Source organism: Stenotrophomonas sp. YJH_SMC_17, from assembly GCF_059371655.1.
Map to the genome: position 1 here is coordinate 461,374 of NZ_JCAFUU010000002.1, position 57,421 is coordinate 518,794.

The following is a 57,421-nucleotide window of genomic DNA, read 5'->3' on the forward strand; positions in this document are numbered from 1 at the left end:
CCTGATCACCGCCGATCTGAACGCAGCGATCAAGCGTCCGACCGCTGCCAGCTACACCGGCAGCGTGGCCGTGGGCGGTGTGGTGCCGGTGGCCGATGCGGCCGCGTCCACCAGCGTGCCGACCACCCCGGTGGCGCCGGTGGCGCCGGTGGCGGCCCCGCGCCCGACGGCGCGCCCGAAGCCGGTGCGCAGCCACAAGGTGGGCAAGGGCGAGACCCTGGGCGCCATCGCGGCGAAATTCCAGTGCGACGTGCCGACCCTGGCCCGCGCCAATGGCCTGAAGGCCCCGGCCTACAGCCTGCGCCACGGCCAGACGCTGAAGCTGCAGGGCTGCGACAAGTAATCCCCCGACCCCTGGAATCCGCATGGACCTCGAAGACACCCGCAACCTGTTCGCCAACCTTCGCGAAAACACCGACTGGGACATCACCGGCCCGTTGCTGTGGGGGTACTTCTTCGTGCACTCCACTGCCGAGCCCTTGCAGGCATTGGCCGAGCACCTGCAGGCGCAGGGTTACAGCTTCGTTGAGCTGTTCGAGCAGGAGCCGGAAGAGGGTGACGCGCCCTTCCACGTGCTGCACGTGGAGCGCGTGGAGATCCACGACGAAGCGTCGCTGGACCGTCGCAACCAGGAATTCGCTGCGCTGGCTGCGGAGAAGGGCGTGGAAGACTACGACGGCATGGACGTGGGCCCAGCCCCGGCCCTGCAGTAACGGACCGCTTTCCGTAGAGCCGAGCCCATGCTCGGCTGCCGGCAAAAACAGCCGAGCATGGGCTCGGCTCTACAGGCCCGGTATTGCCGCTTCCTCAGCGCAGCGTTGCCAGTGCCTGGCCCAGCTGCACCGGGCTTTCGGCGCCCAGCTGCGGGGCGAACTCGGCCACGCCCGGCGGCAGCAGCACGATGACGGTGGAGCCGTAGTTGAAGCGCGCCATCTCGGCGAAGCGCTCCAGCTTGATGCCCTGGCCACGGTAGTCCTTGCGGGTGATGCGGTCGCCGTAGGCCGGAATCTCCTCGCCGCTCCACACCGTTTCCACGCCGGACACCAGCAGTGCGCCGACCATCACGCTGACCATCGGGCCAAAGCTGGTGTCGAAGTGGCAGACCAGGCGCTCGTTGCGGGCAAACAAGCGCGGCACGCCGTTCACCGCGGCCGGGCCGACGCTGAACAGGCGACCCGGCACGTGCACGGTCTCGCGCAGGGTGCCGGTCCACGGCATGTGCACGCGGTGATAGTCGCGCGGCGACAGATACACGGTGGCGTACAGGCCGTCGTTGTACGGCTTGGCGTCCTCGTCGCTGCCCAGCAGCTCGGCGGCGGTGAACGATTGGCCCTTGGCCTGGAAGATGCGGCCGGCCTCGATCTTCCCCAGCTGGCTGATGCGGCCGTCGGCCGGCATCACCAGGCTGCGCGGATCGGCATCGGCCACGCGCGCGCCCGGCTTCAGCGCACGGGTGAAGAACTGGTTGAAGGTCGCATAGCTGCGCGGGTCCGGGTTGGCTGCTTCGTCCAGGTTGACGTTGAACTTGCGGGTGACCGTGTCGATCAGCCAGCGCGACACGCGCGGATCGTCCGAGTACGCCAGCGAACGCGCCATCGAGGACAGCAGGCGGTGGGGCAGGGCGTACGTCAGGGCGGTGGTGAGGCTCATGGGGCGGTTTTCTCGGTCAGCTTCTGCAGGTCGCGGGCGATGGCCGGCGCGTTGAACGGGGGGCGCACCAGGCCGGCAAGGCGGCCCTGCGGGTCGAGCACGGCCAGGCTGGCCGAATGCTCGACGGTGTAATCCTCGGGGTTCTCGTCAAAGTGCTTGCCCGGCACCTTCTGGAACACGAAGCCCAGCGAGGTGGCAAAGCGCTCCAGCGAAGGAACGTCGGCGGTGGCGGCCAGGGTGTCCTTGTGGAAGCCGTGCACGTACTCGCCCAGGCGGGTGGCGCTGTCGCGGTCCGGGTCGACCGAGATGAACAGCACGCGCGGGCGCAGGGTGTCAGGCAGGGCTTCCCACTGGTTCTGCGCGCCGGCCAGCTCGGCCAGGGTGGTGGGGCACACGTCCGGGCAGAAGGTGAAGCCCAGGAACACCAGGGTCCAGTGGCCCTTCAGTTCGCCCGGGATCAGGCGGGTGCCATCGGACTGGGCCAGGTTGAAATCGGGCAGCTCCCGCGGTTGCGGGTACAGGGTGATCGCTTCGGTGGCCGGGGCATTGGCCGGCGGCTTCGGCGCGAACACCTGCTGGGCGGCCAGCAGGCCGAGCCCCGCGGCCAGGGCGATCAGCAGGATGATGCCGGCATTGCGATTGAACATGAGGGCTCCCGCGCGAAATGGGCTCCATCATACCGGCTGCGGCCCGATCGTTTCCGCCGCAACGGATGCCGCCGCGGGCGCCAGCCCCTATAATCGGGGGCCACTTTGCCCGCAGTACCGCCATGACCGCTGAAACGGCCGCCGAACTCCACACGATCATCGATCTGATCCGCTACGGCACCAGCCGTTTCAACGAAGCCGGGCTGACCTTCGGTCACAGCTACGACAATGCGCTGGACGAGGCCACCCAGCTGGTGCTGCACAGCCTGCACCTGCCGCATGACCTCGGCCCGGCGTACGGCCAGGCGCGCCTGCTGCAGGTCGAGAAGCTGCGCGTGCTGGAGCTGTTCCAGCGCCGCATCGACGAACGCATCCCGGCGGCCTACCTGACCGGCGAGGCCTGGTTCGCCGGCCTGAGCTTCAAGAGCGACACGCGCGCCCTGGTGCCGCGCTCGCCGATCGCCGAACTGATCGAATGCGGCTTCGAGCCGTGGCTGGCCGGCCGCGATGTCCGCCGCGCGCTGGACCTGTGCACCGGTTCGGGCTGCATCGCCATCGCCATGGGCCACTACTACCCGAACTGGGAAGTGGATGGCGTCGACCTCAGTGACGACGCGCTGTCGCTGGCTGAAGAGAACAAGGAGCGCCTGCAGGCGCACAACGTCACCCTGATCAAGTCGGACCTGTTCAACGGCCTGACCGGCCGCCACTACGACCTGATCGTCACCAACCCGCCGTACGTCACCAACGACGAGACCGATGCCCTGCCGCAGGAATACTCCTTCGAGCCGGAAATGGGCCTGCGTGCGGGTGATGATGGCCTTGACCTGGTGCTGAAGATCCTGCGCGACGCGCCGCTGCACCTGAGCGAAGACGGCCTGCTGATCTGCGAAGTGGGTGAATCCGAGCAGCACCTGATCAAGCTGCTGCCGGAAGTCGACTTCGCCTGGATCGAGTTCAAGGTCGGCCAGATGGGCATCTTCGCGGTCGAGTGCCGCGAACTGATCGCCCACAGCGCGCGCATCACCGAACTGGCGGCGCAGCGCCCGTGAGCTCCAATTCGTTCGGCAAGCTGTTCACCGTCACCACGTTCGGCGAGTCGCACGGGCCGGCCATCGGCTGCGTGATCGATGGCTGCCCGCCGGGGCTGGCGCTGGACGCGGCCGAATTCGCCCACGACCTGCAGCGCCGCGCCACCGGCAAGAGCCGCCACACCTCGGCGCGTCGCGAGGCCGATGACGTCGAGATCCTGTCCGGCGTGTACGAGGGCCTGACCACCGGCACCCCGATCGCGCTGCTGATCCGCAACACCGACCAGCGCAGCAAGGACTACGCCAACATCGGCCAGCAGTTCCGGCCGGGTCATGCCGACTACAGCTACTGGCACAAGTACGGCATCCGTGACCCGCGCGGTGGCGGTCGTTCCTCGGCGCGCGAGACCACCATGCGCGTGGCCGCCGGCGTGGTCGCCAAGAAGTGGCTTGCCGAGCGCTTCGGCGTGACCGTGCGTGGCTACCTGTCGCAGCTGGGCGAGATCACGCCGGCCGGCTTCGACTGGTCGGCGGTGGAAGACAATCCGTTCTTCTGGCCGCATGCCGCACAGGTGCCCGAGCTGGAGGCGTACATGGATGCGCTGCGCAAGTCCGGTGATTCGGTGGGTGCGCGCGTGGACGTGGTGGCCGACAACGTGCCGCCGGGCTGGGGCGAGCCGATCTACGGCAAGCTCGACGGTGAACTGGCCGCGGCGTTGATGAGCATCAATGCCGTGAAGGGCGTGGAGATCGGCGATGGCTTTGCCAGTGCTGCGCAGAAGGGCACCGAACACCGTGACCTGCTGACCCCGCAGGGCTTCGCCAGCAACCATGCCGGCGGCATCCTCGGTGGCATCTCCACCGGTCAGCCGGTAGTTGCGTCCATTGCGCTGAAGCCCACCTCCAGCCTGCGCCTGCCGGGCCCGTCGCTGGATACGGCCGGCAACGTGGTCGAAGTGGTCACCACCGGCCGTCACGACCCCTGCGTCGGCATCCGCGCCACCCCGATCGCCGAGGCGATGGTGGCGATGGTGCTGATGGACCAGGCGCTGCGCCATCGCGCGCAGTGCGGCGATGTGGGCACGATCACGCCACGCATTCCCGGGCAGATCGATGGCTGACACGCGGCCGACGGTGTGGGTGAGCCAGCCCCTGATCGACGCGGCCATCGCGCCGTTGCGCGATCGCGTGCAGCTGCTGGCCACCGAAACCGTCACCGCCTGGTCGCCGCAGCAGATCGCCGAGCGCCTGGCCTCGGTCGACGGCGCGATCATCACCCTCAACGAGCGCATCGGCGCGGCCCAGCTGGCAGACGCCACGCAGTTGCAGGTGATCGCCAATGTCGGCGTCGGCTACAACAACCTGGATGTCGACGCGCTCAGTGCGGCCGGCATCCTCGCCAGCAACACGCCGGACGTCCTCACCGAGACCACGGCCGACCTCGGTTTCGCCCTGCTGATGGCCACCGCGCGCCGCATCACCGAATCGGAGCGCTGGCTGCGCGAGGGCAAGTGGGGGCAATGGTCGTTCCAGACCATGCTCGGTGCCGACATCCATGGCAGCACGCTGGGTATCCTCGGCATGGGCCGCATCGGCCAGGGCATCGCCCGCCGTGGTGCGCACGGGTTCGGCATGAAGGTGCTGTACCACAACCGTTCGCGCCTGCCGGCCGAGACCGGAGCCGTGCTCGGCGCGACCTACGTGGACCTGGACACGCTGCTGGCGCAGTCCGACCACCTGGTCACCGTGCTGCCCTACACCCCGGCCTCGCACCACATCATCGATGCGGCGGCACTGTCGAGGATGAAGCCGTCGGCCACGCTGGTGAACATTGCCCGTGGCGGCATCGTGGACGAGCTGGCGCTGGCCGATGCGCTGGCCAACGGCCGCCTTGCTGCCGCCGGTCTGGACGTCTACGAGGGCGAACCGACGGTGCGCCCTGAACTGCTGGCGCTGCGCAACGTGGTGCTGACCCCGCACATCGGCAGCGCCTCGCTGGCCACGCGCACGGCGATGGTGCAGCTGGCCGTGGACAACCTGCTGGCCGGCCTCGGCCTGGCCGGCGACGCGGCGCACATGCCGAGCGCGATCAACGCAGACGCGGCCCTGGCTGCGCGCGTGATCCTGGGCAAAAAAGCCGGCAAACGATAGGGAACCTTCGCGCGTCCCGCTTGAGAAGGTTCCCCGAACCCAGCTGTCGTGCACGATTTTCCCCTTCCCGTTTCCGTGAGAGTTCCCCCATGAGCAATGCACAGCGCAGTTTTCACGTCGCCATCGTCGGCGCCACCGGTGCGGTCGGCGAGACCATGCTGGCCATCCTGGCCGAGCGCGGTTTCCCGGTCGGCACCCTGAGCCTGCTCGCCTCCGAGCGTTCGGCCGGTGGCGAGGTCGAGTTCAACGGCCAGAAGATCAAGATCCAGGACCTGGCCACGTTCGATCCGAGCGGTGTTGAGATCGCCCTGTTCTCGGCCGGCGGCAGCGTGTCGAAGGAGTACGCGCCGAAGTTCGCCGCTGCCGGTGCGGTGGTGATCGACAACTCCTCGGCCTTCCGTTACGACGATGACGTGCCGCTGGTGGTGTCCGAGGTCAACCCGGACCAGGTCGGCAACAGACCGCGCGGCATCATCGCCAACCCGAACTGCTCGACCATGCAGATGCTGGTGGCGCTGGCGCCGCTGCACCGCGAGTACGGCATCGAGCGCATCAACGTCTCCACCTACCAGTCGGTGTCCGGCGGCGGCCGTTCGGCGATGGAAGAGCTGGGCAAGCAGACCGGCCAGCTGCTGAGCTTCCAGGAGATCGATCCGCAGCGCTTCCCGGTGCAGATCGCTTTCAACCTGATCCCGCACATCGACGACTTCCAGGACAACGGCTTCACCAAGGAAGAGATGAAGCTGGTCTGGGAAACCCGAAAGATCCTCGGTGACGAGAGCATCTTGGTGAACCCGACCGCCGTGCGCGTGCCGGTGTTCTACGGTCACTCCGAATCGGTGGCGATCGAGACCCGCGACAAGGTGACCGTGGCCGAAGCGCGCGCGCTGCTGGAACAGTCGCCGGGCGTGGAAGTGGTGGACCGCCATGAAGCCGGTGGCTACCCGACCCCGGTCACCCACGCCTCGGGCACCGATGCGGTGTACGTCGGCCGCATCCGTGAAGACCTGTCGCACCCGCGCGGCCTGAATCTGTGGATCGTGTCGGACAACGTGCGCAAGGGCGCTGCCCTGAACGCCGTGCAGCTGGCCGAGCTGGTCGCCGCCGAACAGCGATGATGGAGAGGCCGGGCATTGCCCGGCCTTTTCCGTAGAGCCGAGCCCACGCTCGGCTCAGGCCATGCAGCCCAGCATGGGCTCGCCTCTACATGGGTGCGGACCGTGGTCCGCACGCTTTATAGTGTCGCCCATGAATAAACGGGCCAGGGGCGCAAAGCGCCCGCTCCTCTATCTTTCCACCGCGCTGCTGGCCCTGGCCAGCAGTTCGGCACTCGCACTGGGCCTGGGTGACATCCGTGTCCTGTCCAAGCCGGGGCAGCCCTTGCTGGCCGAAATCCCGGTGGTCTCGGCCGACCCGTCCGAGCTGGAGAACCTGCGCGTCGCGCTGGCCTCACCGGTCACCTTCGAACGCGTCGGCCTGCAGCGGCCGACCGGGTTGGTCAGCGAGCTGCAGTTCGAACTGACCCGCGATGCGCAGGGCAGGGCCGTGGTGCGGGTGACCTCGCAGGCGCCGGTCGAGACCCCGTCGCTGAGCTTCCTGATCGAAGCCGACTGGGGCCAGGGCCGCCTGGTGCGCGAGTACTCGGCACTGGTCGATGCACCGTCCAGCGCGCTGGCCGTCACCGAGCCGGAGATCGTGGCGCCGGCCGGCACACTGTCCAATACCATCGCCCGCGAGCCGGCGCCTGCACCTGCTGCAGCGATGCCCGATGCACCGCCACGGGCACCTGCCGCGACAGCCGCGGCGGCTCCATCACGGCCGCGTGCGGAGCCTGCACCGGTTGCGGCAGCGCCGGCCGACGGCAGCATCACCGTGCAGCGCGGTCAGACCCTGTCGCAGATCGCCAGTGCGGTGGCGCGAGGTAACCAGGTCAGCCGCGATCGCGCGATGATTGCCCTGTTGCGCGCCAATCCCGAAGCCTTCATCCGTGGCAACGTCAATCTGCTCAAGCAGGGCGCCGTGCTGCGCATGCCGGACCGCGATGCGCTTGCTGCAGTCGACGCCGCCGAGGCCGCTGCGCTGGTAAGCGAGCATGCCGCGCAATGGCGGCAGGCGCGTACCGTGCCGCAACCGGCGGGTACGGTCGCACCGGTTGCCAAGGCGGCGTCCACCGCCGATACCTCCCCGGCTGCGGCCAACGGGGCACGACTTGAGATCGCTCCGGCGCTGGCGTCCGACGCCGCGCGCGCGGGCACAACCACCGGCACCGCTGCCGGCAGCGAGGGTGACATGCTGGGCAACGAACAACTGCGCCAGGCGCGTGAGGACATCGCCACCCGTGATGCCGAAATCGGTGAACTGAAGCAGCGCGTGGCCGATCTGGAAAAGCTGAAGGAGCAGCAGCAGTCGTTGATCGCGATGAAGGACAACGACCTGGCTGCGGCGCAGCAGCGCCTGGCACAGGCACCGGGCGCCCGCGATGCCGCGACGCCGTGGTACTGGCTGGGCCTGCCGGTGCTGCTGCTGGCGGCGGGGGCGGCCTGGTTGCTGCGCCGTCGCAAACCTTCGCCGCTGCCACCGCTGCGTGAAGAGGATGATGCCGCTGGCCTGACCGCCGCGGTACCGGCAGGGGCCGCACTGGATACGCTGGCGGAGCAGTCCTCGTGGTCCTCGGCGGTGGCCGATGGCGGCCGCCAGGAGCCGGCGATGCCGGCCTGGGCGAGTGAGCACGAGGTCCATGCCGACCCTCTGTCCGAGCCGGTCGACGCGCATGCGGTGCAGGCCGAGTGGCAGGCCGGCACGCTGCACGACGAGGAGGCCGTGGCATTGCCGACGGCGGTGACCGATCTGCCGCGCTGGGACGAGCCCACGACTGCACACGATGACGTTGCCGTGGTGCCGGAACCGGATGAGCCGGCCGCACCGGAGGCTCCGGCCGAAGTAGCGGTGCCGGACTACGCGCTGCATGCCGAACAGCAGCCGCAGTTCCGCGGTGTGTTCGATCTGCCGGCCGAAGCGCATCAGAGCGAGCCCCCGGCGGATGTCAATCATCATGACGGGATCGGCAGTATCGGCACGCAGCATGCCGAGCAGGACGCTTCGGGTGCGACTGCGGCAGCCGGCGATGCTGGCTGGCCACCGCGTGCCGGCCAGGAGCGCCTGGAGCTGGCCATTGCCTACCTTGACCTGGGCGACGCGCAGACCGCGCGCACCCTGCTGCTGGAGGTCGCCGAAGGCGGCGATCCGCACAGCCAGGCCCAGGCCCGCGAACTGCTCGCCCGCCTGCCGTGACCGAACCTGCCGACAAGGACCTTGCCATGAGCCGCGAGCGCCGCATCGACTACGTTGAATTCGCCTCCAGCGACCCGGCCGCCAGCCGTGCCTTCTTCGAGAAGGTGTTCGGCTGGTCGTTCGTCGACTATGGCAGCGACTACACCGCTTTCGACGACGGCCGCCTGCAGGGAGGCTTCTTCCGCGGCCAGCCACAGCGGGCCAGCGACAGCGGTGCACCGCTGCTGGTGCTGTATGCCGACGCACTGGCACCGGTCGAGGCATCGGTACGCGCCGCCGGCGGCGAGATCGTGCGTGCCGTGTTCTCTTTCCCCGGGGGCAGCCGCTTCCAGTTCGTCGAGCCCGGTGGCAACGAACTGGCGGTCTGGTCCGAACGCGATCCGGCGTGAGCGCCGCCCCACACGCAACATCGAGGTAGCACATGCGTTACGCGCTTGGCGTCGAGTACGACGGCAGCGATTTCAGGGGCTGGCAGAACCTGGGCGAGGGTGGCCCCAGCGTGCAGGCCAGCCTTGAGCAGGCCCTGTCGTCGGTGGCCGATGCGCCGCTGCAGGTGGTCTGCGCCGGCCGCACCGATGCCGGCGTGCACGGCCAATGCCAGGTCGTGCATTTCGACACCGACGTGGTGCGCGACCCGCGCGCCTGGATGCTGGGCACCACCACCCGCCTGCCGCGCTCGATCGCGGTGCGCTGGTGCGTGCCGGTGGCCGATGATTTCCATGCCCGCTTCTCGGCACGCGCGCGGCGTTACCGCTACCGCCTGCTCAACCGCGATGTGCGGCCGGCGCTGGGCCGTCAGACCCTGAGCTGGGAGCGCCGCGCGCTTGACGAAACCCTGATGCATGCCGCGGGCCAGGCCCTGCTCGGTGAGAACGACTTCAGCGCGTTCCGCTCGGTGCAGTGCCAGGCCCTGCATGCGCGGCGTGAACTGCAGTCGCTGCAGGTCAGCCGAGAGGGTGAAGTGATCGAAGTCGCTGTGCGCGGCAATGCATTCCTTCATCACATGGTCCGCAATATCGTCGGATCGTTGATCCTGGTGGGCAGCGGCGAGAAGCCGGTGGAATGGATCGCCGAACTGCTGGCAGGGCGCGATCGCACCGTAGCCGGTCCCACCGCACCGCCGCAGGGCCTGGTGTTCCTTGGGCCCCTGTACCCCGACAACTGGCATCTGCCCGCCGAGGTCACGCTATGAGCCGCTCCTACTACCGTACGCGCATCAAGTTCTGTGGAATGACCCGTGCCGGCGACGTCCGCCTGGCCGGCGAGCTGGGCGTGGACGCGGTGGGTTTCATTTTTGCCCGGGAGAGCAGCCGCCGTGTGGCTCCGGCCGAGGCGCGTGCGATGCGCCAGGCGATCGCGCCGATGGTCGACGTGGTGGCGCTGTTCCGCAACAACAGCAGGGAAGAGGTGCGCGAGGTACTGCGCACGGTACGGCCGACCCTGTTGCAGTTCCACGGCGAGGAAGACGAGAGCTTCTGCCGCAGCTTCAACATGCCGTACCTGAAAGCGATCGCCATGGGCGGGCGTGAGGAGATCAACGCCCGCACCCTGCAGCTGCGCTATCCCAGCGCCGCTGGCTTCCTGTTCGACAGCCATGCGCCCGGCGGCGGTGGCGGCACCGGCGTGGCCTTCGACTGGGGCCGGATCCCGACCGGCCTGCATCGCCCGTTCCTGCTGGCCGGTGGCCTGAACCCGGACAACGTCTACGACGCGGTGCTGGCCACCCTGCCGTGGGGCGTGGATGTCTCAAGCGGCATCGAGCTGGAACCGGGCATCAAGGATGGCTACAAGATGCGCACCTTCGTCGAGGAAGTGCGCCGCGCGGACTGCACGGTTCTGGAGTGATCGGCGTCACCGTTTATCGCAATCTGCATCTGGATTTGAGCCTGCACGTATTCTTCACATAGGATGGAACCAAGCGCGCCTGCCATGAAGGCTGGCGCGGGGATCACCGGGACGCGCTCTGCGCGTTCCGAACGGGCGATCGCCGCCCACAGCCCAGGAAGGCAAGCGATGCAGGAATTCTTCAGCGTTGTGTTCGGTTTCCCGACCCTGCCGTACAGCATCGTGCTGGCGGTATCGCTGATCTATTGGGGGCTCGCCGCATTCGGCCTGGTCGACGATGGCTTCGGCGATCTTGGCGCCGATGGCGCCCTGGACGGCGGCAACGATCTCAGCGGCCTGTCGGCCCTGCTGCAGCGCTTCGGCCTGGGGGGAGTGCCAGTCATGGTCGTGGTCACGCTGTTGGGCTTCTTCGGCTGGGCGCTGACCTATTTCATCCATCTTTTCGTGCTGTTGCCGTTGCCGGACCTGTTGCGCTGGACGGCCGGCGCGGTCGTGGCCGTGCTGGCTCCGCTGCCTGCCGTACCGGTCACCGCGCTGCTGCTGCACCCCATCCGGCGGTTCCTGCTGCGCCTGCGGCCGGTGGCCCAGGCCTCGTTGCTGGGGCGCATCGGTGTGGTCGCCTCGCCGAAAGTGGATGCCCGCAGCGGCCACGCCACGTTCGATGACGGTGGTGCCGGGCTGGTGCTGCAGGTGCGCAGCGACATCGAACTGCAGCGAGGCGAGCGCATCGTGCTGGTCGAGCACGTGGCCGACCAACACCATTACCGGGTAGTCCGCGCCGACGCGGTCGCCCTCGATTTCCAGGACAACCTGCTTCCGGGCAACAAGGAGAATCACTGATGACGTTGGCAACCATGGCACCCTTCCTGATCGGCGTGGCCGTTCTGCTGGTGGCGCTGCTCGGCCTGGCCGGGCTGTTCAAGGCCTTCTACCGCAAGGTCGACCAGGGCGTGGCCCTGATCGTCAACGACATGAGCTCCACGCCCAAGGTGCATTTCACCGGTGCCCTGATCATCCCGGTGCTGTACCGCGCCGAGTTGATGCGGATCAGCCTGATCACCCTGCAGATCGACCGCCGCGGCAAGGAGGGCCTGATCTGCCGCGACAACATGCGTGCCGACATCGCCGTGGCCTTCTACCTGCGGGTCAATGAAACCCAGGCCGATGTGCTGCGCGTGGCCAAGGCCATCGGTGCGGACCGCGCGTCGGACAAGCATGCCGTCGACGAGCTGTTCAACGCCAAGTTCTCCGAGGCACTGAAGACCGTCGGCAAGAAGTTCGACTTCACCGAACTGTTCGAGAAGCGCCAGGAGTTCCGCGACGAGATCATCGCGGTCATCGGCAATGACCTGAACGGGTATGTGCTGGAAGACGTGGCGATCGATTACCTGGAACAGACGCCGAAGTCGCTGCTGGACCAGTTCAACATCCTCGACGCGCAGGGCATCCGCAAGATCACCGAACTGACCGCCGCGCAGAACGTGGTGACCAACGAGCTGGAGCAGAACGAGAAGCTCGCCATCACCAAGAAGAACGTGGAGGCGCGTGAGGCGCTGCTGGCGCTGGAACGCCAGCAGGCCGAGGCCGAGGCACGCCAGAAGCGCGAGATCGAGACCATCCGCGCGCGCGAGGAGGCCGAGACCGCCAAGGTGCAGGAAGAGCAGCGCCAGCTGTCCGAGAATGCACGCATCGAAGCACAGCAGCTGATCGAGATCCGTGACCAGAACCGCCTGCGCGAAGTGGAAGTGGCCGAGCAGAACCGCCAGCGTGCCGTGGCCATCGAGGCCGAGCGCGTGGAGCGCGCACGCCAGCTGGAGCAGGTCACCACCGACCGCGAAGTGCAGCTGCAGGGTGTGGAGCGCGACAAGGTGGTCGAGCAGGGCAAGATGGACGTGGCCAACATCACCCGCGAACGCATCTCCATCGACAAGACCGTGGCCCAGGAAGAGGAGCGCATCAAGGAAGTGCGCGAGGTTTCCGAAGCCGACCGCCAGAAGCAGGTGCTGATCCTGGAAGCCGAAGCCAAGGCACAGGAAGCGCTGGTGCGCGAGGTGAAGGAAGCGCAGGCACGCGAAACCGCGTCCAAGCACCGTGCCGTTGAACTGACCACCCTGGCCCAGGCCGAGCACGAAGCGGCCGGCAAGCAGGCCGAGGCCAAGCGCCTGCTGGCCGATGCGCTGCGTGCCGAACAGGCCGCGCCGGGCCTGGCCGAAGCGCAGGTGCGTGAAGCCTCCGCGCTGGCCATCGAGAAGGTCGGCATCGCCGAAGCCCGCGTGATCGAGGCCAAGGCCGAAGCCAGCCTGAAGCAGGGCAGCAACGAGGCCCGTGTGCTGGCCGAGACGCTGCAGGCCCAGGCCCAGGGCGAAGAGAAGATGGGCCTGGCCCGTGCCACCGCCACCGAGTCGCTGGGCAATGCCGAGGCGGGCGTGGTGCAGAAGAAGCTGCTGGCCGAGGCCGAAGGCCTGGTGCGCAAGTTCGAGGCCATCGCTTCGCTGAGCGACCAGGCACGCGGCCATGAAGAGTTCCGCATGATGCTGGACAACAGCCTGAAGCAGGCGCTGGCCTCGATCGAAGCCGGCAAGGAAGTGTCGCGCGAGAACGCCAACGTCATCGCCAGCGCGCTGCGCAATGCCGACATCGACCTGGTCGGCGGCGACGGCGGCATGTTCGAGAACCTGGTCAAGGCGGTGTCACTGGGCAAGTCGATCGAAGGCTTCGCCGGCAAGAGCCCGATCGTGCAGGAGCTGATGCAGCGCTACCTGGGCGTGGCCGTGGCCGAACCGGCACCGCGGCAGATTGCCGACGAAGCCGACGCCGTGCCGACCGTGTCGGCTGCCGTGCTCGACAGCGCCCGTTGATGCACCTGGCGGTGGCCATGACGGCCACCGCCGGCCTGCGCCGGCCGCATCGACGGCCGGCCGCCCGTGACCCGGAAGCCTGCTGATGTCTGAAACCCAATCGACCGCCGAATCCACTGTGCCGGAGGCCGGCGGCAGCACCGTCGACCAGGCCGTCGCCCAGGGCGGTGCCTACGAAGTCCTGCGCCGCCGCCTCGGCGAGCAGGGCCAGCGCCTGCAGGCCCTGGCCGAGACCCTCAACCGCCAGCGTCTGTCCGAATTCGGTGACAGCCGCCTGGAGGTGATCGGCCGCTTCCGCATCCGCAGCGAGAACAACTGCGTCGGCCGCGACATCGTGCAGGTGGGCCCGGACCGCCTGCTGTTCGGCTACAACGTGTTCATCGGGCTCAAGACCCAGACCCGCATCGAGGATGTGTTCGGCCTGTACCGGCTGGTGCAGGGGGCCGACGGCTACGACGTCGCTGCGCTGGAGCTGAAGGGAAGTTTCCTGGACCAGCCCGGTTTCGTGCACGACTTCAACGAGCTGTACGCCTACTACAAGCATGCACGCCTGCTGCAGTTGATCGTGGTGGGCGACAAGCTGCTGGCCTCGTTCCAGATCGGCGAGCGCAGCAGCGACGTGCGCGTGTTCCGCTGGGCGCTGTCGCGCGAAGGCGAGCTGACCTACCTCGACGCGCGCGGCGAACGCGATATCGCACTGCCGCCACCGTTCGATTTCGAATGGACCAGGGCCACCCGCGACCTCGCGGTCAACGGCCGCCATTCGCACCTGAACATCCTCGACACCCTGTTCGTGGAAACCACCGGTGGCGACCTGACCATCAAGGTCGAGAACAACACCGAGACCGGACAGGGCATCTACAGCGAACCGGTGGAAGACAGCACCCAGTCGCTGGACGACGCCCAGTTCGAGTTCGCCCGCGTCGGCTCGCTGCTGCTGCTGAAGGTGCTGCCCTATCGCGAAACCGTCTGGCGCGGGCTTATCTACAACACGCTCACCGGCGACATCGTGCGCAACGATGCGATCGTGCAGGCCTGCGTGCAGCTGCCCGAAGACCACGGCGTGATCTTCCCGGGCGGCTACTACCTGCAGGGCGGCGAGCACAAGGCGTTCGACGCCTCGATGGCCGGCATGCAGTTCAAGCGCAGCATCCGTTCGCCCAATGGCGAGGACGTGCTGTACATCTTCTACGAGCGCGAAGGCGGGCGCTCGGCGCTGTTCGTCTACAACACCATCCAGCGCGTGCTGCAGAACCCGGTGTTCGGCCACGGCTATGCGTTCATGCAGGATGGGCGCATGGTGCTGTTCCATGCCGAGGGCACCGAGCCCACGCGCATCCACCCGATGCAGGTCTGGCAGACGCCGTTCAGCAGCGACGAGTTCGCCGCCAGCCGTCCGCCCGGCAACACTTTCATGGGCCGCATCGGCAATGCCGAGCTGGTGCGCGGCATCTCCAACCTGTTCAACCTGGCCCGCGAGATCGACGGCCAGGATGTGTCGGTGCAGCGCTACCAGCGGCTGGTGGCCGATACCCGCCGCCTGTTCGATGCGCACCACTGGCTGGGCGACGAGGCCTGCGACGGCGCTGAAGCACTGCTGCGGCAGATCAGCGCCACCGGCGAATCGGTGTTGGACGAATACGAGAAGGTCCAATCCATCCGTGAGCAGTCGGCGCAGGCAATGGTCGAGGCGGAGGCCAGCTTCAAGGCCCTGCTGGGCCGGCTGCAGCCGCAGAACTGGAACGAGGTGCAGGCCTTCGTCGAGGCACTGAACGAGATCACCGCGCTACGCGGGCGCCTGCTGACCATCCGTGAGCTGCGCTACATCGACACCGCGCGCATCGAAGCGATGGCCGCCGAGCTGGTACAGGCGCAGGACCGCGTTGGTGGCGCCACCGGCGAATTCCTCGCTGGCGATGCCGCGCTGGCGCCGCTGGGCAGCCGCCTGCAGGCGCTGGACGAGGCTGCGCAGCAGGCCGGCAGTGCGCGCCAGCTGGACGAGCAGCTGGACGGCATGCGTGGCATGGCCGCCGATCTGGACATGCTGTCCGAACTGATGGCCGGGCTGAAGGTGGACGATGCCACCGCGCGTACCCGCGTGGTTGAATCCATTTCCGCGCTGTACGGGCGCCTGAACCAGGCGCGTACCCGCGCCGAACAGCGCCGCCGCACCCTCGGTTCGGCCGAGGCGGTGGCCCAGTTCGCCGCCCAGTTCGCGTTGTTCTCGCAGTCGATCACCAGCGCGCTGGCGATGGCCCATGATCCGGAAAAGGCCGACGAACAGCTGTCGCGCCTGCTGGTGCAGCTGGAAGAACTGGAAAGCCAGTTCGGCGAGCACGAGCAGTTCCTCGGCGACATCCTCAGCAAGCGCGAGGAACTGGTCGAGGCCTTCGAGACGCACAAGCAGGCGTTGCTGGACGACCGCCAGCGCAAAGCGCGCTCGGTACTGGACGCGGCCAACCGCATCCTTGATGGCCTGGCCAAGCGCACCGAGCGTTTCGCCACCGCTGATGAACTCAATGCGTTCTTCGCCGGTGACCCGCTGATCCTCAAGCTGCGCGAACTGGCCGAGCGCCTGCGCGCGCTGCGCGACAACGTCAAGGCCGATGACATCGAGGCGCGCCTGAAGGCCGTGCGCGACCAGGCCGTGCGCCAGCTGCGCGACCGCAGCGACCTGTACGAAGCCGGTGGCAACGTGGTCCGGCTGGGGCCGCGCCACCGCTTCAGCGTCAACACCCAGGCCCTGGACCTGACCCTCTTGCCGCGCGGCGACACGCTGGCCATCCACCTGACCGGCACCGACTTCCTGGAAACCCTGCACGACCCGGAGCTGGAGGCACTCAAGCCGTTCTGGCCGGTGACGCTGGATTCGGAATCCGAGGCGATCTATCGCGGCGAATACCTGGCCGGCAGCCTGCTGCTGGCCGCGCAGCAGGGCCACGATGGGCTGGACCTGGCGCAGCTGCAGCACGATGTCGCCACGCCTGAAGCACTGGACCAGCGCGTTCGTGCGTTCGCCGCACCGCGCTACCGCGAAGGCTACGAGCGTGGCATCCACGATCACGACGCCGCGTTGATCCTGCGCGCGCTGCTGCCCTTGCAGCAGTCCGCGGGCACGTTGCGCCATGCGCCGCGGGTGCGCGCGCTGGCCCTGCTGTTCTGGGCGGCCCAGCAGCGCGAAGAAGCGGTGCTGCAGTGGCCCAGCCGGCAGGCCGGTGCGGAAACCATCGACCGCCTGTTCGGCTCCGACGAAGGACGTGTCGCCCTGCGCGCGGAAATGGCGGTGGCACTGAGCGCGTTCGCGCAGGCGCAGTCGCTGCCTTTCGACGATGAAGCCGCCGACGCGGCAGCGGCCTATCTGGGCGAAGAACTGGTCAACGGCGAACCGGTGTTCAGCACCAGCAAGCATGCCCAGGCCCTGCTGGAGGCCCTGGCACAGCAGTTGGACCAGGTCGGGCAGCGTGAAGCACTGGAGCGCGCCCTGCAGCGGGCGCAGGATCCGCTGGCCGCGCGCTGGGCGCTGGCCGGTCAATGGCTGCGCGCGCTGGCCGGGCTGCCGGCACAGGCCGTGCATGCCGGGTATGCCGACGAGGCGGCCGCGCTGCTGCTGGTGCAGCGCCAGCTGCGCACGCGGGGCAGCGACGCACCGCTGCGCGTGGAGGTGAACGGCCTGCTGGGAGAACATCCGCGCATCCACAACGGTACGCTGTCGTTGTCGCTGGACGATTTCCTGTCACGCCTGCAGCACCACCTGAAGCGCTTCGTACCGGATTTCCACGCATATCAAGCGGTGCGCCAGAGCATCATCGCCCGTGAGCGGCAGACACTGCGCCTGTCCGAATTCAAGGCACGGCCGTTGTCTTCGTTCGTGCGCAACAAGCTGATCAACGATGTCTATCTGGGCGTGATCGGTGACAACCTGGCCAAGCAGATGGGCACGGTGGGCGAGAACAAGCGCAGCGACCTTATGGGCCTGCTGATGATGATTTCGCCGCCGGGCTACGGCAAGACCACGCTGATGGAATACGTGGCCCACCGGCTGGGCCTGGTCTTCATGAAGATCAACGGCCCGGCGCTGGGTCACGAGGTGCGTTCGCTGGACCCGGAACAGGCACCGGACGCGACCTCGCGCCAGGAGCTTGAAAAGCTCAACCTGGCGCTGGAGATGGGCAACAACACCATGCTGTATGTCGATGACATCCAGCACACCCATCCCGAGTTCCTGCAGAAGTTCATTTCGCTGTGCGACGGCACCCGACGCATCGAAGGCGTGTGGCGTGGCCGCACCCGCACCTATGACATGCGTGGCAAGAAGTTCTGCGTGGTCATGGCCGGCAACCCGTACACCGAGTCCGGCGAGGTGTTCAAGATTCCGGACATGCTGGCCAACCGTGCCGACATCTACAATCTCGGCGACGTGCTGGGGGGCATGGAAGCGGCGTTCACCCTCAGCTACATCGAAAACAGCCTGACCTCCAACCCGGTACTGGCGCCGCTGGCCACGCGGGACATGGCCGACCTGTATGTGCTGGTCGATCGTGCAATGGGCAAGGACGTGTCCACCAACGGCCTCAGCCATGCCTACAGCAGCGCCGAAATCAACGAAATCACCGCTACGCTGCAGCGCATGCTGCGCGTTCGCGACGTGGTCTACCGGGTCAACCAGCAGTACATCGCCAGTGCCGCACAGGACGACCGCTACCGCACCGAGCCGCCGTTCCGGCTGCAGGGCAGCTACCGCAACATGAACAAGCTGGCCGAGAAGATCTCGCCGGTGATGAACGAGGACGAGCTGCAGCAGCTGATCTCCGACCACTACCTGGGCGAGGCGCAGCTGCTCACCACCGGCGCTGAGGAAAACCTGCTGAAGCTGGCCGAACTGCGCGGCGTGCTGGATGAGGTGCAGTCGCGGCGCTGGGCACAGATCAAGCGCGATTTCCTGCGCAACAAGGCCATGGGGGCCGACGACAGCGATGTCGGTGGACGCGTGGTCGCACAGTTGGCAGACATCGCCAGCGCGTTGCAGCTGCCGCCGCCGGCGCCCGAAGTGGCCCCTGCTGCCGTCGCCGAGCCCGCGCCGTGGCCGGCATTGCTGGAGGCCCTGCAGCGCTTGTCCGAAACACGCTCCGTGCCCGCTTCGCCGGTACCGGCCGCGGTCGCCCACAGCGCGCCGGCCACGCCGCTGGCCGAAGACCTGCAGGCCGGGTTGGCGCCTCTGGTTGAACTGCTGGCGGCATCACAGGCGCAGCAGGCACAGGTGTCGCAGACCCTGGCGGCGTTCGCCGGTTGGGCGCGACAGCAGGTCGAGCGCGGTGGCCCCAGTGCGGTGCCGCAGCGTGCGCGCGTGCGTCGCGCCACGACGCCGGAAGAACGTGCACTGGATGAAGCGCTGATGCGTCACTTCTACGGCGAGTCGCTGCCGCCGGAAGACACGGAAGGCACCGTAGCGACGGCACCGCAGCCGCCCCCGCTGCCGTGACCGCGCGGACGCCACTGCCATCGCCGATGCTGCCGGATGCCGCTGATGTCGTTGTGCTGGCCGAGTACGGTGCGCCGCTGCTGCAGGCACTTGCCCAGCGCGCCGCACCCTTGCCGCCGGTTGCAGGCGAAGGCCTGGTGGCGGCGCTGGCGCGCATCGCGCTGGCGCTGCAGGTCGCGAATCCTGCGCAGATCCGCCGACAGGAAGGCTGGTGGGGGCGCCTGCTTGGACGCGATGTCGACCGCGAGGCGGAAGGGCGTGCGCTGCAGTCGCAGCTGGGCGTGCTGGCGCTGCAGGCGCGCGAACAGGCCCAGCACCTGCAACAGCACCAGCAGGCGCGGGCCCTGGCCATCGCCGAGCATGCAGAGGCGGCCACGGCATTGGACGCCTGGGCCGAACGGGGCGCTTCACGGCTGGCGCAGTGCGACGCGGCCGGCGCGGCCGCGCTGTCGCAACGGCTGGACCACCTGCGTCGGCTGGCCGCGCTGCATCGCGTCGAGGCCGCCCAGTGGCAGCTGCTGCAGGAGCAGGACACGGTGCTGCTGCAACGCTTCGCGCGCATCCATGATGTCCTGCTGCCGGCCTGGCGACAGGCCGCACTGGCGGAGCAGGCCGGTGCAGGCGCTGCATTGGCGGGAAAGGCCGCCACGCTGCATGCCCGGATCGAAGACGAGGTTGCGGCGGCTCACGCTAGACTGCCGTGAGCCGGCCGCCGCTGCCGCTTACCCAACCGCAAGGAGACTGCCCGATGACCCAGGACAGCCAGACCCCCGGTGCCCTCGTGCCCGGCACGACCACCGCCGCTCCGCTCGACGAGGGCGCATTGCAGGCACTGGGCCTGGTCCGCGAGGATCTGCCGCGCATTGCCGAGATCCGCCTCGAGCTGGACGATCTTCGCCCGGGCAACCTGCAGGTCTTCGGCCGCGAGGCGGCCACGCGTACTGCAGCGTTCTCCAGCCAGTTGCTGGACCAGGTGCGCAACCGCGACCTCGATGCCAGTGGCGACAAGCTGGGTGAAGTGGTGCGCATCGCCCGCAGCCTGAAACTGGAGGGTTTTGCCCAGCGTTCGAAGGTGCCGGTGATCGGCGGCCTGATCGATCGCCTGCGGGTGTCCAAGGGCGAGCTGGTGCAGAAGTTCAGCGACACCAATGCGCAGATCGAACAGCTGATGGGCGACGTCGGTGTGCAACAGGCGTTGATGGGCAAGCGCGTCGCCGAGTTCGACCGCATGCACGAAATCGTCCGCGAAGAACGTCACGCGCTGGGCCTGTATGCCGCCGCCGGCAAGCAGCGCCTGGCCGAACTGCGGGCCGAGCAGGTGGCGGGGCAGGGCAGCGACGACCCGCAGCAGCGCATCCGCCAGGGCGAGATCGACAACGCGATCCGGCTGATCGAGAAGCGCGTGTCCGACCTGCAGCTGATGCAGCATGCCGCCGACCAGTCGCTGCCGATGATCCGCCTGATCCAGGCCAATGCGTTGCAGCTGATCGAGAAGTTCAACACCGTCCGCGACATCACCATTCCGTCGTGGAAGCGCCAGTTCGCGATCCAGCTGTCACTGGGCGAGCAGAAGGCCGCGGTCGAGCTGTCCACCGCGATCGACGATGCCACCAACGAGCTGATGCGCCGCAACGCCGACCTGCTGCGTCAGGCCTCGGTGGATACCGCACGCAGCAACCAGCGCGGCGTGATCGACGTGGCCACCCTGCGCCACGTGCACGACCAGCTGATCGCCACGGTCGAGGAAGTGCGCAGCATCCATCGCGAAGGCATGCAGCAGCGTCAGCAGGCCGAAGTCGAGCTGTCGCGCCTGCGCGACGACCTGCAGCAGCGCCTGGCCGCCCCGACCGCCAGCTGAAAAAAGGGGCGGAGGGGATCAAGGCGCAAGTGGCACAAACGACTTGATCCCCCCGTCCCTGCTTCGTTGTCAGCGCAGTTGCTGGCTCGCCCAGTCCGCCAGTGCTTCCACGCGCGGATTGGCCGGGCCATCCGGCCATGCCAGTACCCAGAAGCCGCCGGTGGCGGCAAAGCCCCAGGGGGCGACCAGGCGGCCTGCCGCCAGGTCTTCGGCCACCAGCGGCTCCGGCGCGATCGCCGGACCCAGCCCGGCGACCGCGGCTTCCAGCAGGTAGTACAGATGCTCGAAGGCCGTGCCCAGCTGCAGCTTCGACACGTTCAGCTCGTGCGCCTGTGCCCATGCCGGCCACGCCTGCGGCCGTGAGTGGGTATGCAGCAGTGTCTCCTGCAGCAGTGCTGCAGGCGGTGCATGCCGCAGGCGCTGCGCGGCCGGGTGCGAGGGTGCAACCACCACGCCAACCCGCTCCGGGGCCAGTTCACGTATCTGCCAGCCACGTGGCCACGGCCCCTGCGCAAGCAGCAACACCGCATCCAGTGCGGCCTGCGCCTCGGTGAAACTGCCATCCAGCGCCGACCACTGCAGGCGCACGCCGGGCAGCGCGGTCTGCAGCGCGGGCAGCCGGGGAATCATCCAGCGTGCCAGCACGCTGCCACTGCACCCCAGCACCAGCGCCGGGGAGGCCGCCGGTCGTCGCAACTCGCGCACGCAGTCCTCGATGCCGCTGAAGGCCTCGCTGCAGGCTGCCTGCAGGCGGGTGCCCGCGGCGGTCAGGCGCAGGCCCCGGCCGGCGCGCTGGAACAACGCCATGCCAAGGTGATCCTCCAGCAGCTTCAACTGCCGGCTGACTGCACCATGGGTGACATGCAGGTCCTGCGCGGCGCGGCCGACCCCGCCGAGGCGGGCGGCGGCTTCGAACGCACGCAGTGCATTGAGCGGGGGCAGGAGGGATGTGCTCATGTGAGATTTCCTGACGATATACGCCAGATAATATCGATTTTCCGGTCATGACCTGTGCGCTAGAGTATCCACCTGTCTGAACCACCGGTCGTATCCATGTCTGTCTCCCCCATTGCCGACTACCACGTCTTCCCGGATGCCCAGGGCCATTTCGGCCGCTACGGCGGCAGCTTCGTTGCCGAAACCCTGGTCGGCCCGCTGCAGGAACTGGCCCAGGCCTATGACCAGGCCCGCCAGGACCCGGCATTCCAGGCTGCCTACGACCGCGACCTGGCGCACTACGTGGGCCGGCCGAGCCCGATCTACCACGCCCAGCGCCTGAGCGACCATGTCGGCGGCGCGCAGATCCTGCTCAAGCGCGAAGACCTGAACCACACCGGCGCGCACAAGATCAACAACACCATCGGCCAGGCGCTGCTGGCGGCGCGGATGGGCAAGAAGCGCATCATCGCCGAGACCGGCGCCGGGCAGCATGGCGTGGCCAGTGCCACCGTCGCCGCGCGGCTGGGCCTGGAATGCGTGGTGTACATGGGCGCCACCGACATCGAGCGGCAGAAGATCAACGTCTACCGCATGAAGCTGCTCGGTGCGACGGTGGTGCCGGTCACTTCCGGCTCGGCCACCCTGAAGGACGCGCTCAACGAAGCGATGCGCGACTGGGTGACCAACGTGCAGGACACCTTCTACATCATCGGCACCGTGGCCGGCCCGGATCCGTATCCGCGCATGGTGCGTGATTTCAACGCCATCGTCGGCCGCGAAGCGCGCGAGCAGATGCTGGCCGAATACGGCCGCCTGCCGGACGCGATCACCGCCTGCGTGGGCGGCGGCAGCAATGCCATCGGCCTGTTCCATGCCTTCCTCAACGATCGCCAGGTCGAGATCGTCGGTGCCGAAGCGGCCGGCGACGGCATCCATACCGGTCGCCACGCCGCGTCCATCGCTGCTGGCCGCCCGGGCGTGCTGCACGGCAACCGCACTTATGTGCTGTGCGACGACGATGGCCAGATCATCGAAACCCATTCGGTGTCGGCCGGCCTGGATTACCCCGGCGTCGGTCCGGAGCACGCGTTCCTGGCCGACAGTGGCCGCGCCCGCTACCTCGGCATCACCGATGAGGAAGCGCTGCAGGCCTTCCATCTTCTGGCCCACACCGAAGGCATCCTGCCGGCACTGGAATCCAGCCATGCGCTGGCGCAGGCAATCAAGCTGGCGCGCGAGCGGCCGCGCGACCAGATCGTGCTGTGCAACCTGTCCGGCCGTGGCGACAAGGATGTGCATACCATCGCAGCGCGAGAAGGTCTGGAGCTGTGAATCCGATGCTGCGCCATGGTGGCGCGCTGGTGCTGGTGGTGGGCTTGGGCGGTTGCACACCGCCCGATCCGCCCGTGCTGGCGCCCGCGCCGGCGGCACCGGCGGCCATCGCAGCGGCGCAGCATCCGGCCAGCAATGACGACATGGCCCACCGTCCGATCGACGATGCGCCCGCGCCCGTGGTTGCTGCGGCCGTCGATGCGGGCAGTGCACCGGCCGTCGTTTCGGTGGCGCTGGACCATGCGGGCGATGTGCTGATCGGTCAGCAGTTCGGCGAAGTGCAGGCCGATGGCCAGTGGCATTCGGCCGGCCTGTACGAGGCCACGCAGGGTCGCTGTGAGTATTACGAGCGCGGCACGCTGCCGGAGGGCGTGGCGATGATGGTGCAGGACGGCGACGTGGTGCGCTTTGACCTGGCCCCGATCGATGATTCCGGGCAGGTGGTGGTGCAGCCGGGGCCCTTCGGCCTGCGCCTGGACATGCCGCGTGCCCAGGTGCTGGAACGGCTTCCTCCCGGCGCCACCGCGCAGCCCTATGGCGAAGATCCCGAAGCGGGTGAGAGCCTGCTCTGGCAGGACCCGGGCTCGGACCTGGCGATCCGCGTGGGGATCGTCGATGGCGTTGTATCAAGAATGTACTGGGGCGCCAGCGGCGCCGTTGACCTGATTGAAGGATGTACCTGACATGTCCGTTGAGCGTATCGATGCCTGTTTCGCCCGCCTGCGTGCCACTGGCCGCAAGGCGTTGATCCCTTTCGTCACCGCCGGTGATCCTTCCCTGGAGGCGACTGTGCCGGTGATGCACGCCCTGGTCGAGGCCGGTGCCGATGTGATTGAACTGGGCGTGCCGTTCTCCGACCCGATGGCCGATGGCCCGACCATCCAGCGCAGCTCCGAGCGCGCGCTGGCACGGGGAGCAGGCAGCCGCTACGTGCTGCAGGCAGTGGCGCAGTTCCGCGAGCGCGATACGCAGACGCCGGTGGTGCTGATGGGCTATCTCAATCCCGTGGAGATTCATGGCTACGCGGCATTCGCCACGGCGGCGGTGGCGGCGGGCGTGGACGGCGTGCTGCTGGTCGACCTGCCGCCGGAAGAAGCCGGCGAAGCGCAGCAGGCGTTCGATGCGGCCGGCTTGGCGCTGGTGCTGCTGGCCTCGCCCACCACCAGCGAAACGCGCGCCGACAAGCTGCTCGCGCTGGCCCGCGGGTATCTCTATTACGTGAGTTTCGCCGGTGTTACCGGCGCGTCCGAGCGGCTGGACAGTGACGCCGCCAGCGCCCGCCTGCAGGCCCTGCGCGCGCGCGCGTCGGTACCGGTGGTGGCCGGTTTCGGCATCAAGGACGCGGCCAGTGCTGCGGCGATGGCGCGCCAGGCCGATGGCGTGGTGGTCGGCAGCGCACTGGTGGCAGCGCTGGCCGAAGCAACCTCGGCCGACGACGCCGCGCAGCGTGCCGGCGCCTTCCTTGCCCCGCTGCGGCAGGCGCTGGACGCGTAATGGCAGCGCCGGGCCATGCCCGGCGGTGCGGCAGGCAGGACATCCGCCGGGCATGCCCGGCGCCACCAGCACCTAAACGTACGTCCCAGCATGGTTTTTTCCGGCTGCCCCATGGCTGGCAAGGGGGTGCACGGGCAGGGAAAGCGGAGCTAGACTGTCCGCCTTTGCGGCCCCCGGGCCGCCCTGAACGGAAGTGTCCTCCCGCATGAGTTGGCTCAGCAAGTTGATGCCGTCCGGCATCCGCACCGACAACACCCCCAGCAAGAAGCGCAGTGTCCCCGAGGGCCTGTGGGAAAAGTGCAGCAACTGCGGCAGCGCGTTGTACCGTCCGGAGCTGGAAGAAAACCTGGAGGTCTGCCCGAAGTGCGGCCACCACATGGCGATCCGCGCGCGCGCGCGCCTGGCGGCACTGTTCGATGCCGACAGCACCACCGAGATCGGTGCGCGCCTGGGGCCGACCGACCTGCTCAAGTTCAAGGACCAGAAGAAGTACAGCGAGCGCATCAAGATCGCGCAGAAGAACACCGGTGAGTATGACGCGCTGATCGCCATGCGCGGCCTGCTCAAGGGGCGTGCGCTGGTCGCCTCGTCGTTCGATTTCGCCTTCATGGGGGGGTCGATGGGCTCGGTGGTGGGTGAGCGTTTCGCGCTGGCCGCTGAAACCGCAGTGGAGATCGGCGCGCCTTACGTGTGCTTCTCGCAGAGCGGCGGCGCGCGCATGCAGGAAGGCCTGTTCTCGCTGATGCAGATGGCCAAGACCTCGGCCGCGCTGGGCAAGCTGCGTGAAGCCGGCCTGCCGTACATCTCGGTGCTGACCCATCCGACCACCGGCGGCGTGTCGGCGTCGTTCGCGATGCTGGGCGACATCAACATCGCCGAACCGCAGGCACTGATCGGCTTCGCCGGCCCGCGCGTGATCGAGCAGACCGTACGCGAGAAGCTGCCGGAAGGCTTCCAGCGTTCGGAGTTCCTGCTGGAGCACGGCGCCATCGACCAGATCTGCGATCGCCGCGAACTGCGCGACCGCCTGTCCGACCTGCTGGCCATGCTGGGTCGGCAGCCGGCGCCGCAGGTGGCTTGATGGGAGGCCGCAAGTACTTCGGTACGGACGGCATCCGCGGACGGGTCGGCCAGGGGGTGATCTCGGCCGACTTCGTGCTGCGCCTGGGCAATGCCCTGGGCCGCGTGCTGGTCGCCCAACGTGGCCAGGACGGGCGCCGGCCGATCGTGGTGATCGGCAAGGACACCCGCATTTCCGGTTACATGTTCGAGGCGGCGCTGGAGGCAGGCCTGGTCGCGGCCGGTGCCGATGTGCAGCTGCTGGGACCGATGCCGACGCCGGCCGTGGCCTTCCTGACCCGTACGCTGGGCGTGGACGCCGGTATCGTCATCAGTGCCTCGCACAATCCGCATTACGACAACGGCATCAAGTTCTTCTCCGCCCAGGGCGAGAAGCTCGACGATGCCACCGAGCTGGCCCTGGAAGCGGCACTGGACGTTCCGTTCACCACGGCTGAGTCGGAAAAGCTGGGCAAGGCATTCCGCGCACGCGAGGCGATCGGCCGCTACATCGAGTTCTGCAAGGCCAGTGTGCCGCGCACCTTCGACCTGCGTGGCCTGCGCCTGGTACTGGATTGCGCGCACGGTGCCACCTACCAGATCGCGCCGCTGTTGTTCCGCGAACTGGGGGCCGAGGTGATCGGCATCGGTGCCGAGCCCAATGGCGTGAACATCAACGCCGGTGTGGGTTCCACTCATATCGACAACCTGGCGGCGAAGGTCCGCGAGACCCGTGCCGATCTCGGCATCGCCTTCGACGGTGATGGCGATCGCGTGCTGATGGCCGACGACCAGGGCAACCCGGTGGACGGCGATGACCTGTTGTACATCCTCGCCCGTGCGTGGAAGGCCGAAGGCCGCCTGCGTGGCCCGGTGGTCGGCACGCTGATGAGCAACTACGGCGTCGAGAAGGCATTTGCCGATCTGCAGATTCCGTTCTTGCGCAGCAATGTTGGAGATCGCTACGTGCACCAGGCGCTGGTTGAAGGCGATGGTGTTCTCGGCGGTGAGGCCTCCGGCCACCTGTTGTGCCTGGACCGGGCCACCACCGGCGACGGCATTGTCAGCGCCCTGCAGGTACTGGTGGCACTGCGCAACAGCGGTCAGACCCTGCGGCAGGCCCTGAAGGGCCTGGTGCGGGTACCGCAGAAAACGGTCAACGTGCGGCTGGGCAATGTCTCGGCCAAGGCCGTCGTGCAGGCCGACAGGGTGCAGGCCGCGCTGGCGGCCGCGCAGCAGTCGGTGGCCGGCCGTGGCCGTGCGTTCCTGCGCCCGTCCGGTACCGAGCCGGTGGTGCGCGTTACCGTGGAGGCCGATGACGCCACGCTGATGCAGGAAACGCTGGATCGGCTGTCTGCAGCGGTGCGTGAAGCCGCCTGAGTCGCGGCGGCGGTACAAGCTGAAACATCAACATGGCCGCGTTTGCGGCCATGTTGCTTTCCGGCGGCAGTGGCTGAACGATGCACGACCGGTAAGCATGTTCAGCTGCGGCTGGGCGCTTTGTGACGCATCTTGAACGACCCGCAGCGTATTCCCGGTACCAGGCTCCCTTGCAATCACGCAGGTCTTGCGCGGGCGGGGAGCCGGTCGGAGCGGACCGCGCTCCATCCTTCTTCTTCTGTTGCAAGGACCCTGACCATGAACCCCTCACTGCGCCACAGCCGCCGCCTGCTGGCAGGGGCGCTGCTGGTGATGCCGTTGCTGGGTGGCATCTCCATCGCCAGTGCCGAGCGCCGCCCTGACGGCGGGCCGCACATGTCCGCACCGCGCGAAGAACCGATGCGGGCGCCCTGGGGCTACCCGCGGATGGAACGCCCCCGTGAACTGGGCAATGCGCGGCCCGCGTTCCGCGACGACTACCGACACAACTTCCGCGCCGACCATGCCTTCCGCATCGGGCCCTATCATCCGCCGATGGGCTATGCCTACCAGCGTTGGCACTACGGCCAGATCCTGCCGCGCCCGTACTGGGTGGGGGACTACATCCTCAACGACTTCTGGCTGTTCGGCCTGGACATGCCGCCGATGGGCTACGAATGGGTGCGCTATGGCCCGGATGCGCTGCTGATCAGCACCGGAAATGGTGAGATCGTGCAGGTGGTGTACGGGCGCTTCTTCTGACCATTGGGTACCTGCCCGCATCAGCGCGCGGGCAGGTGCGTTGGCACTGTACCTTGCGTGGCCTGTGCCATCGCCCGCTGCCACTTCCAGGTGTCCCGGCACATGTCGGTGAGATCGTGGCGGGCCTTCCAGCCCAGCTCGCGCAGGGCCAGCGTTGCATCGGCGTAGCTCACGGCGATGTCGCCGCTGCGGCGTGGGACGATGCGGAACGGAACATGGACACCGGTCGTCCGCTCGAAGGCCTGGATCAGTTCCAGCACGCTGTGGCCCTGGCCGGTGCCGAGGTTGAGCGTGATGCTGCGCCGCTGGTCGCGAAGGAACTGCAGGGCCAGCACGTGGGCGCTGGCGACGTCCTGCACATGGATGTAGTCGCGCACGCCGGTGCCGTCATGGGTCGGATAGTCATCCCCGAAGACCTGCACTTCCGGCAGCAGGCCGGCCGCGACCTGCGCGATATAGGGCATCAGGTTGCTTGGCGTGCCATGTGGCAGCTCGCCGATGAGCGCGCTGGCGTGGGCGCCGACAGGGTTGAAGTAGCGCAGCGTCGCGATGTGCAGGCCCTGGCCCGTTGCCGCCAGGTCGGCGAGCAGCTGCTCGACCACCAGCTTGGTGCGCCCATAGGGCGTCATCGCGCAGGTCGAGGCAGTCTCGGCCACCGGGCAGCGGTCCTGGTTGCCGTATACCGTTGCCGAAGAGCTGAATACCAGCAACGGCACGCCTGCATCCTGCATGGCACCGAGCAGGGCAATCGAGCCGCTGATGTTGCTGTCGAAGTACTGCAGTGGAATCTGCTGGGATTCACCGACGGACTTGAGGGCCGCGAAATGCAGGACGGCATCGATCGCGTGCGCCTGCATCAGGGCGGCCATGCGCGCCCGATCACGGATGTCGAGCTGCACGAAGGTCGGCGCCGTACCGGTGATCCTGCCAATGCGCTCGATGACGCCTACATCGCTGTTGCACAGCGAATCGACGATCACCACGCTGTGCCCCTGCTGCTGAAGTTCGACGCACGCATGCGAGCCGATATAGCCAGCACCGCCGGTCACCAGGACGTTCATTGCCTTCACTGTTCCTTGGAATCCATTCGTAAACCGGATGCTGCCGCTGCAGGGAGGGAGGTAACCATCTACGGGCCCGGCGCCATCTTCTTCTGACGCGCCTTGAAGCCGTTGAAGATCGGTGCGATCAGCGGGTTGTAGCTCCACGCGATGCGCTTGCGCAGCCAGCTGGCCGGGCGGTTGCGGATCGCGAAGCGATAGATGCGCTCAGGATCGCCACCGACCACGTTGCGGCCGAACGGGTGGGTGGTGTGCAGGTAGCGGAAGCCTTGTTCGCGTGCCACTTCGATGTAGTCATCGTCGAAGTCGCCATAGGGCCAGCACAGCGTATCGGAGACTTCGCCGAGCTTTTCCAGCAGCGTCTGCTTCGCCATGGCCAGATCGCCGCTGATGCCTTCGCGGCGCTGTGCACGGTCCAGGTCATCGCGCTTGAGCCAGCGGGTGTGGCTGTGGGTGTGGCAGTGGACCTCGAACGTGCCGGCTTCGATCGCCGCACGCGCTTCGCTCCAGCGCATCATCACCTCATCGCTGCGGCCCTGCTTGTAGATCAGGTCTTCGCAGGCGCGATGTTCCGGCGTGACCGGCAGCTCGGCGCCCGCAATGCCTGCATGCGGACGGATCGGGCCTTCGTGCATCCAGCCGGTGACCACGAACACCACCGCATGCATGCCGTACTTCTGCAGGATCGGATGGGCATAGACCCAGTTGTCCAGATAGCCATCATCGAAGGTGATCACGATCGACTTGCGCGGTACCGGCTTGCCGGCCAGGAAGCCGGCGTACTGGTCCAGCGTCAGCGAGGTCCAGCCGGTGCGTGCGAGCCAGGCGATCTGGCTCTCGAAGTTTTCCGGGGATACGGTGATCATGCCCGGCGAGTTGCTGACATGGTGGTGCATCAGCACCGGTACGGTTCTGGCATTAGCCATGACCCAGCTCCTTCAACCATTGGAGGTAATAATTTTCGGTGGCCTCTCCGTGGCCGCTCGCGTTGAACCGCGGGCTGCTGCGGATCCAGTCCCAACCGGCGCGGCCCATCTGCCGGCGGCGCTCCGGATCATCCACCAGCAGCCGCAATGCGCCGGTGAGTGCCGCGTCGTCGCCCAGCCGGGTGAGGATGGCATTGCTGCCTTCCACCACCATTTCAGGCACGCCGCCAACATGATGCGAGACGATCGGGAGTGCCGCTTGGGCGGCCTCGAGGAACACGGTGCCCGAGGCTTCCTTGTGGGTGGCCAGCGCGAAGATATCGAAGCCGGCCATCAGTCGGTGGGCATCGCTGCGGAAGCCGAGCAGATGAACCTGCGTGTCCAGGCCGAGCTCGCTGCGCAGCGCCTGCAGGCGACCCATGACCGGTTCGCCGTCACCCACCACGGCCAGGTGAAGGTCGGGGTTGGCCTTGCACAGGGGCGCAATGGCGCGCAGCAGCTCGGCATGGCCCTTGGGCTCGCGCAGCACGGCCACGCAGCCGACCACGATGTCGCGCTCGGCGAAACCCAGCTCGCCGCGGACCTGTGAGCGGGTGTCCTGCAGGTTCTTCCAGGGATCGCCCTGCTCGGGGGTGTCCCAGCGCGGGGGCGTCGCCATCGGCGGTACGATGCCGATGCGCTCGGCGGCGATGCCACGGTCGACCAGCAGCCGCTTGACGAAGTCGCTGACGGTGATGATCCGGTGCGGCAGGCCGGTATAGGTCAGCAGCGAGTTGACCGGGCTCATCAGGTGGCGCGAGCGCACCACCAGCGGTGTGCCGCCCAGGCGCGCGCCGGCTGCGGCGATCATCGTGTCGCGGCGGCTTGTGGTGTTGACCACGTCGTAGCGCTCGCGCCGCACCAGGCGCGATACCGACCCGATGCCGCGCAGCAGCCGCGCCAGACCGCCCATGCGCAGGGTATGTACGGTGAAGCCGTCATCGCGTGCAAGCTGGGCAAGCCGGGCGTCGGGCTGGCACAGCAGGGACACCTGGTGCCCACGCGCACGCATCACCTGCATGTGGCGGAAGATGTAGATCTCCTGGCCGCCCATTCCTTTGGCGGCTTCGGTATGCAGGATACGCAGCGGGCGATTCATGGAAACCATCCTTTGTGGTCAGCGGTTGCGGAAGCGGGTCAGCGCTTCCCAGGCGGTACGGACGGCCGCGGCATCCGGGGCCTGTTGCGGGAGAGGGCGGTACTGCAGATCCAGCGCGGTGGCGTTGCCGAACTTGTCGAATACGTAGATGGCATCGCCATGGCGCACGGCGCGTTGCGACCAGCTTTCCACCACCAGCGCACGTTCGCCGGCGGGTTCGGCCAGCAGATCCTGTCCGGTGCTGAAGTCGGTCAGCGCGTTCTCGCAGCCCAGTGCATGACGCATCAGGGTTGGCACCCAGTCCTCGTGCGAACTGGTGCGGGCCTCGTGGCCGCTGCCCTGGCCTGGCCAGTGCAGTACGAACGGCACCTGCAGCTGGTAGTCGGAGAAATTGCCGTTGTGGCCCCAGTAGTTCAGCTTCAGGTCGTTGAACTCCTCGGCATGGTCGCCGGTAACCAGCACGATGGTGTCCTGGTCCAGGCCCTGCGCGCGGAGGTCGTCCAGCAGGGTCCCGACCAGACTGTCGGCGTAATGCACGGCGGTCCGGTAGCGGTTCAGTTCCGGAGTCGGGTCGTGGTCCGGGCCGAAGCTGAGGAAGTCGATGGCCTGCGCCATCGGGGTTGCCAGCGGCGGGTAGCCGGCCGGCATGTGATAGGGCGCATGGGTGGAATCGAGGAACACGAAGCCGAACCACGGGGTGTGCGTCGCCTGGCTGGCACGGATGTCCTTGCGCAGCGAGGCGACGATGCTGCTGTCGCGTCCTTCCGAGCCCAGTTGCGAGGGCCCTTGGTGCAGCTGCTCGCGCACGTCGGCGAACACGGTGCGGTCGAATTCCGGGCTGTACAGCGGCGCACTGCCATACAGATGCAGGTCGTACCCCTGCTGGCCCAGCACCTTGAACAGCTGCGAGCCGCGCTGCTCGTCAAGCATGCTTGGCCAGTAGCCGCCCGGCAGGCCGTAGAGCAGGCCGAACAGGCCATAGCGGGTGGCGTTGCCGGTGCTGAAATGCCGGTCGTACACGCGCGCGGACGCGGCCAGCGCCGAGGTGTTCGGCATGATCTGTGGGGTGAGGGCGTCGTGGCGCAGCGATTCCAGCACCACCATCAGCACGTTCGGGCGGTGCGGACTCTGGCAGCGCAGCGGCTGCAGCGGATACAGCAGCTGCGCATGCCGCGGATCCGGCAGGCCGACCTGTTGTTCACTGACCACGCCCAGCCTGCGCATGAAGCTCTTGGCGGTGATCGGCTGGGCCCAGGGCAGGTAGTTCCACTGGGCGATCACGTCACGATCGCCGCGGGCATCGTAATAGGCAGTGGCCACCTGGCCGCCGGCCATCAGCAGCACGACCAGCGCCCAGCCCTGCAGGACGCGCCGCCGACGTGGCGCGGCGGGCAGCAGTTTCCAGCAGGCCCAGGCCAGGATGCCCTCGGCGGTGAAGATGGCCGCCACCAGCAGGCCGACCTGCACCCAGGTCTTCCACGACAACGCCACCTGGTCCTGCAGGGCGCCGCCGAACACCATGTTCACGACCATGGCGTTGAGGTGGAAGCGGTACAGGGTGAACACCTTGGCATCGACCAGCAGCAGGCACAGCCACAGGCCCTGCAGCAGCACCGCACTGATGCTGAGCGTACGCGCGCTGCGCGGCCACAGGCCCAGCAGCAGGGGCAGCACGCCGGCCAGCGCGCCGAAGGCAAGCAGGTGGCCGGGCAGGGCGACCGCCAGGTAGGCCAGGCCCTGGCCGCCGCCCGGGTTGTCGCGCAGCGGCACGTTGCCCAGGGTGACCATCGCCGCCAGTACGGCATTGCCCAGTACGAACAGGGACCACCACGCCAGCCGGCGCCAGCGACGGGCGCGGCCTGCGAGGGACGTGGCGGCGGCATCTGGAACGATGGGCATGGAAGTGCAGGTCGGCAGGCGGTCAGGAGGCGCGGAGGGGGCCTGCGGCGACACGTGATGGAATCGTTAAGTTGCCACAGGTCGCGCATTGTATCGGTTTGTTTCCAGGTATCGAGTAGCGTCCGCCGGTCGATCTGTCACAATGTTCATGCGGGCCATGAATGCGCTGGCCCTCCAGACCCAATGACAAGCCAGGAACCGCTGTGAGCCAGATCCCCACCCTCGACATCACCCGTTTCGACAGCGACCGCGAGGCCTTCGTGGCCGAGCTGGGCGCGGCCTATCGCCAATGGGGATTCGCGGGCATCCGCAACCACGGCATCCCGCAGGCCGACATCGATGCGGCCTACGATGCCTTCAAGGCCTTCTTCGCCCTGCCGGAAGAGGTCAAGCGCAAGTACCACGTGGCCGGCAGCGGCGGCGCCCGCGGCTACACCCCGTTCGGCGTGGAAACCGCCAAGGGCTCCAAGCACTTCGACCTGAAGGAGTTCTGGCACATCGGGCGTGAAATCGCCGACGACTCCAAGTACCGCGACGTGATGGCGCCGAACCTGTGGCCGACCGAGGTCGAGGGCTTCCGTGAGCGCGGCTACGGCCTGTACCAGGCGCTGGACAACCTGGGTTCGCGCGTGCTGTCGGCGCTGGCCCTGCACATCGGCCTGCCGGAAGACTTCTTCGCCGACAAGACCAACTTCGGCAACTCGATCCTGCGCCCGATCCACTACCCGCCGATCACCACCGACGACATCCCGAACGTGCGTGCCGGCGCCCATGGCGACATCAACTTCATCACCCTGCTGGTCGGCGCCAGTGCCGCGGGCCTGGAAGTGCAGTCGCACGAGGGCGAGTGGGTGCCGTTTACGTCAGACGCGGACACGATCGTGGTCAACATCGGCGACATGCTGCAGCGCCTGACCAACCATGTGTACCCATCGACCATCCACCGCGTGGTCAACCCCCCGGGCGACCTGGCGCGCCAGCCGCGTTACTCGGTGCCGTTCTTCCTGCACCCGAACCCGGACTTCCTGATCGACGTGCTGCCGTCGTGCATCACCGCCGAGAACCCGAGCCGGTACCCGGAGCCGATCACCGCCCACGGCTTCCTCGAGGAACGCCTGCGCGAGATCAAGCTGAAGTAATGAAAAGGCCGCCGAAAGGCGGCTTTTTCATTACGGGTAGCGCCGGGCTGGGCCCGGCGAGCGCAGCGGAGGGTGTTCGGCAGGGTTGCACCCTGCACCCGCAGAGGCCAAAGCCAAAGCCGAAGCCGAAGCCGAAGCGGCTCTGGTTTTCTGCTGGATGGGTGGGGCGGTGTGGGCTGGCAGGGACGCCGTAAACCCCGCTCCGCGGTCCGGCCCAGCCGCTGGCGGCTGCGCGTTCGGGCGCTTGCGAAGCAGTGCTTCGCAAGCAAAGCGCCCTCACCCCTGGGGGCTCGATGGCGCCATCCATGGCGCCAACGGTCCTGCCAACCCACACCGCCCCGCCTTCGGCAGTCTCCCGGTGACGGTTGGTAGGTGTCGACCTTGGTCGACACGGTAGATCCACGCCATGCGTGGATGAGATCTGTCAGATCGAAGTGGGGTAGGGGGCAGATCCCTTTTCCTCAGGAAAAGGGATCTGCCCCCGGCAGCTACCCGCAATGCCGCTTTTGCTTTTGATCTTCTTTTTCTTTCCGTGGCGGGCGGAACCGCCGGAATGTGTCAAAGGCCGGGCGGGTAGGGCTGCGCAGGGGCGTGAGCCGCATGGATGCGGCGATCGAGCTTACATGGACGTACTTGCAGCGCCCCCTGCGCAGCCCTACCCGCCCGGCCAAGCCCATCAACCCAACCGGGCTCTCCGCGATCAACCCCACCCAGCCGGCCCGCCACGAGGGGCTGCGCCGTTGGCTGAAAATCCATGTAACCGCTTACACGGAAACGGATTTTTGCCGTAACGGGTATCATGACCGGCTGACTTCACACAGGAGCCACCCGCTCATGCGCCGCAAGATCGTCGCCGGAAACTGGAAGCTGCATGGCAGCCGTCAATTCGCCAATGAACTGCTGGGGCAGGTGGCCGCCGGGCTGCCGCTGGACGGGGTGGACGTGGTGATCCTGCCGCCGCTGCCGTACCTGGGCGAGCTGGTCGAGGACTTTGGTGACACCGGCCTGGTGTTCGGTGCCCAGGACGTCAGCAGCAACGAGAAGGGCGCCTATACCGGTGAGGTCTGCGCCGCGATGCTGCATGAGGTCGGGGCCCGCTATGGCCTGGTCGGCCACTCCGAGCGCCGCCAGTACCACCATGAAAGCAGCGAGCTGGTCGCGCGCAAGTTCGCCGCGGCCCTGCATGCCGGCCTGGTGCCGGTGCTGTGCGTGGGCGAGACTCTGGAACAGCGCGAGGCAGGTCAGACCGAGGCGGTCATCGCCGGCCAGTTGGCCCCGGTGTTGGCCCTGGTCGGGGGCGAGGGCTTCGCCAATGCCGTGGTTGCGTACGAGCCGGTCTGGGCCATCGGTACCGGCAAGACCGCCAGCAAGGAGCAGGCGCAGCAGGTGCACGCGTTCATCCGTGGCGAAGTCGCGCGTATCGATGCTAGAATCGCTGATTCACTGCCCATTCTTTACGGCGGTAGCGTGAAGCCCGACAATGCCGGGGAACTGTTCGCGCAGCCGGATGTCGATGGTGGGCTGGTCGGCGGCGCCTCCCTGGTGGCCGCGGACTTCCTGGCCATCGCAGGGGCGGCGGCCGCGAACTAATCCTAGAAGTATTGTCCGAGGGCGGTTTCCAATGCTGATGTTGATCCTCAATGTCGTCTACGTGCTGGTCGCTGTGGCCATGATCGCGCTGATCCTGATGCAGCGTGGCTCGGGTGCGGCGGCGGGTTCGGGCTTTGGCGCCGGTGCCTCGGGCACGGTGTTCGGTGCGCGCGGCGCCTCGAACTTCCTGTCCAAGTCGACCAAGTGGCTGGCGGTCGTGTTCTTCGGCATCAGCCTCTTCATGGCCTGGTATGCCGGTCACGGCACCCGCCCGGCGGCCGACCAGGATCTGGGTCTGATGTCCGCTCCAGCGGCGTCCGCCCCGGCGGCTCCGGCGGGTGAACTGCCGGCCGTTCCGAAGGCCGATGCGGTCCCGGCCGCCCCGGTTCCGGCCGCCAATGTGCCGGCTCAGGCGGAATCTTCGGTTTCTGGTGAAGAAAAGCCTTCGGAAGGCTCCCAGAAACACTGAAGCCGGTTACAATACGCGGCGCATCGGGAAGATAGTCTGATGTGATCGTTTGCCCAGGTGGCGGAATTGGTAGACGCACTACCTTGAGGTGGTAGCGACTTAGGTCGTAGGGGTTCGAGTCCCCTCTTGGGCACCATTTGTAAGTAAAGCGGGTTCGCCTGGCGCGCAAGGCGCCGGGTAGATTCCCGTCCACTCCCCCATGCCAAAGCGCCTGCAGGCGCAGCGGCAGAGGCAAGAGAGAATCGCTGTGCTGGCCGAATATTTGCCGTCTCTGCTGTTTCTGATCGTTGCCACCGGTATCGGCATTACGCTGATGCTGGTTGGTCGATTCCTCGGTCCCCGCCGCCCCGATCTGGAAAAGCTGTCGCCGTATGAGTGCGGCTTCGAAGCCTTCGAAGACGCGCGCATGAAGTTCGACGTGCGCTACTACCTGATCGCGATCCAGTTCATCGTCTTCGACCTGGAAATCATCTTCATCGTGCCGTGGACCCAGGTCTTCATGGAACTGGGCGCCCGTTCGCTCGTCACCATGGGCCTGTTCGTCGGCATGCTGTTCCTCGGTTTCATTTACGTCTGGAAGAAGGGAGCGCTGGAATGGGAGTGATTCAGACTCTCGATGGCCTCATGAACAACCCCACGCCGGAAGGCCGGGTTGATGACATCCTGCGGCCGGAGGGCGACAACCCGCTGCTGGAAAAGGGCTTCGTCACCACCAGCGTCGACGCACTGCTGAACTGGGCGCGCACCGGCTCGATGTGGCCGATGACCTTCGGCCTGGCCTGCTGCGCGGTCGAGATGATGCACGCCGGCGCCGCGCGCCTGGACCTTGACCGCTACGGCGTGGTGTTCCGCCCGTCGCCGCGTCAGTCCGACGTGATGATCGTGGCCGGTACCCTGGTCAACAAGATGGCCCCGGCGCTGCGCAAGGTCTACGACCAGATGCCGGACCCGAAGTGGGTCATCTCGATGGGCAGCTGCGCCAACGGTGGCGGCTACTACCATTACTCCTATTCTGTCGTGCGCGGCTGTGATCGCGTGGTGCCGGTGGACGTCTACGTCCCGGGCTGCCCGCCGACCGCCGAGGCGCTGGTGTACGGGATCCTGCAGCTGCAGAAGAAGATCTGGCGTACACAGACCATCGCCCGCTGACCCTTCCACACTACAAGAGCGCGCCAAGCCCCCATGGCAGAGCAAGCATCCTTCATCGACCGACTCTCCGCACGTTTCGCTGGTGCGAAGGTCATCGTGGTCGAACCCCGCGGCGAAGTGACGCTGGAGGTGCCTGCCGCCGAGTGGCATGCCACCGCGCTGGCGCTGCGTGACGAGTTTGGTTTCGAGCAGGCCGTGGATCTCTGCGGCGTCGACTACCTTGGCTATGGCTCCGACGAATGGGACACCGCCGACGTGTCCTCGCAGGGCTTCAGCCGCGGTGTCGAAGGCAAGGCCCAGGGCCGTTTCGCGTGGGGCGAGTTCCCCACCGAGGAAAACGGTGCCGACGGCGCCCGCCCGCAGCACATGCCGACCCAGCGTTTCGCCGTGGTCGCCCAGCTGCGTTCGTACCAGCACAACCTGATGATGCACCTGCGCTGCTTCGCCCCTGACGAAGCACTGCCGGTGGTGTCCTCGCTGACCGGCATCTGGCCGGGCCTGAACTGGTTCGAGCGCGAAGCGTTCGACCTGTATGGCGTGATCTTCGAAGGCCACCCGGACCTGCGCCGGATCCTGACCGACTACGGTTTCGTCGGCCATCCGTTCCGCAAGGACTTCCCGCTGATCGGCAATGTCGAAGTCCGCTACGACGAAGAAAAGAAGCGCGTGATCTACGAACCGGTCACCTCGGTGGAGCCGCGTGTCGGCGTGCCGCGCGTGATCCGTGACGACGCCCGTCTGCAGACCGCAGAAGGCGAGCGCGCGCAGGAGGCAGTGAAGTGAGCGAGTTCCACCAGGCCCGCGAAGCGTTCGCGAGCAATCCGGCCGAAGCACGGCAGGAAATCCGCAACTACACCATGAACTTCGGCCCGCAGCATCCGGCCGCGCACGGCGTGCTGCGCCTGATCCTGGAAATGGACGGCGAAACCATCATGCGCGCCGACCCGCACGTGGGTCTGCTGCACCGTGGTACCGAGAAGCTGGCCGAGTCCAAGCCGTTCAACCAGTCGATCGGCTACATGGATCGCCTGGACTACGTGTCGATGATGTGCAACGAGCACGCCTACGTGCGCGCGATCGAGACCCTGATGGGCATCGAGGCGCCGGAGCGTGCGCAGTACATCCGCACCATGTACGACGAAATCACCCGTATCCTCAACCACCTGATGTGGCTGGGCTCCAACGCCCTCGACCTGGGTGCGATGGCGGTGATGCTGTACGCCTTCCGCGAGCGCGAAGAGCTGATGGACTGCTATGAAGCGGTCTCCGGCGCGCGCATGCACGCGGCGTACTACCGTCCGGGCGGTGTCTACCGCGACCTGCCGGACCACATGCCGAAGTACAAGGAATCGCGCTGGCACAAGGGCAAGGCGCTGAAGCAGCTCAATGCTTCGCGCGAAGGTTCGCTGCTGGACTTCCTGGAAAACTTCACCGTCGAGTTCCCCAAGCGCATCGACGAATACGAAACCCTGCTGACCGACAACCGCATCTGGAAGCAGCGTACCGTCGGCATCGGCGTGGTCACTCCGGAACTGGCTCACCAGTGGGGCATGACCGGCGTGATGCTGCGCGGCTCGGGCGTTGCCTGGGACCTGCGCAAGAAGCGTCCGTACGCCAAGTACGATGCCGTCGATTTCGACATCCCGCTGGGCAAGGAAGGCGACTGCTACGACCGTTACCTGGTCCGCGTTGCCGAAATGCGCGAATCCAACCGCATCATCAAGCAGTGCGTGGCGTGGCTGAAGGCCAACCCGGGCCCGGTGATGGTGAAGAACTTCAAGGTCGCTCCGCCCAGGCGCGAGGACATGAAGGACGACATGGAAGCGCTGATCCACCACTTCAAGCTGTTCAGCGAAGGCTACTGCGTGCCGGCCGGCGAGACCTACTCGGCGGTGGAAGCCCCGAAGGGCGAGTTCGGCTGCTACCTGGTCTCCGATGGCGCCAACAAGCCCTTCCGCGTGCACCTGCGCGCACCGGGCTTCGCCCACCTGTCCTCGATCGATTCGATCGTGCGCGGCCACATGCTGGCCGACGTGGTGGCGATGATCGGTACCTACGACCTGGTGTTCGGCGAGGTTGACCGGTAATGCCGTCCGCCACGCCAACGCCCGCTGCAGGCAGCCGGCGCAAGCCGGCGCCGCAGTTTCTGGAATTTCACGTTATGCATTTCGCTGAGGTCGGCCGATGAAGGCGACAGGTAATTTCGAGGCGGCGCGCGACGTCGACCCGATGGTGGTGCTGAGCGACAAGACCCGCGCTCACATCGATCACTGGCTGTCCAAGTTCCCGCCGGACCGCAAGCGCTCTGCCGTGCTGCAGGGCCTGCATGCGGCCCAGGAGCAGAACCAGGGCTGGCTGACCGACGAACTGATCGCCGGCGTGGCCAAGTACCTGGACCTGCCGCCGGTGTGGGCCTACGAGGTGGCCAGCTTCTACTCGATGTTCGAGACCGAGAAGGTGGGTCGCAACAACGTGGCCATCTGCACCAACATCAGCTGCTGGCTCAATGGCGCGGAGGACATCGTGCGCCATTGCGAGAAGAAGCTGGGCATCAAGCACGGTGAATCGACCCCGGACGGCCGCGTCTACCTCAAGCGCGAGGAAGAGTGCCTGGCCGGCTGCGGTGGCGCGCCGATGATGGTCATCAACGGTCACTACCATGAGCGTCTGACCCTGGAAAAGGTCGACGAGCTGCTGGACGGGCTGGAGTAAGGGCATGGCACATCACCACGAATCCAAGGGTCCGGTCGGCCCCGCGCCGCTGCCGCACCAGGTGGTCTACACCACCCTGCATTACGACACCCCGTGGTCGTACGAAAGCTACCTGAAGACCGGTGGCTACGCCGCCCTGCGCAAGATCCTCGAAGAGAAGATCCCGCCGGAGCAGGTCATCGAGATGGTCAAGGCCTCGGGCCTGCGCGGCCGCGGCGGCGCGGGCTTCCCGACCGGCCTGAAGTGGTCCTTCATGCCCAAGGGCAACATGCAGAAGTACATCCTCTGCAACTCGGACGAATCCGAGCCGGGCACCTGCAAGGACCGTGACATCCTGCGCTACAACCCGCATTCGGTGGTGGAAGGCATGGCGATCGCCTGCTACGCCACCGGTTCGACCGTGGGCTACAACTACCTGCGCGGTGAGTTCCACCACGAGCCGTTCGAGCACTTCGAGCAGGCCCTGGCCGACGCCTATGCAAACGGCTGGCTGGGCAAGAACATCCTCGGCAGCGGCGTGGACATCGACATCTACGGCGCGCTGGGCGCTGGCGCCTACATCTGCGGCGAAGAAACCGCGCTGATGGAATCGCTGGAAGGCAAGAAGGGCCAGCCGCGCTACAAGCCGCCGTTCCCGGCCAACTTCGGCCTGTACGGCAAGCCGTCGACGATCAACAACACCGAAACCTATGGTTCGGTGCCGGCGATCATCCGCAACGGCCCGGAGTGGTTCAAGGGCCTGAGCCTGACCGCCAACGGCGGTCCGAAGTGCTTCTCGGTGTCCGGCTGCGTGCAGAACGGCGGCAACTTCGAAGTGCCGCTCGGCACCAAATTCCACGACCTGCTGGAAATGGCCGGTGGCCTGCGTCCGGGCCGCACGCTGAAGGGCGCGATCCCGGGCGGCGTGTCGATGCCGGTGCTGACCGCGGCCGAGCTGGAGGACCTGCCGATGGACTACGACACCATTCGTGCACTGGGCTCCGGCCTGGGTTCGGGCGCGATCGTGGTGCTCGACGACAGCGTCTGCTGCGTCAAGTTCGCCTGCCGCATCAGCCAGTTCTTTCACAAGGAATCCTGTGGCCAGTGCACCCCGTGCCGTGAAGGCACCGGCTGGATGCACCGCGTGCTGGAGCGCATCGTCGCCGGCAAGGCCACGATGGAAGACCTGCACCAGCTGAAGGCGGTGGCCGGCCAGATCGAAGGCCACACCATCTGTGCGTTCGGCGAAGCGGCTGCATGGCCCATCCAGGGCTTCCTGCGCCAGTTCTGGGACGAGTTCGAGTACTACATCGTCAACGGTCATTCGATGGTTGACGGCAAGAAGGTGGAGGCAGCCGCTGCATGAGCGCGCAACCCGTAAATCCGAGCGTCCCACCCGATCACGTCACCATCGAGATCGATGGCAAGTCGCTGGTCGTGCCCAAGGGCTCGATGATCATCCAGGCCGCCGACAAGGCCGGCATCTCCATTCCGCGCTTCTGCTACCACGAGAAGCTGCCGATCGCCGCCAACTGCCGCATGTGCCTGGTGGACGTGGAGAAGTCGCCGAAGCCGGCGCCGGCCTGCGCCACGCCGGTGATGGATGGCATGAAGGTCGCCACCCGCAGCGAGAAGGCACTGAAGTTCCAGCGCTCGGTGATGGAGTTCCTGCTCATCAACCACCCGCTGGACTGCCCGATCTGCGATCAGGGCGGCGAGTGCGAGCTGCAGGACGTGTCGCTGGGCTATGGCCGTTCGGTCAGCCGCTTCAACGAGCGCAAGCGCGTGGTGCCGGACGAGGACATGGGCCCGCTGGTCGCCACCGAGATGACCCGCTGCATCCAGTGCACCCGCTGCGTCCGCTTCACCGCCGACGTTGCCGGTACCTACGAGCTGGGTGGCATGTACCGCGGTGAGAACCTGCAGATCGGTACCTTCGACGGCAAGCCGCTGACCACCGAGCTGTCCGGCAACGTCGTCGACGTCTGCCCGGTCGGTGCGCTGACCAACAAGGTGTTCCAGTTCCGCGCCCGCCCGTGGGAACTGACCGCGCGCGAGTCGCTGGGTTACCACGACGCGATGGGTTCGAACCTGTTCCTGCACGTGCGTCGCGGCGAAGTGCTGCGCACCGTGCCGCGCGACAATGAAGCGGTGAACGAGTGCTGGCTGTCCGACCGTGACCGCTACTCGCACCAAGGCCTGTACAGCGAAGACCGTGCGGTCAAGCCGCTGCGTAAGGTCAATGGCGAGTGGAAGGAAGTGAGCTGGGCCGAAGGCCTGGCCGCAGCCGCCGAAATCCTCAAGGCGAACCAGGGCGACAACCTGGGCGTGCTGGTGCATCCGTCCACCTCGAACGAGGAGGGCGCGTTGCTGTCGCGCCTGGCCAAGGGCCTGGGCTCGACCAACATCGACCACCGCATCAACAACCGCGATTTCTCCGACGCCGCCACCGCCGAAGTGTTCGGCCTGCCGCTGGCGGAGATCGAAGGCGCCGACCGCATCGTCGTTCTGGGCAGCAACATCCGCCACGAACTGCCGCTGCTGCACGCCCGTCTGCGCAAGGCGCAGACCACCAAGGGCGCGAAGATCCACGTCATCAACCCGGTTGATTTCGACTTCGCCTTCGGCATCGCCGGCAAGCAGATCGTCGCGCCGTCGAAGTTCGTCGACGCACTGGCCAACGCCGAGCTACGTTCGGCCGTACAGGGCGGCAGCAACACCGTGCTGATCGTCGGTGGCATCGCCGAGAACCACCCGCAGGCTGCCGCGATCCGCGCCGCTGCGCGTGATTTCGCTGCCGCCACCGGTGCCAAGCTGTGCCGCATCCCGCAGGGCGCCAATGCCGTGGGCCTGACCCGCGCCGGCGTGCTGCCGGCCGGCAAGGACGTGGCCGCCATGCTGGCGCAGCCGCGCCAGGCCTACGTGGTGTACGGCCTGGAGCCGGGCCTGGACTTCGCCGACGCCCCCGCCGCGCGCAAGGCGCTGGCCGGTGCCCAGGTGGTGGCCTTCAGCCAGTTCGCCTGCGTGTCCACCCGCGACGTTGCCGACGTGATCCTGCCGATCGGTGCGCTGCCGGAAATCGATGCCACCCTGACCAACCTCGATGGTCGCGAGCAGTCGGCCCGTGCCGGCGGCAAGCTGCCGGGCGAGGCCCGTGAAGGCTGGCGCGTGCTGCGCGCACTGGGCGGCGACATGGCGCTGGCCGGTTTCGACTTCACCGACCTGGCCGGCCTGCGTGCCAGCCTGGCCCCGGTGTCGGTCGACGTCGCCGCTTCGGCGCAGCCGGCGGTTGCCGGTGAAGGCCTCGAAGTGGCTTCGACCGCCGCGATCTACCGCACCGATGCGGTGGTCCGTCGCGCCCCGGCGCTGCAGTCGCATCCGCTCAACAACGCCCCGCGCATCGTGCTGAACGCTGAAGATGCCGCTCGCCTGCAGCTGCAGGAAGGGCAGATGGCCAAGGTCGGCACCGATGCCGGCAAGGCCACCCTGCCGGTGGTGGTCGACGCCCGCGTCGCTGCGGGTTCGGTCTGGATTGAATCGGGCCACGGCGCGACCGCGCCGCTGGGTGCCGCTCGCGTATCGGTGGTGGCTGCATGAACGAATTGCTGTTGAACGCGGTCGACCCGCTGCACCAGTGGCTGCTGGGCCTCGGTGACATCGGCGCGCTGATCTGGATCATCCTGAAGATCCTGGTGATCGCCGTTCCGGTGATCATCTCGGTGGCCTTCTACGTGGTCTGGGAACGCAAGCTGATCGGCTGGATGCACGTCCGCCACGGCCCGATGTACGTGGGCATGGGCATCTTCCAGGCCTTCGCCGACGTCTTCAAGCTGCTGTTCAAGGAAGTGGTCCAGCCGAGCAGCGCCAACAAGGCGATCTATCTGCTCGCCCCGCTGATCACCCTGGCCCCGGCCTTCGCGGCCTGGTCGGTGGTGCCCTTCGATTCGCAGATCGTGCTGTCCAACGCCAACGCCGGCCTGCTGTACCTGCTGGCGATGACCTCGCTGGGCATCTACGGCATCATCCTGGCCGGTTGGGCATCCAACTCGAAGTATGCGTTCCTGGGTGCGATGCGCGCCTCGGCGCAGATGATCAGCTACGAAATCGCCATGGGCTTCGCCCTGGTCGGCGTGATGATCGCCTCGGGCAGCCTGAACCTGAGCAACATCGTGATGGCGCAGGCCGGCAGTTCCGGCTTCTTCGACTGGTTCCTGCTGCCGCTGTTCCCGCTGTTCGTCATCTACTGGGTGTCGGGCGTGGCTGAAACCAACCGCGCGCCGTTCGACGTGGTGGAAGGCGAGTCGGAAATCGTCGCCGGCCACATGGTCGAGTACTCCGGCGGTGCCTTCGCCCTGTTCTTCCTGGCCGAATACGCGAACATGATCCTGATCAGCTTCCTGATCTCGATCTTCTTCCTCGGCGGCTGGCTGAGCCCGGTCCAGGGCTGGGTCAACTTCGGCGATGTCTCGCCGCTGGTCGACTGGATCTGGAAGGGCGGTGCACCGTGGCTGTTCGTCAAGGTGTTCTTCTTCGCCAGTGCCTACATCTGGTTCCGTGCCAGCTTCCCGCGCTTCCGCTATGACCAGATCATGCGCCTGGGCTGGAAGGTCTTCATCCCGCTGGCCATTCTGTGGATCGCGGTTACCGCCGTCATGGTGTTCTTCGGCGTGATTCAAAAGGGCGTCTAAGTGATGAACAGGATTACCCATTACTTCAAGAGCCTGCTGCTGCTCGAACTGCTGGCCGGCCTTTGGCTGACGCTGAAGTACAGCTTCAAGCCGAAGTACACGATGATGTACCCGATGGAGAAGTTCCCGCAGTCGCCGCGCTTCCGTGGCCTGCACGCACTGCGCCGTTATCCCAACGGCGAAGAGCGCTGCATTGCCTGCAAGCTGTGCGAAGCGGTGTGCCCGGCCCTGGCCATCACCATCGACTCGGCCAAGCGCGAGGACGGCACCCGCCGTACCACCCGCTACGACATCGACCTGTTCAAGTGCATCTTCTGCGGCTTCTGCGAAGAAAGCTGCCCGGTGGACTCGATCGTCGAAACCCACATCCTCGAGTACCACTTCGAGAACCGTGGCGAAAACATCGTTACCAAGCCGCAGCTGCTGGCCCTTGGCGATCGTCTCGAAAACGAGATCGCCGAGCGTCGTGCCGCCGATGCCGCTTACCGCTGAGGTCGAGAGATGGATTGGGTAAATATCGCTTTCTGGGTGTTCGCCATCGCGGCAACGGTTTCGGCCGGTGCGGTGATCAGCGTGCGCAACCCGGTGCACGCCGTGCTGTGCCTGGTGCTGACCTTCTTCTCCATTGCCTGCGTGTGGCTGCTGGTGGGCGCCGAGTTCCTTGGCGTGGCGCTGGTGCTGGTCTACGTCGGCGCGGTGATGGTGCTGTTCCTGTTCGTGGTGATGATGCTGGACATCGACCCCACCAAGATGCGTGAAGGCTGGGTGCGCTACCTGCCGGTCGGCCTGATCGTGGCCGTGGCGATGCTGGTGCAGATGCTGATCCTGATCGGCGTGAAGGGCAGGGCGGTCAATCCGTTCCCGGCCGACAACGCCGCCGCGATCGCCGCCGACACCTCCAACATCACCTGGCTGGCGCGCACGCTGTTCACCGAATACCTGCTGCCGTTCGAGTTCGCCGCCGTCATCCTGACCGTGGCCGTGGTCGCCGCCGTGATGCTGACCCTGCGTCGCCGCACCGGCGTGAAGAGCCAGAACCCGGGCGAGCAGACCATGGTCAAGGCCGACCAGCGCCTGCGCATGGTCAAGATGGATGCCGAACAGCCGGTGATCCACAGCAACACCACTCCGGCCGCGGGCGAAGAGGAGACCAAGGCATGATCACTCTGGGCCACATCCTCGCGCTGGGCGCGGTGCTGTTCGCCATCAGCCTGGCCGGCATCTTCCTCAACCGGAAGAACGTCATCGTCCTGCTGATGTCGATCGAACTGATGCTGCTGTCGGTGAACATCAACTTCGTCGGCTTCTCGCGTCAGCTGGGCGATCCGTCCGGCCAGCTGTTCGTGTTCTTCATCCTGACCGTCGCCGCCGCGGAAGCCGCCATCGGCCTGGCGATCCTGGTGACCCTGTTCCGTACCCGCCGCACGATCAATGTCGGCGAAGTCGATTCGTTGAAGGGCTGATCCACAGATGGAAATCACTCTCTCCAAGAGTCTGTTGATCGCAGTGGTGCTTGCACCGCTGTTCGGCAGCATCATCGCCGGCCTGTTCGGTCGCCAGGTCAAGCGCTTCGGCGCGCAGACCATCACCATCCTCGGCGTCGCGGTAGCCTGCGGCCTGTCGATGTACACGTTCTACCAGCTGATGTGGGGCGGCGCGCAGCCGTTCAACCAGAACATCTATACGTTCTTCGAGGTTGGCCAGTACTCGGCCCACGTCGGCTTCATGGTCGACAAGCTGACCGCGATGATGATGGTGGTGGTGACCTTCGTGTCGCTGCTGGTCCACATCTACACGATCGGCTACATGCAGGACGACCCGGGCTACCAGCGGTTCTTCAGCTACATTTCGCTGTTCACCTTCTCGATGCTCACGCTGGTGATGAGCAACAACTTCCTGCAGCTGTTCTTCGGCTGGGAAGCGGTGGGCCTGGTGTCGTACTTGCTGATCGGCTTCTGGTTCAAGCGCCCGACCGCGATCTTCGCCAACATGAAGGCGTTCCTGGTCAACCGCGTCGGCGACTTCGGCTTCCTGCTGGGCATCGCCGGCGTGCTGTGGGTGTTCGGTACCCTGGATTACTCGCAGGTGTTCTCGCAGGCGGGCATGCTGGCTGACCCGCGCGCCCAGCTGCAGATCTGGGACGGCACGATCCTGGGCATGCAGCTGCTGAACGAGCCGGTGATCTGGTCGATCGCCACCGTCATCTGCATCTGTCTGTTCATCGGCGCCATGGGCAAGTCGGCCCAGGTCCCGCTGCATGTGTGGCTGCCGGACTCGATGGAAGGCCCGACCCCGATCTCGGCACTGATCCACGCCGCGACGATGGTGACCGCCGGTATCTTCATGGTCACCCGCATGTCGCCGCTGTTCGAGCTGTCGCAGACCGCGCTGAACTTCGTGCTGTTCATCGGTGCCACCACCGCGTTCTTCACCGGCCTGATCGGCATCGTGCAGAACGACATCAAGCGCGTTGTCGCGTACTCCACGCTGTCGCAGCTGGGCTACATGACCGTCGCCCTGGGCGTGTCGGCCTACTCGGCCGCCGTGTTCCACCTGATGACCCACGCCTTTTTCAAGGCCCTGCTGTTCCTGGGCGCCGGCTCGGTCATCATCGCGATGCACCACGAGCAGGACATGCGCAAGATGGGCGGCCTGCGCAAGTACATGCCGATCACCTTCATCACCATGTGGATCGGTACGCTGGCCCTGGTCGGTACGCCGTTCTTCTCCGGCTTCTACTCGAAGGACACCATCATCGAGGCGGCCGAGATCCACGCCCACATGCAGAACAGCTGGGTGGCCACCTATGGCTACTGGGCGGTGCTGGGTGGCGTGCTGGTGACCAGCTTCTACAGCTTCCGCCTGCTGTTCATGACCTTCCATGGCAAGGAACGCTTCCGCGATGCGCATGACGATCATGGTCATGACGATCATCACGCCGCCGACGCGCACCATGCCGACGCCCACCACGGCGATGCCCATGACGACCACGGCCATGGCCACGGTCCGCATGAGCCGCACGAAACGCCGTGGGTGGTGACCCTGCCGCTGATCCTGCTGGCCATCCCGTCGATCGCCATCGGTTTCTTCAGCATCGGTCCGATGCTGCATGGCACCGACTGGGCTGGCAACCATGCGCACGAGGCGATCAAGGGCCAGGCACAGACGTTCTTCACCGGCATCGTCGACTTCTACGATCCGGCCAAGAACACCGTCGCGTTCCTGGGTGAAGAGTTCCATGGTCCGGTCGCGTTCGCGCTGCACGGCATGATGCTGCCGCCGTTCTGGCTGACCCTGGCGGGCTTCCTGCTGGCCGCGCTGTTCTACCTGTGGAAGCCGGACCTGTCGGGCAAGGCGCGCAAGACCTTCGCCCCGATCGTTTCGGTGCTGGAAAACAAGTACGGCTTCGACAAGCTGTGGATCGATGGCTTTGCCGGCGGCAGCGTCAAGCTGGGCAAGGTCTCGCGCTGGATCGACAGCAACATCGTCGACGGCGTGGTCAATCTCTCGGCACGTGTTGTGGACGTTGCAGCCGGCGTGCTGCGTCGTACCCAATCCGGTTTCCTCTATCACTACGCCTTCGCGATGATCATCGGCCTGATTGCCCTGCTGGGCGTGCTGATGCATTACCTGCGTTGATGACCTGTACGGAATAAGAAGACGTGTCGAACTGGCCTCTACTCAGTGTCCTCATCTGGCTGCCGATCATCGGTGGTGCCCTGATCCTTGCGATCCGTGATGCGCAGACCGCCCGCTGGGCGTCGCTGGGCGTCGCGGTGCTCACCTTCGTTGCAAGCCTCTCGCTGCTGAGCGGCTACAACGCGGGCATCGACGGCCTGCAGTTCGTCGAGACCCATGCCTGGATCCCGGCGTACAAGATCGGCTACAACCTGGGCGTGGACGGCATTGCCGTGGCGCTGATCCTGCTGACCACCCTGGTCAGCGTGCTTGCCCTGATCGGCGCCTGGAGCGCCATCGACAAGCGCGTGAACCAGTACGTGGCGGCCTTCCTGATCCTGGAAGGTGTCACCGTCGGCATCTTCGCTGCGACGGACGCGATGCTGTTCTACGTGTTCTTCGAAGCCATGCTGATCCCGATGTTCCTGATCATCGGTGTCTGGGGCGGCCCGCGCCGCATCTACGCGGCACTGAAGTTCTTCCTGTACACCTTCCTCGGCTCGGTGCTGATGCTGGTGGCGCTGATCTACCTGTACATGAAGGGCGGCAGCTTCCAGCTGGCCGACCTGTACGCGCTGCCGCTGTCGGCCAAGGAACAGACCTGGATCTTCTTCGCCTTCCTGATCGCCTTCGCGGTCAAGGTGCCGATGTTCCCGGTGCACACCTGGCTGCCGGATGCGCACGTCGAAGCACCGACCGCCGGTTCGGTGATCCTGGCCGCCATCGCCCTGAAGATCGGTGGCTACGGCTTCCTGCGCTTCAACCTGCCGATCGTCCCGGACGCGTCGCAGGAATGGGCCTGGCTGGTGATCGCGCTGTCGCTGATCGCGGTGATCTACGTCGGCCTGGTCGCCCTGGTGCAGGACGACATGAAGAAGCTGATCGCCTATTCGTCGATCGCGCACATGGGCTTCGTCACCCTGGGCACCTTCATCGCCCTGTGGCTGGTGCGCGAAGCCGGCAACGCCGATGCTGCCCGCCTGGGCCTGCAGGGCGCCATGGTGCAGATGATCTCGCACGGCTTCGTGTCCGGTGCGATGTTCTCCTGCGTCGGCGTGCTGTACGACCGCATGCACAGCCGCCGCATCGCCGATTACGGCGGCGTGGTCAACGTGATGCCGTGGTTCGCCACCTTCGCCATGCTGTTCTTCATGGCCAATGCCGGCCTGCCGGGCACCAGCGGTTTCGTCGGTGAGTTCATGGTCATCCTGTCGGCCTTCCAGCGTAATCCGTGGATCGCACTGGGCGCGGCCACCACCCTGATCATCGGTGCCGCGTACACCCTGTGGCTGTACAAGCGCATCTTCTTCGGCGAAGTGGCCAACAGCCACGTGGCCGAACTGAAGGACATCAACGGCCGCGAATGGCTGGTGCTGGGCGTGTTCGCCATCGGCGTGCTGGCGCTGGGCATCTACCCCAAGCCGCTGACCGACCTGATGGAGCCCTCGATCGCGAAGCTGGCGATGCAGATCGCATCCAGCAAGCTGCTGTAATTCCAGGATTTGATGATGACCACCTCGCCGCTGCTGCCATTGACCGCCGCTGACCTGCCACCGCTCGCTCCCGAGCTGGTGCTGATCGGCAGCGCCTTCGCCCTGATGATCCTCGACCTGTTCGTCAGCAACCGGAACAAGATCGTCACCCACCTGTTCTCGCTCGCTGCGCTGGCCGTGGTGCTGTTCATGCTGGCCACCGGCGTGGGCGGGCAGGGCGAGGTCTTCCATGGCATGTTCGTACGCGATACCGCCGCGGACGTGATGAAGACCGGGATCGTGCTGCTCAGCGGCCTGACCCTGGTCTATGGCTGGCGTTACCTGCGTGACCGCAACCTGTTCCAGGGCGAGATCCCGGTACTGATCCTGTTCGGCACCGCCGGCATGATGATCCTGGTATCGGCCGGCAGCCTGCTGATGGTCTACCTGGGCCTGGAACTGCTGGCGCTGTGCTCCTACGCCCTAGTCGCCAGCAACCGCGAGAACGGCCTGGCCTCGGAAGCGGCGATGAAGTACATCGTGCTGGGTTCGCTGGCCTCGGGCCTGCTGCTGTACGGCATGTCGCTGATCTACGGCGCCACCGGCAGCCTGCACCTGGACGTCATCCGTGACGCCATCCCGCACTCGGAAGAGCGCGTGCTGCTGATCACCGGTGCGGTGTTCATGATCGCCGGTGTTGCCTTCAAGCTGGGTGCCGCGCCGTTCCACATGTGGCTGCCGGACGTGTACCAGGGTGCTCCGGCACCGATCGCGCTGTTCATCAGCTCGGCGCCGAAGCTGGCCGCTTTCGGCATGGCCTACCGCCTGCTGGAGATGGGCGTCGGTCCGCTGTCGACCGAACTGCAGCTGCTGATCGCCGGCCTGGCCGCGGTCTCGCTGGTCATCGGCAACCTGATGGCCATCGCGCAGAGCAACCTCAAGCGCATGCTGGCGTTCTCCACCGTCTCGCACATCGGCTTCCTGCTGATGGGCATCGCCGGTGGTGGCGCGCAGGGCTATGCCGCAGCGCTTTTCTACGCACTGGCCTACGCCATCATGTCCACCGCCGCCTTCGGCGCGATCATCGCGTTGTCGCGTGCCGGCTTTGAAGCCGAGAACATCGAGGACTTCAAGGGCCTCAATGCCCGCAACCCGTGGATGGCCGGCCTGGTGCTCTGCATCATGGCGTCGCTGGCCGGCATCCCGCCGTTCCTGGGCTTCTGGACCAAGCTGGCGGTGCTGGGCGCGGCCGTCAATGGCGGCCTGCTGTGGCTGGCCATCCTCGGCGTGCTGTGCGCCGTGGTCGGCTGCTTCTACTACCTGCGCGTCATCAAGGTCATGTACTTCGATGAGCCGGTGGGCGAGGCCATGCCGCGCAGCAACGACCGCGTGCTGGGCCTGGTGCTGGGCGTGAACGCGCTGGCGCTGCTGGCGCTCGGCCTGGCCTGGAACCCGATCATGGTCTGGTGCCAGCAGGCATTTGCGCATCTTGCATAAAAGTTGACACAAAGCTGCGTGATTCGTGTAATATGCGCAGCCTGAGTTGTCACTGCAGCGGTTCAGCCAGAACATCGTTGCGGTAGCCCTCCTCGAAAGAGCGGGGCAGCAGTTCAAACACTTCCGGTGCGGGGTGGAGCAGTCTGGCAGCTCGTCGGGCTCATAACCCGAAGGTCGCAGGTTCAAATCCTGCCCCCGCTACCAACATCGAACCGGCGCCAACCGGTCTGATGAATGAGGGAAAGCTTGCATGTTTTGAAGTTATCGCTCATAATTCCGCTCCTGATGCGGGGTGGAGCAGTCTGGCAGCTCGTCGGGCTCATAACCCGAAGGTCGCAGGTTCAAATCCTGCCCCCGCTACCAAGTAAAGAGATCGCCTTCGAAGTCCTGCTTCGAGGGCGTTTTTCTTTGGGTTATGCGTCGTTTCCGTCCGATCGGGGTCAGCCCCCTTTCCTGCGGAAAGGGGGCTGACCGCCGGCCCCGCACCTTGCACCAGCGCGGTGCAGCCGCTATCATCAGCGACCTAGCAGTACCCCTGAAGGCGGCCTCCCGGCGGGAGTCCGGACCCGGAAGGAGGGCCGCAACCGGCAGGCACTGCAGGTTGCAACCGGAATCCAGTCACCGGAGTCTTTCCGGAAAAGGGGCCCAGCGGGCCCTTTGTCGTTTCCGGGGCGTCATGTTTTCACGCCGGCCAAGGCCGGCACCCAACCAAGAGATCAAGGCAGGCTGTGAGCGACAAGGCAACCGACATCGCGAATCTGCTCGCCCCGACCGTTGTGTCGCTGGGCCTGGAGCTGCTGGGCGTTGAGTATCTGCCGGCCCCCGGCGGTGCGACCCTGCGCCTTTACATCGACGTGCCGCTGGCTGAACAGCCCGAGCGCATCATCAATGTCGACGACTGCGAGCGGGTCAGCCGCGAAGTGTCGGCGCAGCTGGACGTCGAGGACCCGATCAGCGGCAACTACACGCTGGAAGTGTCCTCGCCGGGCGTGGATCGCCCGCTTTTCAACCTGGAGCAGTTCGCCCGCCACCAGGGTGAATCGGCCAAGGTCACGCTGAAGCTGCCGCAGGACAACCGTCGTCGCCTGCAGGGCCGTATCGAGGCGACCGACGAGGCCGCTGGCACCATCACCTTCATCGTCGACAAGACCGAAGTGGTGGTGTCGGCCGACAACATCGACAAGGCACGGATCATGCCCGACTGGGTGGCGCTGGGGCTGGCCCCGAGCAAGCCGACCGGTCCGGCACCGAAGCGTCCGAAGCCGAACACGAATTCTTCTTCCAACGAGCCGGCGGCAAAGAAGCCGCGCGCGGAGTGAGCCAATGAGCAAGGAACTGTTGCTGGTAGTCGACGCGGTCGCCAACGAGAAGGGCGTGCCGCGTGAAGTGATCTTCGATGCCATCGAGGCCGCCCTGGCCTCGGCAGCGAAGAAGCGCTATCCCGACGAGGAAGTGCTGACCCGCGTGGTCATCGACCACAAGGATGGCAGCTACGAAACCTACCGCCGCTGGGAAGTGGTGGCCGATGACGTGGTCATGGAGTCGCCGGATCGCCAGATCCGCCTGATGGACGCCGTCGATGAAGCCGAAGGCGTGGACGTCGGCGACTACATCGAAGAGCAGATCGAGAACCCGGACTTCGGCCGCATCGCTGCCCAGGCCGCCAAGCAGGTCATCGTCCAGCGCGTGCGCGAAGCCGAGCGCCAGCAGGTCGTGGATGCGTGGAAGGATCGCGTGGGTGAGCTGATCACCGGCGTGGTCAAGCGCGCAGAGCGCGGCAACATCTACGTCGACCTCGGTGGCAACGCCGAAGGTTTCATTCCGAAGGACAAGGGCATTCCGCGCGACGTGCTGCGCGCCGGTGACCGCGTGCGCGGCTACCTGGCCGAAGTGCGTTCGGAACCGCGTGGCCCGCAGCTGTTCATCAGCCGCGCCGCCCCGGAATTCATGATCGAGCTGTTCAAGCTGGAAGTGCCGGAAGTCGGCCAGGGCCTGGTGGAAATCAAGGCCTGTGCCCGCGATCCGGGCGACCGCGCCAAGATCGCCGTGCTCGCCCACGACCAGCGCACCGATCCGATCGGCGCCTGCATCGGCATGCGCGGTTCGCGCGTGCAGGCCGTGTCCAACGAGCTCAATGGCGAGCGCGTGGACATCGTGCTGTGGAACGACAACCCGGCCAACTTCGTCATCAACGCGATGGCACCGGCCGAAGTGCAGTCGATCATCGTCGATGAAGACAAGCACTCGATGGACCTGGCTGTCGCTGAAGATCGCCTGGCCCAGGCGATCGGCAAGGGCGGCCAGAACGTGCGCCTGGCCAGCCGCCTGACCGGCTGGCAGCTCAACGTGATGACCCAGGACCAGGTCACCGCCAAGTCGGAAGCCGAGCAGGCGTCGGCCCGCCAGCTGTTCATGGACAAGCTGGAAGTGGACGAAGAGATCGCCGGCATCCTGGTCAGCGAAGGCTTCGGCACCGTCGAGGAAATCGCTTATGTCCCGGTCGGCGAACTGCTGGCCGTGGAAGGTTTCGACGAAGACATCGTCGAAGAGCTGCGCGCTCGTGCCCGCGATGCGCTGCTCAATGAGGCCCTGGCAGTCGAAGAAGGCCTTGAAGACGGCCAGCCGGCGCAGGACCTGCTGTCCCTGAAGGGCATGGACGAAGCCACCGCGTATGCGCTGGCCGGCCACGGCGTGCGTACCAGCGAGGACCTGTCCGACCTGGCCGCCGACGAGGTCATGGACTTCGGCATCGAAGGACTGGATCAGGCGCGCGCCGCTGCGCTGATCCTGGCCGCCCGTGCCGAAGAGATCGCCCGACTGGAACGCGGCGAATGAGCCGGCAATGAACAGGGCCCTGAGCCGCTCAGGGCGTAGAATCCGCGCCTCCTCCAGATGCGGGGGGGCGCCCACAAGATCATAGGATCCGAATGTCGCAGCAAACCACCATCCGCAAGCTTGCCGAACTGGTCAACACGCCGGTCGAAAAACTGCTGGAACAGCTGGCCGGTGCCGGCATGAAGTTCAGCGGCCCCGACCAGGTCGTGACCAGCTCCGAGAAGGTGAAGCTCCTGGGCTTCCTTCGTCGTTCGCACGGCAAGCCCGAGCAGGCCCCGGAAGAGACCGATCAGTCTGCAAAGAAGATCACGCTCAACCGCCGGAAGCAGCAGGAAGTGACGGTCAATTCCGGTCGCAGCAAGACGACCGTGAATGTCGAGGTGCGCCAGAAGCGCACCTACGTCAAGGATGGTGCGCGCGCCATGACGCCGGACGAAGAGCGCGCCGACATCCTGCGCAAGCTGGAAGAGTCGCGCGCCCGCAACCTCGCCGAACAGCAGGCCCTGGCCGAGAAGGATCGTCTGCGCGACGAAGCCATCGTCCGTGCCCGTGAGGAAGAGATTGCGGCCAAGGAGCGCGCAGAGGCCGAGAAGAAGGCTGCCGAGGAAGCTGCGGCCGCCGCAAAGGCTGCCGAGGCACTGGCTGCCACCAAGCCCAAGCGTGCCCCGATCGATGAAACCGCGCCGCGTCCGCCGCGCACGCCGGCCGCTGCTCCGGCTGCGCCGCGCAGTGCGCCGCCGCCGCGCAACGACGACCGCAACAACCGCAGCGCGCCGCGCAACGAGCGTGGCCCGGGCGACCGTTTCGCCGGCCAGATGCACCTGTCGGCTGCCGACCGCGCGCGTCGTGGCAACAGCAACAACAGCAACACCCGGGGTCGTCCGGGTGGCCGCAACCAGGCCGGTGGCCGTCGCGACATGTCGCGCGGCGGCAACAATGCCGGTCCGCACGCCTTCGAGCGCCCGACCGCACCGGTCGTGCGTGAAGTGGCGATCGGCGACACGATCACCGTGGCCGACCTGGCGCAGAAGCTCGCGCTGAAGGGCGGCGAGGTGGTCAAGGCGCTGTTCAAGATGGGCGTGATGGCCACCATCACCCAGTCCATTGACCATGACACCGCCGCGCTGGTGACCGAGGAACTCGGCCACAAGGCGATCCGTGCCAATGACAACGATGCCGAAGACGCACTGCTGGCCTCGACCGGTGAAAACCAGGGCGAAGCCACCCAGCGTCCGCCGGTGGTCACCATCATGGGCCACGTCGACCACGGCAAGACCTCGCTGCTGGATTACATCCGCCGTACCAAGGTCGCCACTGGCGAAGCCGGCGGCATTACCCAGCACATCGGTGCCTACCACGTGGATACGCCGAAGGGCGTGATCAGCTTCCTGGATACCCCGGGCCATGCTGCCTTCACCTCGATGCGTGCCCGCGGTGCCAAGCTGACCGACATCGTGGTGCTGGTCGTGGCCGCCGATGACGGCGTCATGCCGCAGACCAAGGAAGCGATCCAGCACGCCCGTTCGGCGGGTGTGCCGCTGATCGTGGCGATCAACAAGATCGACAAGTCTGACGCCGACCCGATGCGGGTCAAGAACGAACTGCTGTCCGAGCAGGTCGTGGCCGAAGACTTCGGTGGTGACACCCAGATGGTGGAGATCTCGGCCAAGACCGGCCTGGGCATCGACGACCTGCTGGACGCCATCTCGATCCAGGCCGAACTGCTGGAACTGAAGGCCGTCGACGAAGGCCGCGCCTCGGGCGTGGTGATCGAATCGTCGCTGGACAAGGGCCGCGGCCCGGTCGCGACCGTGCTGGTGCAGCAGGGTCGTCTGAAGAAGGGCGACTACCTGGTGTGCGGCATCCAGTACGGCCGCGTGCGTGCGCTGTTCGACGAAACCGGCAAGCAGCCGGAGTTCGCCGGCCCGTCCATCCCGGTGCAGGTCCTGGGCCTGTCCGGCGTGCCGGAAGCCGGTGACGACTTCGTGGTCGTCGAGGACGAGCGCCTGGCCAAGGACGTTGCCCAGCAGCGTGAGACCAAGCGCCGTGAATCGCGCCTGGTGGCCACTGCGGGCAGCCGCATGGAAGACATCATGGCGACCCTGGGCAAGGGCGAGGGCCAGCAGGTCCTCAACCTGGTCATCAAGGCCGACGTGCAGGGTTCGGTGCAGGCCCTGAGCCAGGCACTGGTCGCGCTGTCCAACGACGACATCCGCATCAACGTGATCCACTCCGGCGTGGGCGGCATCACCGAATCGGACGCCAACTCGGCGGCCGCTTCGAAGGCCACCGTCATCGGCTTCAACGTGCGTGCGGATGCTTCGGCCCGTCGCATCATCGAATCCAATGGTGTGGACCTGCGTTACTTCTCGATCATCTATGACGTGATCGACCAGGTGAAGCAGGTGGCCTCCGGTCTGCTGGGCGTGGAGATCCGCGAAGAGATCATCGGTATCGCCGAGGTCCGCGACGTCTTCCGCAGCTCCAAGCTGGGTGCGGTTGCCGGCTCGATGGTCATCGAGGGCGTGGTCAAGCGCAACAAGCCGATCCGCGTGCTGCGCGACAGCGTGGTGATCTTCGAGGGCGAGCTGGAATCGCTGCGCCGCTTCAAGGAAAACGTCGAGGAAGTCCGCAACGGTACCGAATGCGGTATCGCGGTGAAGGCCTACAACGACGTCAAGCCGGGTGACCAGATCGAGTGCTTCGAGCGTATCGAAGTGCCGCGCACCCTGTAATGCTGCAAGGGGCCGGTCCTCGCGGACCGGTCCGCCACCCTGGTGGGGCCCGACCTTGGTCGGGCCGCCTTCCCTGGTAGGGCCCGACCTTGGTCGGGTCACATTCAAATCAAGAGCCTGACCGCGTGCCCAAGACTTTCCATCGAACCGACCGTGTCTCCGCCCAGCTGCGCCGTGAACTCGGCACCCTGGTGCACAACGCCGTGCGCGAGCACGGGTTGCCCTCGGTGAGCGTGTCCGACGTGGAAATCACCCGAGACATGGCCCATGCCAAGGTATTCGTCACCGCGCTGATGCCGGAGCGTTCGGCTGAAGCCGTGGCCGGCCTGAAGGAGCTGGGCTACCGCCTGCGCATGGACCTGGCTCGCGCGATGAAGCTGCGCCACGTGCCGGAGCTGCATTTCCACTACGACGACTCGGTCGACCGTGGTGAGCACATCGACAACATCCTGCGCGACCTGCCCGATACGCTGGCCGCGGAGAAGCGTCGCGAGAGCGACGAAGAATAAGCCAGCGCCGGGCCCATGCCCGGCGTCTTTTCATTCCGGCAACGCGATGCCTGTGCCGGCCGCGCTGCGGCAGCCGGGCATGGCTCGGCTCTACAACATCCTGTCATGACCCGAATTCAGTTCCGCCGCCTGGATGGCATCCTGCTGCTCGACAAGTCGACCGGCATGAGCTCCAACGCCGCCCTGCAGG

50 protein-coding genes and 3 tRNA genes (2 of these 53 running past the window's edge) are annotated in these 57,421 nt (G+C 66.6%); 46 read left to right on the forward strand and 7 right to left on the reverse strand.

Features of this window, described 5'->3' with window-relative positions:
- A protein-coding gene (locus tag AC5P8Z_RS07115) for a transglycosylase SLT domain-containing protein (RefSeq protein WP_495228573.1) crosses the window boundary here: on the forward strand, positions 1-343 show its final stretch. 1,271 nt of this gene lie to the left of the window's left edge; only the last 343 of its 1,614 coding nucleotides appear in the window; its start codon lies off the left edge, out of view; its stop codon occupies positions 341-343.
- A 22-nt stretch (positions 344-365) separates the two neighbouring features.
- Positions 366-713, forward strand: coding sequence for a ribonuclease E inhibitor RraB (locus AC5P8Z_RS07120; RefSeq protein ID WP_180865668.1), 348 nt, complete (start codon positions 366-368; stop codon positions 711-713).
- 94 nt (positions 714-807) lie between these two features.
- Here the strand turns inward: AC5P8Z_RS07120 and asd are convergent, their stop codons facing one another.
- Positions 808-1,650: an archaetidylserine decarboxylase gene (asd, locus tag AC5P8Z_RS07125; protein ID WP_197578321.1), complete on the reverse strand. Its 843-nt coding sequence runs from the start codon at positions 1,648-1,650 to the stop codon at positions 808-810.
- A complete protein-coding gene (locus tag AC5P8Z_RS07130; RefSeq protein ID WP_495228576.1) occupies positions 1,647-2,297 on the reverse strand; it encodes an SCO family protein in 651 nt (216 codons plus the stop codon). The genes asd and AC5P8Z_RS07130 overlap by 4 nt, the downstream gene beginning before the upstream one ends.
- A 122-nt stretch (positions 2,298-2,419) precedes the next feature.
- Between AC5P8Z_RS07130 and prmB the strand changes: the two genes are divergently transcribed.
- From prmB to AC5P8Z_RS07195, 13 genes are all read left to right on the forward strand, one after another.
- Positions 2,420-3,349, forward strand: a complete 930-nt coding sequence (gene prmB, locus AC5P8Z_RS07135; RefSeq protein ID WP_495228577.1) for a 50S ribosomal protein L3 N(5)-glutamine methyltransferase — start codon at positions 2,420-2,422, stop codon at positions 3,347-3,349.
- A complete protein-coding gene (gene aroC, locus AC5P8Z_RS07140; RefSeq protein ID WP_495228578.1) occupies positions 3,346-4,449 on the forward strand; it encodes a chorismate synthase in 1,104 nt (367 codons plus the stop codon). The genes prmB and aroC overlap by 4 nt, the downstream gene beginning before the upstream one ends.
- Positions 4,442-5,479 carry a 2-hydroxyacid dehydrogenase gene (locus tag AC5P8Z_RS07145; RefSeq protein ID WP_495228579.1) on the forward strand — a complete coding sequence of 346 codons (1,038 nt, stop codon included), beginning with the start codon at positions 4,442-4,444 and terminating at the stop codon, positions 5,477-5,479. Before aroC ends, AC5P8Z_RS07145 begins: the two co-directional genes overlap by 8 nt.
- Positions 5,480-5,568: 89 nt before the next feature.
- A complete protein-coding gene (locus tag AC5P8Z_RS07150) occupies positions 5,569-6,597 on the forward strand; it encodes an aspartate-semialdehyde dehydrogenase (RefSeq protein WP_495228581.1) in 1,029 nt (342 codons plus the stop codon).
- Positions 6,598-6,727: 130 nt separating this feature from the next.
- Positions 6,728-8,770 (forward strand): motility hub landmark protein FimV, encoded by a 2,043-nt coding sequence (locus tag AC5P8Z_RS07155; RefSeq protein ID WP_495228582.1) that lies wholly within the window; start codon positions 6,728-6,730, stop codon positions 8,768-8,770.
- A gap of 26 nt (positions 8,771-8,796) precedes the next feature.
- Positions 8,797-9,159, forward strand: coding sequence for a VOC family protein (locus AC5P8Z_RS07160; RefSeq protein WP_286069258.1), 363 nt, complete (start codon positions 8,797-8,799; stop codon positions 9,157-9,159).
- A gap of 32 nt (positions 9,160-9,191) precedes the next feature.
- Positions 9,192-9,962 carry a tRNA pseudouridine(38-40) synthase TruA gene (gene truA, locus AC5P8Z_RS07165; RefSeq protein WP_295568596.1) on the forward strand — a complete coding sequence of 257 codons (771 nt, stop codon included), beginning with the start codon at positions 9,192-9,194 and terminating at the stop codon, positions 9,960-9,962.
- Positions 9,959-10,615 carry a phosphoribosylanthranilate isomerase gene (locus AC5P8Z_RS07170; RefSeq protein WP_286069256.1) on the forward strand — a complete coding sequence of 219 codons (657 nt, stop codon included), beginning with the start codon at positions 9,959-9,961 and terminating at the stop codon, positions 10,613-10,615. The genes truA and AC5P8Z_RS07170 overlap by 4 nt, the downstream gene beginning before the upstream one ends.
- A 168-nt stretch (positions 10,616-10,783) precedes the next feature.
- Positions 10,784-11,455 carry a hypothetical protein gene (locus AC5P8Z_RS07175; RefSeq protein ID WP_286069255.1) on the forward strand — a complete coding sequence of 224 codons (672 nt, stop codon included), beginning with the start codon at positions 10,784-10,786 and terminating at the stop codon, positions 11,453-11,455.
- The gene (locus tag AC5P8Z_RS07180; RefSeq protein ID WP_286069253.1) at positions 11,455-13,473 is read left to right on the forward strand and encodes a hypothetical protein; all 2,019 of its coding nucleotides are present in this window, start codon (positions 11,455-11,457) and stop codon (positions 13,471-13,473) included. Before AC5P8Z_RS07175 ends, AC5P8Z_RS07180 begins: the two co-directional genes overlap by 1 nt.
- 85 nt (positions 13,474-13,558) lie before the next feature.
- Positions 13,559-18,952, forward strand: coding sequence for a DNA repair ATPase (locus tag AC5P8Z_RS07185; RefSeq protein ID WP_495228584.1), 5,394 nt, complete (start codon positions 13,559-13,561; stop codon positions 18,950-18,952).
- Positions 18,949-19,656 (forward strand): hypothetical protein, encoded by a 708-nt coding sequence (locus AC5P8Z_RS07190; RefSeq protein ID WP_495228585.1) that lies wholly within the window; start codon positions 18,949-18,951, stop codon positions 19,654-19,656. Before AC5P8Z_RS07185 ends, AC5P8Z_RS07190 begins: the two co-directional genes overlap by 4 nt.
- A 44-nt stretch (positions 19,657-19,700) precedes the next feature.
- Positions 19,701-20,810: a toxic anion resistance protein gene (locus tag AC5P8Z_RS07195; RefSeq protein ID WP_295568601.1), complete on the forward strand. Its 1,110-nt coding sequence runs from the start codon at positions 19,701-19,703 to the stop codon at positions 20,808-20,810.
- Positions 20,811-20,879: 69 nt separating this feature from the next.
- On the opposite strand, the gene AC5P8Z_RS07200 is transcribed toward AC5P8Z_RS07195, so the two are convergent.
- The gene (locus tag AC5P8Z_RS07200; RefSeq protein ID WP_495228587.1) at positions 20,880-21,767 is read right to left on the reverse strand and encodes a LysR family transcriptional regulator; all 888 of its coding nucleotides are present in this window, start codon (positions 21,765-21,767) and stop codon (positions 20,880-20,882) included.
- 96 nt (positions 21,768-21,863) lie between these two features.
- On the opposite strand from AC5P8Z_RS07200, the gene trpB reads away from it, so the two are divergent.
- From trpB to AC5P8Z_RS07230, 6 genes are all read left to right on the forward strand, one after another.
- Positions 21,864-23,081 carry a tryptophan synthase subunit beta gene (gene trpB / locus AC5P8Z_RS07205; RefSeq protein WP_495228589.1) on the forward strand — a complete coding sequence of 406 codons (1,218 nt, stop codon included), beginning with the start codon at positions 21,864-21,866 and terminating at the stop codon, positions 23,079-23,081.
- The gene (locus AC5P8Z_RS07210) at positions 23,078-23,764 is read left to right on the forward strand and encodes a hypothetical protein (protein ID WP_495228591.1); all 687 of its coding nucleotides are present in this window, start codon (positions 23,078-23,080) and stop codon (positions 23,762-23,764) included. The genes trpB and AC5P8Z_RS07210 overlap by 4 nt, the downstream gene beginning before the upstream one ends.
- A gap of 1 nt (position 23,765) precedes the next feature.
- Complete coding sequence (gene trpA, locus AC5P8Z_RS07215; RefSeq protein ID WP_495228592.1) at positions 23,766-24,575, forward strand: tryptophan synthase subunit alpha; 810 nt, start codon at positions 23,766-23,768, stop codon at positions 24,573-24,575.
- A 205-nt stretch (positions 24,576-24,780) separates the two neighbouring features.
- Positions 24,781-25,656, forward strand: a complete 876-nt coding sequence (accD, locus tag AC5P8Z_RS07220) for an acetyl-CoA carboxylase, carboxyltransferase subunit beta (protein ID WP_019660593.1) — start codon at positions 24,781-24,783, stop codon at positions 25,654-25,656.
- The gene (gene glmM / locus AC5P8Z_RS07225) at positions 25,656-27,014 is read left to right on the forward strand and encodes a phosphoglucosamine mutase (RefSeq protein ID WP_495228593.1); all 1,359 of its coding nucleotides are present in this window, start codon (positions 25,656-25,658) and stop codon (positions 27,012-27,014) included. The genes accD and glmM overlap by 1 nt, the downstream gene beginning before the upstream one ends.
- A 258-nt stretch (positions 27,015-27,272) precedes the next feature.
- Positions 27,273-27,755, forward strand: a complete 483-nt coding sequence (locus AC5P8Z_RS07230) for an RcnB family protein (RefSeq protein ID WP_495228595.1) — start codon at positions 27,273-27,275, stop codon at positions 27,753-27,755.
- Positions 27,756-27,775: 20 nt separating this feature from the next.
- On the opposite strand, the gene galE is transcribed toward AC5P8Z_RS07230, so the two are convergent.
- The 4 genes from galE to AC5P8Z_RS07250 all read right to left on the reverse strand — a co-directional run bounded on the left by galE (position 27,776) and on the right by AC5P8Z_RS07250 (position 32,779).
- A complete protein-coding gene (galE, locus tag AC5P8Z_RS07235) occupies positions 27,776-28,816 on the reverse strand; it encodes a UDP-glucose 4-epimerase GalE (RefSeq protein WP_495228596.1) in 1,041 nt (346 codons plus the stop codon).
- Between the two features lie 68 nt (positions 28,817-28,884).
- Positions 28,885-29,742: a polysaccharide deacetylase family protein gene (locus AC5P8Z_RS07240; protein WP_495228598.1), complete on the reverse strand. Its 858-nt coding sequence runs from the start codon at positions 29,740-29,742 to the stop codon at positions 28,885-28,887.
- The gene (locus tag AC5P8Z_RS07245; protein ID WP_495228599.1) at positions 29,735-30,880 is read right to left on the reverse strand and encodes a glycosyltransferase family 4 protein; all 1,146 of its coding nucleotides are present in this window, start codon (positions 30,878-30,880) and stop codon (positions 29,735-29,737) included. Before AC5P8Z_RS07245 ends, AC5P8Z_RS07240 begins: the two co-directional genes overlap by 8 nt.
- Positions 30,881-30,898: 18 nt before the next feature.
- Entirely contained in the window at positions 30,899-32,779 is a 1,881-nt protein-coding gene (locus AC5P8Z_RS07250) for a DUF3413 domain-containing protein (RefSeq protein WP_495228601.1), read from the reverse strand.
- A 161-nt stretch (positions 32,780-32,940) separates the two neighbouring features.
- Here AC5P8Z_RS07250 and AC5P8Z_RS07255 point away from each other — a divergent pair, with 161 nt between their 5' ends.
- From AC5P8Z_RS07255 to truB, 25 genes are all read left to right on the forward strand, one after another.
- Positions 32,941-33,918, forward strand: a complete 978-nt coding sequence (locus tag AC5P8Z_RS07255; protein ID WP_286069234.1) for an isopenicillin N synthase family dioxygenase — start codon at positions 32,941-32,943, stop codon at positions 33,916-33,918.
- A gap of 834 nt (positions 33,919-34,752) precedes the next feature.
- Complete coding sequence (gene tpiA / locus AC5P8Z_RS07260; RefSeq protein ID WP_295565113.1) at positions 34,753-35,508, forward strand: triose-phosphate isomerase; 756 nt, start codon at positions 34,753-34,755, stop codon at positions 35,506-35,508.
- 31 nt (positions 35,509-35,539) lie between these two features.
- Positions 35,540-35,977 carry a preprotein translocase subunit SecG gene (secG, locus tag AC5P8Z_RS07265; protein ID WP_075076296.1) on the forward strand — a complete coding sequence of 146 codons (438 nt, stop codon included), beginning with the start codon at positions 35,540-35,542 and terminating at the stop codon, positions 35,975-35,977.
- Between the two features lie 51 nt (positions 35,978-36,028).
- Positions 36,029-36,113, forward strand: a tRNA-Leu gene (locus AC5P8Z_RS07270).
- Positions 36,114-36,224: 111 nt separating this feature from the next.
- A complete protein-coding gene (locus AC5P8Z_RS07275; protein WP_005414075.1) occupies positions 36,225-36,581 on the forward strand; it encodes an NADH-quinone oxidoreductase subunit A in 357 nt (118 codons plus the stop codon).
- Positions 36,572-37,126 carry a NuoB/complex I 20 kDa subunit family protein gene (locus tag AC5P8Z_RS07280; protein ID WP_005410463.1) on the forward strand — a complete coding sequence of 185 codons (555 nt, stop codon included), beginning with the start codon at positions 36,572-36,574 and terminating at the stop codon, positions 37,124-37,126. The genes AC5P8Z_RS07275 and AC5P8Z_RS07280 overlap by 10 nt, the downstream gene beginning before the upstream one ends.
- Positions 37,127-37,159: 33 nt before the next feature.
- Positions 37,160-37,909 (forward strand): NADH-quinone oxidoreductase subunit C, encoded by a 750-nt coding sequence (locus AC5P8Z_RS07285; RefSeq protein WP_005410462.1) that lies wholly within the window; start codon positions 37,160-37,162, stop codon positions 37,907-37,909.
- Complete coding sequence (locus AC5P8Z_RS07290; RefSeq protein ID WP_286069231.1) at positions 37,906-39,213, forward strand: NADH-quinone oxidoreductase subunit D; 1,308 nt, start codon at positions 37,906-37,908, stop codon at positions 39,211-39,213. The genes AC5P8Z_RS07285 and AC5P8Z_RS07290 overlap by 4 nt, the downstream gene beginning before the upstream one ends.
- A 97-nt stretch (positions 39,214-39,310) precedes the next feature.
- The gene (gene nuoE, locus AC5P8Z_RS07295) at positions 39,311-39,838 is read left to right on the forward strand and encodes an NADH-quinone oxidoreductase subunit NuoE (protein WP_005410460.1); all 528 of its coding nucleotides are present in this window, start codon (positions 39,311-39,313) and stop codon (positions 39,836-39,838) included.
- 4 nt (positions 39,839-39,842) lie between these two features.
- Positions 39,843-41,183, forward strand: coding sequence for an NADH-quinone oxidoreductase subunit NuoF (gene nuoF / locus AC5P8Z_RS07300; protein WP_014647866.1), 1,341 nt, complete (start codon positions 39,843-39,845; stop codon positions 41,181-41,183).
- Positions 41,180-43,414 carry an NADH-quinone oxidoreductase subunit NuoG gene (gene nuoG, locus AC5P8Z_RS07305; protein WP_286069228.1) on the forward strand — a complete coding sequence of 745 codons (2,235 nt, stop codon included), beginning with the start codon at positions 41,180-41,182 and terminating at the stop codon, positions 43,412-43,414. Before nuoF ends, nuoG begins: the two co-directional genes overlap by 4 nt.
- Positions 43,411-44,505 carry an NADH-quinone oxidoreductase subunit NuoH gene (nuoH, locus tag AC5P8Z_RS07310; RefSeq protein ID WP_014037948.1) on the forward strand — a complete coding sequence of 365 codons (1,095 nt, stop codon included), beginning with the start codon at positions 43,411-43,413 and terminating at the stop codon, positions 44,503-44,505. The genes nuoG and nuoH overlap by 4 nt, the downstream gene beginning before the upstream one ends.
- Before the next feature lie 3 nt (positions 44,506-44,508).
- The gene (nuoI, locus tag AC5P8Z_RS07315) at positions 44,509-44,997 is read left to right on the forward strand and encodes an NADH-quinone oxidoreductase subunit NuoI (protein ID WP_005410456.1); all 489 of its coding nucleotides are present in this window, start codon (positions 44,509-44,511) and stop codon (positions 44,995-44,997) included.
- 9 nt (positions 44,998-45,006) lie between these two features.
- Positions 45,007-45,666: an NADH-quinone oxidoreductase subunit J gene (locus AC5P8Z_RS07320; RefSeq protein ID WP_286069226.1), complete on the forward strand. Its 660-nt coding sequence runs from the start codon at positions 45,007-45,009 to the stop codon at positions 45,664-45,666.
- Positions 45,663-45,968: an NADH-quinone oxidoreductase subunit NuoK gene (nuoK, locus tag AC5P8Z_RS07325; protein WP_005417921.1), complete on the forward strand. Its 306-nt coding sequence runs from the start codon at positions 45,663-45,665 to the stop codon at positions 45,966-45,968. The genes AC5P8Z_RS07320 and nuoK overlap by 4 nt, the downstream gene beginning before the upstream one ends.
- A 7-nt stretch (positions 45,969-45,975) precedes the next feature.
- Positions 45,976-48,144, forward strand: coding sequence for an NADH-quinone oxidoreductase subunit L (nuoL, locus tag AC5P8Z_RS07330; RefSeq protein WP_295565109.1), 2,169 nt, complete (start codon positions 45,976-45,978; stop codon positions 48,142-48,144).
- 23 nt (positions 48,145-48,167) lie between these two features.
- Positions 48,168-49,676 carry an NADH-quinone oxidoreductase subunit M gene (locus tag AC5P8Z_RS07335; protein WP_005410452.1) on the forward strand — a complete coding sequence of 503 codons (1,509 nt, stop codon included), beginning with the start codon at positions 48,168-48,170 and terminating at the stop codon, positions 49,674-49,676.
- Between the two features lie 15 nt (positions 49,677-49,691).
- The gene (nuoN, locus tag AC5P8Z_RS07340; RefSeq protein WP_005410451.1) at positions 49,692-51,152 is read left to right on the forward strand and encodes an NADH-quinone oxidoreductase subunit NuoN; all 1,461 of its coding nucleotides are present in this window, start codon (positions 49,692-49,694) and stop codon (positions 51,150-51,152) included.
- A gap of 127 nt (positions 51,153-51,279) precedes the next feature.
- A tRNA-Met gene (locus AC5P8Z_RS07345) sits at positions 51,280-51,356 on the forward strand.
- 82 nt (positions 51,357-51,438) lie between these two features.
- Positions 51,439-51,515 (forward strand) — tRNA-Met (locus tag AC5P8Z_RS07350).
- A gap of 365 nt (positions 51,516-51,880) precedes the next feature.
- Positions 51,881-52,471 carry a ribosome maturation factor RimP gene (gene rimP, locus AC5P8Z_RS07355; RefSeq protein ID WP_005410450.1) on the forward strand — a complete coding sequence of 197 codons (591 nt, stop codon included), beginning with the start codon at positions 51,881-51,883 and terminating at the stop codon, positions 52,469-52,471.
- Between the two features lie 4 nt (positions 52,472-52,475).
- Complete coding sequence (nusA, locus tag AC5P8Z_RS07360) at positions 52,476-53,987, forward strand: transcription termination factor NusA (protein WP_006458580.1); 1,512 nt, start codon at positions 52,476-52,478, stop codon at positions 53,985-53,987.
- 92 nt (positions 53,988-54,079) lie between these two features.
- Positions 54,080-56,722 (forward strand): translation initiation factor IF-2, encoded by a 2,643-nt coding sequence (infB, locus tag AC5P8Z_RS07365; protein WP_286069221.1) that lies wholly within the window; start codon positions 54,080-54,082, stop codon positions 56,720-56,722.
- Positions 56,723-56,847: 125 nt separating this feature from the next.
- Positions 56,848-57,231, forward strand: coding sequence for a 30S ribosome-binding factor RbfA (gene rbfA, locus AC5P8Z_RS07370; protein WP_005410447.1), 384 nt, complete (start codon positions 56,848-56,850; stop codon positions 57,229-57,231).
- Between the two features lie 105 nt (positions 57,232-57,336).
- Positions 57,337-57,421 carry the 5' end (the start) of a tRNA pseudouridine(55) synthase TruB gene (truB, locus tag AC5P8Z_RS07375; protein WP_495228604.1) on the forward strand. It continues 824 nt past the right edge of the window, so 85 of the gene's 909 nt are visible here — the first part of the coding sequence; it begins with the start codon at positions 57,337-57,339; the stop codon falls past the right edge of the window.

Excerpts from the sequence above, each read along its gene's own strand:
- AC5P8Z_RS07120 (WP_180865668.1), top strand. The coding sequence starts at position 366 with ATGGACCTCGAAGACACCCGCAACCTGTTCGCCAACCTTCGCGAAAAC.
- asd (WP_197578321.1), bottom strand. The coding sequence starts at position 1,650 with ATGAGCCTCACCACCGCCCTGACGTACGCCCTGCCCCACCGCCTGCTG.
- AC5P8Z_RS07130 (WP_495228576.1), bottom strand. The coding sequence starts at position 2,297 with ATGTTCAATCGCAATGCCGGCATCATCCTGCTGATCGCCCTGGCCGCG.
- prmB (WP_495228577.1), top strand. The coding sequence starts at position 2,420 with ATGACCGCTGAAACGGCCGCCGAACTCCACACGATCATCGATCTGATC.
- AC5P8Z_RS07145 (WP_495228579.1), top strand. The coding sequence starts at position 4,442 with ATGGCTGACACGCGGCCGACGGTGTGGGTGAGCCAGCCCCTGATCGAC.
- AC5P8Z_RS07150 (WP_495228581.1), top strand. The coding sequence starts at position 5,569 with ATGAGCAATGCACAGCGCAGTTTTCACGTCGCCATCGTCGGCGCCACC.
- AC5P8Z_RS07155 (WP_495228582.1), top strand. The coding sequence starts at position 6,728 with ATGAATAAACGGGCCAGGGGCGCAAAGCGCCCGCTCCTCTATCTTTCC.
- AC5P8Z_RS07160 (WP_286069258.1), top strand. The coding sequence starts at position 8,797 with ATGAGCCGCGAGCGCCGCATCGACTACGTTGAATTCGCCTCCAGCGAC.
- truA (WP_295568596.1), top strand. The coding sequence starts at position 9,192 with ATGCGTTACGCGCTTGGCGTCGAGTACGACGGCAGCGATTTCAGGGGC.
- AC5P8Z_RS07170 (WP_286069256.1), top strand. The coding sequence starts at position 9,959 with ATGAGCCGCTCCTACTACCGTACGCGCATCAAGTTCTGTGGAATGACC.
- AC5P8Z_RS07175 (WP_286069255.1), top strand. The coding sequence starts at position 10,784 with ATGCAGGAATTCTTCAGCGTTGTGTTCGGTTTCCCGACCCTGCCGTAC.
- AC5P8Z_RS07180 (WP_286069253.1), top strand. The coding sequence starts at position 11,455 with ATGACGTTGGCAACCATGGCACCCTTCCTGATCGGCGTGGCCGTTCTG.
- AC5P8Z_RS07185 (WP_495228584.1), top strand. The coding sequence starts at position 13,559 with ATGTCTGAAACCCAATCGACCGCCGAATCCACTGTGCCGGAGGCCGGC.
- AC5P8Z_RS07195 (WP_295568601.1), top strand. The coding sequence starts at position 19,701 with ATGACCCAGGACAGCCAGACCCCCGGTGCCCTCGTGCCCGGCACGACC.
- AC5P8Z_RS07200 (WP_495228587.1), bottom strand. The coding sequence starts at position 21,767 with ATGAGCACATCCCTCCTGCCCCCGCTCAATGCACTGCGTGCGTTCGAA.
- trpB (WP_495228589.1), top strand. The coding sequence starts at position 21,864 with ATGTCTGTCTCCCCCATTGCCGACTACCACGTCTTCCCGGATGCCCAG.
- trpA (WP_495228592.1), top strand. The coding sequence starts at position 23,766 with ATGTCCGTTGAGCGTATCGATGCCTGTTTCGCCCGCCTGCGTGCCACT.
- accD (WP_019660593.1), top strand. The coding sequence starts at position 24,781 with ATGAGTTGGCTCAGCAAGTTGATGCCGTCCGGCATCCGCACCGACAAC.
- glmM (WP_495228593.1), top strand. The coding sequence starts at position 25,656 with ATGGGAGGCCGCAAGTACTTCGGTACGGACGGCATCCGCGGACGGGTC.
- AC5P8Z_RS07230 (WP_495228595.1), top strand. The coding sequence starts at position 27,273 with ATGAACCCCTCACTGCGCCACAGCCGCCGCCTGCTGGCAGGGGCGCTG.
- galE (WP_495228596.1), bottom strand. The coding sequence starts at position 28,816 with ATGAACGTCCTGGTGACCGGCGGTGCTGGCTATATCGGCTCGCATGCG.
- AC5P8Z_RS07240 (WP_495228598.1), bottom strand. The coding sequence starts at position 29,742 with ATGGCTAATGCCAGAACCGTACCGGTGCTGATGCACCACCATGTCAGC.
- AC5P8Z_RS07245 (WP_495228599.1), bottom strand. The coding sequence starts at position 30,880 with ATGAATCGCCCGCTGCGTATCCTGCATACCGAAGCCGCCAAAGGAATG.
- AC5P8Z_RS07250 (WP_495228601.1), bottom strand. The coding sequence starts at position 32,779 with ATGCCCATCGTTCCAGATGCCGCCGCCACGTCCCTCGCAGGCCGCGCC.
- AC5P8Z_RS07255 (WP_286069234.1), top strand. The coding sequence starts at position 32,941 with ATGCGCTGGCCCTCCAGACCCAATGACAAGCCAGGAACCGCTGTGAGC.
- tpiA (WP_295565113.1), top strand. The coding sequence starts at position 34,753 with ATGCGCCGCAAGATCGTCGCCGGAAACTGGAAGCTGCATGGCAGCCGT.
- secG (WP_075076296.1), top strand. The coding sequence starts at position 35,540 with ATGCTGATGTTGATCCTCAATGTCGTCTACGTGCTGGTCGCTGTGGCC.
- AC5P8Z_RS07280 (WP_005410463.1), top strand. The coding sequence starts at position 36,572 with ATGGGAGTGATTCAGACTCTCGATGGCCTCATGAACAACCCCACGCCG.
- AC5P8Z_RS07285 (WP_005410462.1), top strand. The coding sequence starts at position 37,160 with ATGGCAGAGCAAGCATCCTTCATCGACCGACTCTCCGCACGTTTCGCT.
- nuoE (WP_005410460.1), top strand. The coding sequence starts at position 39,311 with ATGAAGGCGACAGGTAATTTCGAGGCGGCGCGCGACGTCGACCCGATG.
- nuoF (WP_014647866.1), top strand. The coding sequence starts at position 39,843 with ATGGCACATCACCACGAATCCAAGGGTCCGGTCGGCCCCGCGCCGCTG.
- nuoG (WP_286069228.1), top strand. The coding sequence starts at position 41,180 with ATGAGCGCGCAACCCGTAAATCCGAGCGTCCCACCCGATCACGTCACC.
- nuoH (WP_014037948.1), top strand. The coding sequence starts at position 43,411 with ATGAACGAATTGCTGTTGAACGCGGTCGACCCGCTGCACCAGTGGCTG.
- nuoI (WP_005410456.1), top strand. The coding sequence starts at position 44,509 with ATGAACAGGATTACCCATTACTTCAAGAGCCTGCTGCTGCTCGAACTG.
- AC5P8Z_RS07320 (WP_286069226.1), top strand. The coding sequence starts at position 45,007 with ATGGATTGGGTAAATATCGCTTTCTGGGTGTTCGCCATCGCGGCAACG.
- nuoK (WP_005417921.1), top strand. The coding sequence starts at position 45,663 with ATGATCACTCTGGGCCACATCCTCGCGCTGGGCGCGGTGCTGTTCGCC.
- nuoL (WP_295565109.1), top strand. The coding sequence starts at position 45,976 with ATGGAAATCACTCTCTCCAAGAGTCTGTTGATCGCAGTGGTGCTTGCA.
- nuoN (WP_005410451.1), top strand. The coding sequence starts at position 49,692 with ATGACCACCTCGCCGCTGCTGCCATTGACCGCCGCTGACCTGCCACCG.
- nusA (WP_006458580.1), top strand. The coding sequence starts at position 52,476 with ATGAGCAAGGAACTGTTGCTGGTAGTCGACGCGGTCGCCAACGAGAAG.
- infB (WP_286069221.1), top strand. The coding sequence starts at position 54,080 with ATGTCGCAGCAAACCACCATCCGCAAGCTTGCCGAACTGGTCAACACG.